Raw genomic sequence first — 57,671 nt, forward strand, 5'->3', positions numbered from 1 at the left:
TTTATGATAAAAGGTAACAAACAGTATGGGATTTAAATGTGGGATTGTCGGATTACCGAATGTAGGTAAATCAACGCTTTTTAACGCACTAACTAAAGCAGGCATTGAGGCAGCTAACTTTCCGTTTTGTACTATCGAGCCAAATACTGGCGTTGTGCCAATGCCCGATCCACGTTTAGATGAGCTGGCTAAAATTGTTAAACCACAACGCACTTTGCCAACAACCATGGAATTTGTTGATATTGCTGGTTTAGTTAAAGGCGCGTCGAAAGGTGAAGGCCTTGGTAATCAATTTTTAGCCAATATTCGTGAAACCGAAGCAATTGGACATGTTGTGCGTTGTTTTGAAAACGAGAACATCATCCACGTTGCGGGTAAAATCGATCCTGCTGAAGATATCGAAATTATCAATACCGAGCTAGCATTAGCCGATCTTGAAGCGTGTGAAAGGGCAATAACTCGCCAACAAAAACGCGCTAAAGGTGGCGATAAAGACGCTAAATTTGAACTAGAAATCCTTGAAAAGTGTTTACCTCATCTTGAGCAAGGCAAGAAGCTACTCTTATTAGATTTTAGCAAAGAAGAACTTGAAGCCATTAAATACCTTAGCTTTTTGACATTAAAACCAACCATGTACATTGCAAATGTCAATGAAGACGGTTTTGAAAATAATCCTTATTTAGATAAAGTCAAAGCAATAGCAGAACAAGAAAAGGCTGTTGTGGTGCCTGTTTGTGCGGCGATTGAAGCAGAACTTGCCGAGCTTGACGATGCTGATCGTGACGAGTTTATGCAAGATTTAGGCTTAACCGAGCCTGGTTTAAACCGTGTGATTCGTGCTGGATATAGTTTGCTTAATCTGCAAACTTATTTTACTGCTGGCGTTAAAGAAGTTCGTGCATGGACAATTTCGATTGGCGATACGGCGCCACAAGCAGCAGGCAAAATTCATACTGACTTCGAAAAGGGCTTTATCCGTGCGCAAACCATCGCTTTTGATGATTTTATTAAATATGGCGGTGAGCAAGGCGCTAAAGAGGCGGGCAAAATGCGGGCTGAAGGTAAAGATTATGTCGTGCAAGATGGCGATATTATGAATTTCTTATTTAATGTGTAGTTGATAATTTTACGTCGCCTTTTGGCGGCGTTGTTATATGGGTTACCTATAAATCTTATCAAATTTACGAATCTGTAGTGGATTGATAAACATAAGGATATTTAACTTTTATGTTACTCACTTTTCAACAAGCCAAACAACAAATACTGCAAAGCGTATCCACCCTAAAATCACTAACTAGCGAAAAGGTTGGGTTATTTGATGCGCTAGATCGGATCACCGCTGAAAATGTGGTTTCGCCTATTAATGTGCCTGGATTCGATAATTCGGCAATGGATGGTTATGCTGTTCGGTTAGCTGATCTTAAGCAATCAACGTTGTTACCACAAGCGGGCGCGATTTTTGCTGGTGACGATATAAGCAATCTTCATTGGCCAAAAGGCACCTGTTTGCGCATTATGACAGGTGCTCCAGTGCCAAATGATGCTGATGCGGTTGTTATGCAAGAGCAGACCGAAAAATCAGATTTGGGTATCACTTTTTTAAGAGAGGTGAAAGCCGGCGATAATATCCGTCGTATGGGTGAAGATGTTAAACAAGATGCAATCACTGTCAACAAAGGAACGAAATTAACAATACCGACACTATCAACATTGGCAACATTAGGCATTGGTGAGCTTGTTGTGTTTAAAAAGTTGAAAGTAGCTATTTTATCAACCGGTAACGAATTAACCCCCATTGGTGAACCATTATCGGGCAATGGTGCTATTTATGATAGCAATCGTTTTACGTTAAAATTATTATTGAGCAAGCTTAACTGCGAGGTGGTTGATCTGGGTATTATTGCTGATGATCCCATCCAAATTAAACAAGCGTTAATGACAGCATCAAGTCAGGCTGATTTGGTGATAACCAGTGGAGGCGTTTCGGTCGGTGATGCCGATTATACCAAAGCGGCTTTAGAAGAGTTGGGCACAATTAACTTTTGGAAAATAGCAATAAAACCAGGCAAACCGTTTGCTTTCGGTAAAATTGGCAATGCATTATTTTGTGGCTTGCCGGGTAATCCAGTTTCGGCTTTGGTAACATTTTACCAATTAGTGCAACCGTTGATTTTAGCGCTTTCAGGGCTTGAAGATTTGTCCATGGAGTTGAGCTTTAAAGTTAAAACAGCAACAAATCTTAAAAAAAGCGTTGGTAGGTTGGACTTCCAACGTGGTGTGTTACAAATCAATGCTCAGGGTGAATTAGAAGTGAGCACAACTGGGCAGCAAGGTTCTCATATTACGCAGTCATTTAACCAAGCAAACTGTTTTATTGTGCTTGAACAAGAGCGGGGCAATGTTGCTAAAGGTGAACTAGTTACTGTTGAGCTGTTTAATGCACTACTAAAGTAGCTTATGTTTAGATTAATGCACTATTAACTATCAAAATAGTGCAACTAATATCGCGCCAGCTGCAATCATGGCAACACCAATCCCCGCTAACAATGAGATCTTTTCGCCAAATAGAATTACGGAAAACACAACCGCAAAAACAACACTTAATTTATCAATTGGCGCAACTTGTGACACTTTGCCTTCTTTAATTGCCATAAAGTAAAACAGCCAAGATAGTGCACCAGCAATACCACTAAGCGCAATAATGAGTAAGGCTTTTTTGTCGTTAAAAAAGGTATTGATAAGGTTGAGCTTTCCTTGTATAACCACAACGCCGACTAAAAAAATGGCCATAACAATAGCACGAATAGCGGTTGCGGTGTTTGCATCAAGATGTTGTAGGCCTATTTTTCCCAAAATAGCAACACTTGCTGCTGTTATAGCAGAAAGTAGCGCATAAATAAGCCAAGCACTCATATTAGTATCTGTCTATTTTGAATAGATATTGTTGGTTATTCGAATTAGTCTCACATTGTTGTGATTTATTCATTAAACCACGACAATCTTCTAAAACTCCGTGAGCTTTTGACCAGTGATAGGTTTTGCCTTTGTCGTTTTTGCCACCACAACCAACTAATGTCAAACTAAACACTAAACAAGATAAACCAATAATGGTAGATTTCATTTCGTCCTCCTTTTTGCAAACATATAATTAACCGTATTACGTTTGTTTTTATTTGGGTTATTTTACTCTAGAATCAATATGATTAATAGCTTGGCTGCCGCCTATTTTTATGAGGTTAAAACAACGTTCGGCTTTGTGAGCGTTTAACAATTGCGGGGGAGCATCTAATGATTCATCGGCTAGCTCAAATGCTCCCCAATGGATGGCTATTGCACAATGACAATTGAGCTCGTCATATAACTGTACGGCTTGTTGTGGATCAATATGTTGTGATTGCATATACCAACGTGGTGCATAAGCGCCGATAGGAATTAATGCTAAATCAATTGATGGAAAGTGTTTAGCAATCTCTTTTAGCTCAGAAGAATAACAGGTATCGCCCATAAAATAGACCGTTTTTGATTGGTTTTGATCATCAATATTAGATTGAATCACCCAACCACACCACAAGGATTTATTTACATCAAACAAGCTACGATTGCTCCAGTGTATAGCAGGAGTGGCCGAAAAGCGAAGTCCATCAACCGTCACACAATCCCACCAATCTAATTCAATAACATGCTTAGCGCCCCATTTTAGTAAGGTTTTTTTTAACCCTAAAGGAACCATCACCACAATATTAGGGAAACGTGCAAGTAATTGGTGAATGCTATGATAATTAAGGTGATCATAATGGTTGTGTGAAATGACAATAAAATCAATTTGTGGTAATTGCTTGATGCTTAAAGCTGGCGGCGTTCGGCGTTTGGGACCAATCCATTGTGATGGCGAAGCTCGTTTAAAAAAGATTGGATCAGTCAATATCATTTTACCACTTAAACGAATTAAGGTTGTCGAGTGACCAATCCACCAAACTCTGTCATCAGACAAGTTAAGATCTATTGGTTCAAACCATGATTGATTAAAAGCGTAATAACCTGCTTTAGGAGGTAATACTCTACGCGTTAAACGCCAACGTATAAATTCGCCTATTTTAATTTTAAACGATCCATTATACCGAAAGCCTTTAGCTGTTTGACGCATTTTTTTAGTCGTTAAATCTTGTTTAAGTTTTGTCATGGTTATCGTCTTTTTAACTAGTCAGTTGTTTTAATGTGCCGCACGTTCAATCACTACCGCAACATTATTAGCATTAGCAATTGCACTAGGTTTAGATACTTTGACTTTTAACCATTGCACCGCGAATTTTTGTATGATTAATTTGGCAACCTGCTCTGCCACCGATTCTATCAATTCAAATTTATTTGATTCAATAAATTGGGTGATCGCTTGGCTAACTAAGAAATAATCCAAACAAAATGATACTTTGTCGCTTTCACCAGCGGGTTTATTGTCCCATGCCATTTCTAGATCGAGTATCAGTTTTTGTTTGATGGTCTTTTCCCACGCATAAACACCTATGGTGGTTAAAACGGTTAATCCTTCAATTAGTACTCTATCTTTGCTGTATGTATTCATGCTAGATTCCAAAAGCCTAGTTTATTTAAATAGAGATTACCGAATCTTGATAAATTACGCTATAATTTATTGCAATATATTTTAAGATACTAGCAATTATGACGCGAATTTTTCAACCTTTTACGATTGTTCAAAATAGCCTTATTACCCTAGATGATAATGCATTTAACCACCTTATTCGTGTGTTACGCATGAAAGTGGGCGAAGAAATCACCCTATTTGACGGAACAAATCAAATTACTCCAGCGGTTATCTGCGATGTTAATAAAAAATCGGTAACCGTCAAAACATCTTCGTCTATTTTAGACAATCGCGAATCACCATTAGAGATTCATTTGGGGCAAGTGATATCTCGTGGTGAAAAAATGGAATTTACGATTCAAAAATCAGTAGAGTTAGGCGTTAGTAGTATTACGCCCCTACTTTCTGAACGCTGTGGGGTTAAATTGGATGCCGAAAGGTTAGATAAAAAAGTCCAACAATGGCAAAAGATCGTGATTTCAGCTTGTGAACAATGTGGTCGTAATGTTGTGCCCGTCATCCACCCTGTAACAAAACTTGAAACTTGGTGCGCCAGTTTAACAACGCAGTTACGCTTAAATTTACATCCTAAAGCCAAGCATGGCGTTAAGCAATTACCTAGTGATAAGCAGGATATTAGTCTATTAATTGGCCCAGAGGGTGGTTTGTCAGATAGCGAAATTAACATGACACATGATTATCAATTCACTGATATTTTGCTTGGCCCACGCGTGTTACGTACCGAAACAGCAGCACTCACTGCCCTAACCGCTTTGCAAGTACATTTTGGTGATTTAGGATAATATAAAGTCGTATTGCTTACTCTATTCTCTATTGCGATAGAGAAAATTAACTCGACATTGCTAATGTTTGCTTTGCATCTTAAGCTGTAACGAGTATGATAGTTGCAAGCACACTTTTAATAGTGATTTAAAGCACTAATTATCGCATATTCAAACTAACCCAGTAGACAAGTATAGGATAATACGCGTTATCAATCATTGTTCGCTAAAACCCAAAGAATCAATAAGGAGTTACCATGATTAAACTTGGTATTGTTATGGACCCAATTAGTCATATCAATATAAAAAAAGACACGAGTTTTGCCATGTTGCTTGAAGCACAAAAACGCGGTTATGCGCTTTTTTATATTGAAATGAACGACCTTTTTCTAGACAATGGCGAAGCTTATGCCACAACTCGTTCTTTGACGGTTTATAACGATAAAGATCATTGGTTCGAGCTCGGGCAAGAACAAACCATTCCACTCAGTGACCTTGATACGATTTTAATGCGTAAAGATCCGCCTTTTGATACTGAATTTATTTATGCTACTTATATTTTAGAACGCGCCGAAGATAAAGGTGTGTTAGTAGTTAATAAACCACAAAGCCTGCGCGATTGTAACGAAAAGCTGTTTACTGCTTGGTTTGCACAATTTACACCACAAACGCTAGTTACACGCCAAACAAAACAAATTAAAGCGTTTTTTCAAAAATACCATGACATTATTTTAAAGCCGTTAGATGGTATGGGAGGATCGTCGATTTTTAGAATCAAACAAGACGATCCTAATGTTTCAGTAATCATTGAAACATTAACTGAACATAATACGCGTTATTGCATGGCACAAAACTTCATTCCTGCAATTAAAGACGGTGATAAACGTGTTTTAGTCGTTGATGGCGAACCAGTACCTTATTGTTTAGCACGAATCCCACAAAAAGGCGAAACGCGTGGTAACCTCGCTGCTGGCGGGCATGGAGAAGTGAGAGCATTAAGTGAAAGCGATTGGCACATTGCTAAAAGCATCGCCCCAATTTTAAAAGAAAAGGGCTTGCTGTTTGTAGGACTTGATATCATTGGTGATAAGTTAACTGAAATTAACGTCACCAGCCCAACTTGCGTTCGTGAAATTGAAGCGGCCAACCCTGATCTTTCAATCACCGGTATGTTAATGGACGCAATCGAACATCGACTAAATAAAAAGAGTTAAACAATGATTAGAGAATATAAACCCGAAGATTTAAACAGCGTCATGGCAATATGGCTGCAAGGTAATTTGCAAGCTCATGACTTTATCGATCCTGAATTTTTTAAACAAAATTATGATTTAGTAAAAATGCTAATCCCAATGTCCACTTTATATGTACAAGATCTTAATGGCATAAAAGGGTTTATTGGTTTAACTGAAAACTACATTTCAGGCCTGTTTGTTGATCAAAATTACCGTCATCAAGGTGTCGGTAAAGCGTTAGTTAATAAAGCCAAACAGCGCCATAATGAACTGTTAGTGCATGTTTATAAAAAAAATACTGCGGCGATTGATTTTTATCTTACTCAGAATTTTGATATTGTTTCAGAATCGATCAATGAAGAAACCAATGAGCCTGAATTATTAATGCGCTGTCATGTTGAGCATAACGTTAAAATTGGCAAATGTGCATTATAAAAGTTACCTAAATGTGAGATTATGAATTTAAAAGATCATTTTATTATTGCTATGCCAACATTGGATGACTCGTTGTTTAGTCGTTCTGTCATTTATATTTGCGAACATAACCGCGATGGTGCCATGGGCATTATGATTAATAAACCGATTGTTGAGCTTAATGTAGAAACCGTTCTTACACGATTAGAAATTACGGCGCCAAAAAGCTGTGCTGAATTAGAGCATCCTGTGTTTTGTGGCGGTCCACTTGCTGAAGAGCAAGGATTTATTTTGCATACACCTCAACAAGAATTTGCTTCTAGCATTCAAATTTCAGATGATGTAATGATTACAACTTCGCTCGATGCGCTCAAATCAATCGGCTCCCCCGAGCAACCGCAAAATATCTTTTTGGCTTTGGGATATTCGAGCTGGCAATCATTACAACTTGAAGGCGAAATTGCCCGTAATGATTGGTTAGTCACGAATGCTGATCCTAAAATTATTTATGAAGTATCTATTGATGAACGTTGGCAAAAAGCAGCCGAATCACTTGGTATCAATATCAATACTATTTCACACCAAATGGGTAATGCATAACCTATGGCTACAATTATTGCATTTGATTTTGGCACGGCAAGTATTGGAGCGGCTATTGGTCAAGATATTACTAAAACAGCCAATCCTTTGTGTTCTTTTAAAGCACGCGATGGCGTTCCTAACTGGCAAGCTATCGAAAAAATATTAAATGATTGGAAACCGGATTTTTTAGTCGTTGGGCTACCTTTAAATATGGATGGAAGTGAGCAACCATTGACTGCACGAGCACGTAAATTTGCTAATCGTCTACATGGTAGATTTGGTTATCAAGTACATTTGCAAGATGAGCGATTATCGACCGTTGAAGCAAAATCCCATATTTTTGCTTCACGGGGTTATCGTGCGCTGGAAAAAGGCCATGTAGATGCAACTTCTGCCATTATTATTCTAGAAAGCTGGTTTGAAAATAATTAGCAATTTTAATTAATTGGTTATTTTGTAAATAATTAATCGCCATTAAATTTCATCCTTGCTAAAATAGTAGCCCAGTTTCTATTGTAAGGATTGCTTCCTGTGTCAAATAATAAATCTCTCAGTTATAAGGATGCCGGTGTCGATATTGATGCTGGCAACGAACTTGTTAATCGCATTAAATCTATCGTTAAAGAAACCAAGCGACCTGAGGTTATGGGTGGACTGGGTGGCTTTGGCGCACTGTGTGCTATTCCACAAAAATATAAAGAACCTATTTTGGTATCAGGCACTGATGGTGTGGGTACTAAATTACGTCTTGCCATGGATTTAAACCGCCATGAATCGATTGGTATTGATTTAGTGGCAATGTGTGTTAACGATCTAATTGTACAAGGTGCTGAACCTTTATTCTTCCTTGATTATTATGCCACCGGCAAACTTGATGTCGATGTAGCAACCACTGTAGTGACTGGCATTGCCGAAGGTTGTAAACAATCAGGCTGTGCTTTAGTGGGCGGTGAAACGGCCGAAATGCCAGGTATGTATCACGGCAACGACTATGATTTGGCAGGATTTTGTGTTGGCGTCGTTGAAAAGTCTGCCATGATCGACGGTAGCAAAGTGCAAGACGGTGATGCATTAATTGCATTAGCATCAAGCGGCGCTCATTCTAATGGCTATTCGTTAGTACGTAAAATTATTGAAGTTAGTGGCGTAAACCCTGCTACCGAAAAGCTAAATGGCAAACCACTTGCCGATCACTTACTTGCACCAACGAAGATCTATGTTAAGTCTGTTCTTGATCTTATCGCTCAAGTTGACGTGCACGCCATTGCCCATATTACAGGTGGCGGATTTTGGGAAAACATTCCTCGTGTTTTACCTGAAAATACTCAAGCAGTCATTAATGAAGCAAGTTGGCAATGGCCAGCCATCTTTAATTGGCTACAACAAGTAGGCAATGTTAGCCGTCACGAAATGTACCGAACTTTCAACTGTGGTGTCGGTTTAATTATCGCATTACCTAAACAGTCAGCCGATAAAGCAATTAGCTTACTAAATAACCATGGTGAAAAAGCGTGGTTATTAGGTGAAATTAAACACGCTACATCAGGCGAGCGTGTTGTAATCAAATAAATAGTATTTTCATATTATCCATCTGTTAGATGGATAATATGCCACTTTTTAGATCGTTATTGCCAGATCGTAACACTTTGTAAACATCTAGCTGTATCATTTAATAAATCGTATTTAGCTATTGTTTGGTGACCAACGAGCAAATTACTTCATCACATTAAGGGCTTACACATGCTGCTTTATTAGTATTATATAAATGACTAGAAATAGCAGTAGTATTAATGTTACCACCACCCGAACCAACGCTATACCATTCATTCCCGCCTCGCGCTTGATAAGCCCAATAGTCGTAGACGCTCCAGTCAGTACCAGGATAACCACTATTTGCGTCGCTCATAACTCCCCACTCATTAAAGAATCCTCCAACCCAGCGGTTACCGTCTCGGTAACTTAAAGCTCTTCGGTACATATTGATATTTCTGCCTGGTATACCACTATTCCAACCAATATCTGGACGATTCGCATTAGTATAATCTTCAACGCCAGGAATCCGATAACCATATCCTAAACTTCTACAAAAATTTTGAGCATTCCAATACCCATTTACTTGTCCAGGGAGAGGTATAAACCAACGCTCTATTTTAAAATTATAAATTAAGTGACCACCAATAGTATCAGAATATAATTTAAACTCTGTTGGTAAGAATCTTGTATTTGTCGAGTTTCGAGTCGGCCCAATTAGTTCAACCTTTAGAGCCCACTCCCTCTCGGGGTAACTAATACTTCCCCAACCATGTGTGGTTGCCGCACTTAATTGCAATGTTACGTTCCCTCCAGTTCCCTGTACTGTTGAGCCATTGACTGCAATAACTTGCTCTGGTGTAATTCCTGCCAACAGCAGGTAGAAAAACATTTTGTTTGAGCCTGTCGTTGGAAAATTATTGGTTGGGTTGTTAAATGGTTGCACTTTAAAACCTTTTTTTCTAACCCAATATTCCTTTTGTTCATCACCTTGTTGTGCATGTAAACTCGGCTGAGCAAAACAGACTTTTGCATTTATTCGATTCGGATTAATATAGTAGCTATGGTTCGCATTATTAAAGTAAGTAGTTTTAGGTATACCATATTCAGTTGATAAGTAGCCATCCGTTGCACTTAATGTAAGCTGATAAGGTGCATTACAAAAATTTAATTCCATATTTGGATTAGCTTTAACATCCTCTGTAATATCTTTACCACTGCTATCTTGCCACTTAATCGTCAAATTGCCTGTTGCATTGATACCTCCATCACCATCATCATCTCGCCCATAATTATATGGCGCATTAAGCAAGTTAGTTAACGAGATATTAGGGTAACTTGCAACGGGTACAATTGTTTGGATATCCGCAAAAGTATAGGTTGTGTTTGGCATCTCAATTGGGTTATTTATGTTTGATGTATCGATAGTTGCATTTGGGTAAACTGTGCTATTTATACCTTGTGGTATATAGCTGATATTTGCCAATTTTATACCTAATACCCCTTCAAAACTCATTACCTTAGTGGTTCCATCATCAAACGTTAAATACGGAGCTGTTCCTTGAATGACGTTTGAAGTTTGCACCGATAATGCCTGTAAACTTAATGAACACGGTAATAACAAAAATGGTGCAAAAAACAATGATGACTTGGGTAAGTCCGTTAAGTTCAATGATAAAAGTGAGGAAAAATTTTGCTTTTGACTACTGTAATAATTAAAAAGATTTAGAATATATGACTGCTTTTGTCTATGGTAAAACATAATATTCCACCCATTATAAGATTTTGTTTAATTTATATTTTTATAGCCATTTACTCGTTTAATGATCTGAATTTATATAAAACGTGCGAATTATAAACTGCTTAATTTTAGTTCGCTATTCCTTTTCAAATTAAATTTTGTAAAGCTTTGTTAAGATTTTTAATTAAAGATATCTTTGGGATATATATGGCTAAAATAGTCCTCTAAAACACATTTTTTTCGGCGTTTTTAATAACCAAGTGGTATAGACTTCTGAATATGTTTTGCAAAGCATAATTTAAAAAATGAACTATTTTGTAAATAGTCCATTTTTACATGTTTTATTTAATGTATTATCAACTTTTTAAGTGTTATAAATGAAGTATTCCTGATAGATGCTTGATATTAACATAAAGCATTATTTTTGCTTTTTATCTAAAGCGGTAATGATAAAAAATTTAACATAAAAATAACAAAAAGCTATCTTAGTTTCTGATACAATGATACAAATTTATAATAATTTAGTAATGTCGCAATACTTTAAAATATAAGGTTTTTTTAATGATCATATCAGACGCTAACAGTGCGGTGTCATCCGTTGCTTATCGTACAAACGAAGTCATTGCTATTTATCCAATTACTCCAAGCTCAACAATGGCCGAACAAGCTAGCACGTGGGCTGAATTTAACAAGCCAAACGTATTTGGCGATACGCCAAGAGTAATTGAAATGCAGTCCGAAGCTGGTGCTATTGCAACTGTTCATGGTGCATTAATGACAGGTGGACTAGCCACTTCGTTTACTTCGTCACAAGGTTTGCTTTTAATGATCCCATCGCTGTATAAAATAGCGGGCGAACTTACCCCTTTTGTTTTGCATGTTGCCGCACGTACTGTTGCAACTCATGCTCTGTCTATTTTTGGCGATCATTCTGATGTAATGGCAATTAGGCAAACGGGGTTTGCTATGCTTTGTTCAAGTTCTGTGCAAGAAGCACAAGATTTTGCTCTGATTTCACAAATAGCAACCTTAAATAGCCGTGTTCCTTTTGTTCACTTTTTTGATGGATTTAGAACATCGCACGAAGTAAATAAAATCTATCCACTAAGTGATGAACAAATCCATAACTTATTACCTCACGAAGCAATTAAAGCTAATCGTGAACGAGCTTTAACACCCGATAATCCAGTAACTCGCGGTACATCTGCCAATCCTGATACCTACTTTCAATGCCGAGAAGCAATAAATAAGTATTATGATGACACCTACCAACATGTTGTTGATGCCATGGACGCTTTTGCAATAGAAACAGGCAGAAAATATCAACCTTTTGAATATTATGGTGCTAGCGATGCCGAACGTATTATTGTCGTTATGGGTTCGGGAGCAAGCACGACTAAAGAAGTGGTTGACGTTTTACTTAAACAAAACGAAAAAGTTGGAGTTGTGACTGTTCGATTATTTCGCCCTTTTTCAGCCAACCATTTACTGAGCGTTATTCCTAATACTGTTAATAAAATAGCCGTTCTTGATAGAACCAAAGAGCCTGGTGCACAAGCTGAGCCACTTTATTTAGACATCATAACCGCATTTGCTGAAAGCTTATCGCGTGGTGAACGAACTTGCATGCCGTATATTGTGGGTGGGCGTTATGGGTTGTCATCTAAAGAGTTTGACCCTCGCTGTGTACTTGCTATTTTTACTGAACTTAACTTAACAAAACCAAGATCACGCTTCACTGTTGGTATCTATGATGATGTTACTGGGCTGTCATTACCATTGCCAGATCAATCTATTCCACAAAAATCTTCACTTGAAGCCTTATTTTATGGACTTGGTAGTGATGGCACAGTGTCGGCAACAAAAAATAATATTAAAATTATTGGTGATAGTTCGCCTTTTTATGTACAAGGATATTTTGTCTATGACTCCAAAAAAGCGGGTGGTTTAACTACTTCTCACTTAAGAGTTAGCTTAGATCCTATTGATTCCCCTTATTTAATTACCAGTGCACACTTTATTGGATGCCACCAAGATCAGTTTATCGATAAATACCAAATTGTTGATAAATTAAAAGACGACGGAATCTTTTTGCTTAATACACCATATAGTAAAGATGAAATTTGGCACCGTCTTCCTAAAGAAGTCCAAGTGCAATTAATTCAAAAACGAGCACATTTTTACATCATTAATGCAGCAAAAATTGCTCGTGAATGTAATTTAGGGGCAAGAATCAATACCGTTATGCAGGCGGTTTTCTTTCACCTTGCTGAAATTTTTAAAAATGATTTTAGTATTACCCAATTAAAGGAAGTCATTGCTAAAAGTTACAGTAGTAAAGGGCAAAATTTGGTTGAAAATAACTGGAAAGCGCTTGATTTAGCTATCGCTTCACTGGAGCAAATTCCACTTAGTTGTGTAGATCAAAGCAGTGCGAACATGCCACCTATTGTTCCAACGAATGCCCCTAATTTTGTTAAAACTGTGACTGCCGCAATGTTAGCTGGATTAGGTGATAATTTGCCGGTATCAGCATTCCCGCCTGATGGTACATGGCCTACAGGAACAACAAAATGGGAGAAACGTAATATTGCAGAACAGATCCCTATTTGGCAACCTGAACTGTGTACTCAGTGTAACCACTGTGTAGTTGCTTGCCCTCATGCGGCTATTCGCGCCAAAGTTGTTGAGCTTGATGATATGGTCAATGCACCAGACTCATTAAGTTCACTTGAAGTCAAAGCCCGCGATATGAAAGGACAACGCTATGTATTACAAGTTGCGCCTGAAGATTGTACGGGTTGTAATTTATGTGTTGAAGTATGCCCAGCACGTGATCGCAACAACTTTGAAATTAAAGCTATTAACATGCAATCGCGCATCGATAATTTTGATACTCAGCGCACCAATTTTGAATATTTTATGGCATTACCAGATCGTGATATAAAAACACTCGAACGCATTGATGTTCGTACCTCACAATTACTTACACCCTTATTTGAATATTCAGGTGCTTGTGCTGGATGTGGTGAAACCCCATACATTAAGTTATTAACACAACTTTATGGTGACCATTTAGCGATTGCCAATGCCACTGGTTGTTCATCAATTTATGGTGGTAATTTGCCATCGTCACCTTATACCTCCGATCGCGATGGTCGTGGGCCGGCTTGGGCTAATTCGTTATTTGAAGATAATGCCGAATTTGCATTAGGTTATCGCATTACTTATGACCAACATAAAAAACGTGCGTTACGTTTGCTTGATTATGTCGCTGGCGACATTTCGCCAGAAATTGTAATGGCGTTAAAATCATCAGAAACCTCTATCGCTGAAAAACGCCAACAAATCGTATTGCTACGTGAACAACTTGCCCACTTAGCATCTGCACAAGCACAAGAGTTAATCCAAGATGCCAATTACTTGGTTGACAAATCAGTCTGGGCCATAGGTGGTGATGGTTGGGCTTACGATATTGGATTTGGTGGGCTTGATCATGTCATGAGCTTAACCGATAACGTCAATATATTGGTATTAGACACGCAATGTTACTCCAATACAGGAGGTCAACAGTCTAAAGCGACGCCAATGGGTGCTGTATCAAAATTTGCTGATTTAGGTAAACATAAAGCGCGTAAAGATTTGGGTGTTAGCGTAATGATGTATGGTCATGTCTATGTTGCGCAAGTTGCATTAGGTTCACAACTTAACCAAACCCTTAAAGCCTTACAAGAAGCCGAAGCCTATGATGGCCCATCACTGGTTATTGCGTATAGCCCTTGTGAAGAACATGGTTATGATCTTGCTAAATCACATGAACAAATGAAGGATCTCGTTAAATCTGGTTTCTGGCCTCTTTACCGTTATGATCCACGTCGTATGATAGAAGGTAAACCAGGTTTGGTACTTGATTCAAAAGCACCAAATAGCGAATTATTATCAAGCATTTTATTGAAAGAGCAGCGTTTCCGCCGTTTAGAAACATTAGAGCCAACCATTGCAAACACTTTGCATGAGCGTTCCACTAAAATGGTAAATTCGAAGTATAAATTCTTGCAAATGCTGGCTACCTTTTCAGATATTGAGCCTCCTGCCGATAGTTGATCATAACGCATAGCTTATGATTATCCAATCAATAAAACCAGTTATTGCCTTAACAATAACTGGTTTTTTATCTCCTAATATTAAGCAATAAAGCACCAATTAAGTGCATATTTAAATACCAGATAGGAAACCAAATCTGTTTTTTTATCTATATACATATGATCTTTTTATTAAAAATAAGCAAAAAATACAATTTTTTAAAATTGGTATTAATTTTGCAATATCAATAATTAAGTACGTAAGTATCAACTAAAACATGAGGTGTATCATGGTATCTAATATCAATGTCAGTAGAAGAAAACTAATCACATTTTCTAGTGCAGCAATTGCAGGGCTATCTATTAATCAATTCCTATCTAAAGCTCACGCAATAGAAGCACAAAACTCAGTCTCATTCTCTGTTCCCATGCTTGATAAAGTGGTAATACCCAATGTTAACAATCCAGTAAGGCTAAACTTCAACGAAAATGCACTTGGAATGTCGCCAAGTGCAAAACAAGCAGCAATAAATGCCGTACCAAAAGCTAATCGTTATGCCAAAGCCGAAATGCCACTACTTAATAAACGTTTAGCTAAACATCATAACGTTGATGATGCTCAAATTTTGCTAACTGCTGGCTCATCAGAAGGTATTCGTAGTGCTATTGCCGCATTTGTTAAACCCAACACTCAGCTAGTAATTCCCGAACTTACCTATAGCGATGGAGAACATTTTGCAAAGATTTTTAATTTAAATATAACCAAAGTCCCGAGTTTGCCTGATTGGCAAATTGATATCAAAGGTTTACAGAAGGCAGTTGAAGATTATAAAGGTTTTTCAATTGTCTATTTAGTTAATCCTAACAATCCTACTTCAACTATTTTTGCAACGCATCAAATAGAACCTTGGATCAAAAGCAAACCTAAAAATACAATTTTTATTGTTGATGAGGCTTATGCTGAATTTGTTAATGATCCTGCATTTAAATCAGTCGATAAGCTAATTATACAAGGTTGCGATAATATTATCTTACTTAAAACCTTCTCAAAAATTCATGCTATGGCAGGATTACGAGTAGGTTATGTAGTTAGTTCAATTGAAAATATTAAAAATATGGCTCAATATGTCGCAGGTGAAAAGCTCAACTATTGTGGTGTTTGTGCAGCGCTGACATCTATGGATGATCAATCATTTTTGACTTATTCAAAAAAAGCGGTTGATGTATCACGCCAAATCATGGAAAAAACGCTATCAGACTTAGGGTTACACTATCTAAAATCAGAAACTAATTTTATGTTTCACAAAAGCCCTATCGATTTAAAAAATTATCGTGAACTAATGAAAAATAATTTTATATTGATTGGTAGAGATTTTGAACCAGCAACAAATTGGTGCCGAATATCACTTGGTTCACCTGGCGAAATGCTTTATGTAGCTAATATAATGAATGAATTAAAAGAAAAAGGAAAAATTTAACTATAATTATTTTTATGGTAGATAAAAAATAAGCGCTATAAATATTAATTAATTTAAAGCGCTTTTTTCGTTACAATTATTCGTGAAAAATGATAAAAAAAGAAGCTATTTAGCTACCCGTTATGCGACGAGCCATCCAGTAATGCTTCTTCCAATAATCCTCATTCAAGTTTGAATAGATAACCCCTTTTGAGGTTGAAGCATGTAAGAACTTACCATCAGCATAATAAATACCAACATGTAGGCCACTACGGCTACGGCCTGTTTTAAAGAATACTAAATCGCCAGCTTTAGGTGTATTTACTTTAACACCTAATTGAGCTTGTTCAGCTGCGCTTCTTGGTAAGGTTTTTGAAAGTCTATTTTTGAAAAAATTCATCACCAAAGCAGAACAATCACTACCGGACAAAGTTGTGCCGCCATAACGATACGGCGTATTTTGCCATTTTTTATAGTGAGATTCTATTTTAGCTAACATAGCTGAATCTGATTTGATATTTTTAGTAGAAACTTGACCTTGACTAGTACTACAACCAAATAACACAAAGAGAGAAAAGATCAATGTAGTTATTAAAAAACGTTTCTTTACATTAATGCAGTTGCTGAGCAACGTTCCTAATAGTCGATTGTCTTTTTTTGTCATTTCTTTTTGTTCCTTTATTTAACGTCGACCAATGCGGATAACGTCTTGCTACCTTTAGACTTCTAGGTAACACGCCCTTTTCCCATTCATTTTTATCTAATTTAGATAATCTAACAGGGCTCATGTCCGCATGGCTGCGATGATTTAAACTTTCTTTAAGGCGAATTAATCGTAAAGAAAGAAAACAAATAATAACATCATCAACACTTAATTTACTATATCCAGAAAGCTGATACCGCATTCTAGAACCATAATGTTTAGCAGTTTGCATTAAACTACCAACTGCTGCACCAATTAACGCAGCCGAGCCAAGCGAAATACCACCAGTTGCTAAGTCAATACTTGCACCAATTGTTGCGCCTGACACAAAACCTTTAGTCAAATGCATGCCCACCGTTTTTAGTGCATCAACATTAAAAAGGTCAGCATTATAACGACCTTTGATTAAAGGCAAGCTCTCTTCACTCTCTTGAGTTGAATCGAATTGATACAATTTTAATAATTCATTGATCGCTATTTGTTCTCGCTTTCTGACTTTATTTTGCAAATCAGTAATTGCTTGGCGATCGTCTAGTTTAGCCATTTTGTAAAAGGCAGTAACATCAACAAGCGTTTCGGCAATAATCCGATTAGCGGTTTGATTACGAGAATCACGAATTTGTGAGATTTTATCTAGCCAATTATCTAATATTTCTTTAGCTGGTTCAACCAATAAAGCAAGGCTACGATATAGTCGCTCTTCGCCATCTAAAGGTGGAAAAATAGCGTCAAACTTAATAATAGCATGAATCCCAACGCGTGACAGCAATCTTTTCCATTCCTTTTCATTTTGGTTACTATCAGCGATAAAATTTAAAACGGCTAATATTGGTTTATCACTATTAGCTAAAATAGCTAACTCATCGTGATATTTGGATAATACTGGTTCACGCACATCTATCACATAGATGGCTGCATCACTATTTAACAATTGTCTAATAACTTTAGCTTCTTGATTAAATACGTTTTCAGACTCTGGACTTTGTAAAAAAAATGTTAATTTATCAATACCATCAAGTTTTGAATTAGCGGGAACAAGTTGGTTAATGTAATCATAAAGGGCTAAACTGTCTTCTAATCCTGGGGTGTCATAAAAAACAATCGATTTACTATCTTCAAGTGGCAATGTTATTGATTCAACATGTCTTGTCGTGCCAGGGCGATCCGATACCTGACCAAAATGGTTATTCCGAACTAAAGTACGTAATAATGATGTTTTGCCAACATTGGCATGACCAACCACAGCTAATTTTAATGTTGATAACATCTTAAAGGTCCTCGCTTAACCAATCAGGTTCAGCTAACTGTAAAGATAGCAATTGCCAATTATGATACTGCTTACCTTGATTAATAAACCAAATACGACTTTGTTGCGATTTATTAATCAGTTGATTAATAAAATTCAATAGTCCCCTATCGGGTGCTCTATCGGTATCAATTGCAATTAATAATTTTTTAGCAGGTGTTAATTGCAGATAATCTAGAATTTTACTGCGCTGTTCACGAGTATTTAAAAAACCTAAAAATGAAACAAACTCTGGATGATGCCAACTTTCTTGCACATCAATGGCAACCAAAAAAGCGCCTTTTCCATCTTCAATAGAATGTGTTGGCAAATGCCATTGGTGATCGTTGTTGCCAAATTTATCGGCATCTTCAATGTTAATAAGTAATGGCTGTAATTGATTGGCTAATATTTGATAATCTGGATGTGAAATATTGAGCTTAATTTGACGGCAACTAATTAACCAATTAACACCACAAAATACCATACATAAAAATCGCACGACTAACCCGTAAATAATAAACACACCCAACAACCAAATAGCCCACGACGAACGCACTTCACCAGCATTTAAAGCATGTTCACTTAACTTTATTACATCATCTTTAGGAATGTCAAAACCCAATAATGAGGGTAAATAACCTAAATAACGAGTTAAATTAATAATGGTATCAGAACTAAGTAATGTCGTTTGCCATTCAAAGCTATAATGTTTGGTTGAAAATAACACAACTAACACCAACAATGCACTACTTAAAATCACAGTCCAAAACAGATTAAGAACAAAACCAATAAGCCAGCGAACTCGCGAACCAAACAGTTCAACAAACGCAGGAATAAGCTGTTGTACAGTCTTTTTCTGAGATAGTTTTTTCGCTAACCACAACCAGACATGAATCAACAAACTGCCACCAAAATTAGCAAAGAAAAAAAACGAACTAAGCCAAATAGATAATGTAATCAAATGCACACCTAATAAACTAAAAAGTGCCCAATACAAATTGATTGGATTTTGACTTAACGCTCCCAATGCCAAAGAGCTTCCCAAAAACACAGATAACAGCAGTAATAGCACAAAAGAAAATTTAACAGATCTTAACAGTATTTTCTGCGCCGAATATAACCCATTTTGTTTAGACAACATGGTTGCTCGCATCACAATTCGATCTGTGAGCGATATCTGTTCTACTCTTACTTGTCTATTAATATCTTGGTCAGCAAACCGTCCAGATTCGGTCTCAATTAAATGGATGGTTTCGGTCAGCCAGAGTGATTTTAGTTTTTGTTGCATTAAACTTAATCTTCGCCACTATTAACAATTAAGAATAAAAGAAACGCGACCTAAGTCGCGTTAATAAAATTCGAATCAATTATTGCGTAATTTCACCAATTTTACTTAATAAAGTTTGGATACGTTGTTGCCATATTTGTTGATCTTGTTTTAGTTTTTCGTTTTCGTCACGTAGTGCTTTCATTTCATCAGAACTATCATTGATTAGTTGCTCCAACTCGTGATTACCTCGTTTTAAAGTTGCAATTTCTTGTTGTAATGTGGTGATAGTATTAACAGTGTGTTGGATTTTATTCTCTAATTGGTTCAATATTTCTAATGACATATTTTTCCTCAGGCTCAATTTATTTGGTGTATAATGCTAATCATTATACCGAATTCATTCTAAAATCAACACTATTTTAAACCTTAAGTTGGAGAAAATTATGCGTAAACCACTTGTTATGGGAAACTGGAAGCTCAATGGTAGTATCGATATGGCTAAAAACCTAATTGCAGGACTACGGAAAGAGCTATCAAACGACACATCATGTAATGTTGCAATTGCACCACCAGTTGTCTATCTTGATTCTGTAAAGCACCAATTAGATGGAACTAACATCATTTTAGGAGCCCAAGATGTCGGCATTCATCTTTCTGGCGCTTATACTGGTGAAGTATCAGTAGAAATGTTAAAAGATATTGGTGTGACTCACATCATTATTGGTCATTCTGAACGTCGCACTTATCACAAAGAATCTGACGAATTTATTGCTAAAAAATTTGGTGTCATTAAAGAAGCCGGTTTAGTGCCTGTATTATGTATTGGTGAAACTGAAGCTGAAAACGAAGCTGGTCAAACACAAGCTGTTTGCGCTCGTCAAATTGACGCCGTCATCAAAGCGCTTGGCGTTCAAGCATTTAACGGTGCTGTTATTGCCTATGAACCTGTATGGGCAATTGGAACTGGCAAATCTGCAACCCCTGCACAAGCTCAAGCTGTTCACAAATTTATTCGTGATCATATTGCAAAACAAGATGCAAAAGTGGCACAACAAGTGATCATTCAATATGGTGGTTCTGTTAATGACAAAAATGCAGCAGAATTATTTACTCAACCAGACATTGACGGTGCATTAGTCGGTGGTGCATCTTTAAAAGCTGATGCTTTTGCGGCAATTGTTAAAGCAGCAGAATTAGCTAAAAAATAAATCACAATATAACTAATAATAAAAAAGACGTTGATAAGCGTCTTTTTTATTTGCAAATTAATATTATTTTTTTGCTTTTGGTTGATAGCGCGATGGCCAAATTTTTTCAACAGGGAATTGCAAATACTCGGAAATAATTCGTTCATACTTAGGACAATGTCGATATAATGCGTTTCTTAAAGTATCAGCTTGTAATCCACTCGCTCTCGACAATGCTCTTAAATTTCCACCTCTAATTTTAATTTCTCCCACTACTCTAGATGGGGCCCAGTCTTGATCTTGCTCTCTCATTATGAGATCCTCTATTGGTTAAACTTTTGCTGTTGTAAAGATTATCGGTATTACAACGTTCAAAAAAATATTCAAAAGATAAAAATTACAAGCAAAGAATAGCACATAAAAAAACGAATTAAAATAAAAAAAACGAAAAAGCATATGGAATAAAATGAAAAATGACAGAAAACAAAATAAAAAAAACAACAGAAGAAGAAAAAACACGAATCCTAACTAATACAGGAGTTATTGATTTTAAGAAAAGATTAAACTTAGTACTAGAAGGAGTATCGGGTAACGCATTTGCAAAAAAAGTTGGTATGTCAGAAGCTGTGATACGGGATTACCTATCAGGAAAAACCTATCCTGCATTAAATAGACTGGCGATTATTGCCCAAAAATGTGATGTACCTATTGAGTGGTTAGCAACAGGAAAAGGAGAATGTCGATTATTGGCAGAGTCCAAATATAGCAACTTTGTACATATTCCATTTCATCATTTAAACGAAACAAGTAAATCTTATTCGCAAATCGAATCAATCCCATTTGATATGACTTTAATAAAACATCAAGGTTGTAGTTGCGAAGATTTAACTGCAGTATGGGCAAAAGGCGATAGCATGGAGCCTACAATATCAAACCACGATATTCTTATTGTCAACAAAGCGCATTACAAACCAATTGACGGCTATTTGTATGCTGTTGAATATGAAGATCAAATCAGCATAAAACGCATTCAAAATCAAGGCGTCAATTTGGCACTACTTTGTGATAATCCTAAATACCCTGCCATTATTGGCGATAAATATGGTCAACAAGATTTTAAAATTATTGGGCTTGTTGTTTACCTTTTAAAAGATCTTAATTAATTTGATTTGACCTTTAAATAATAGCAGCTTTATAAGTTTTGACTGGTAAAGCTGTTTTAATCTTATGCGATCGCATTTTTTTCTGCGAAAATAAAAAAACAAAAAATCGACAAAAAGCTTCGTGAAAGTATTCGTTTAAATATAAATGTAGTATTAAGTTAATATTAAATTTGTATAAAAAATGAATCAATACAGTAATCTTTATCTGCATAACTTTATGCTTTTTTCCTTAATTATGCTAAAATTGATGTTAAATTTTTATTAATTTTACCTATTAATTATAGTCATTATGTCAAATATAAACACTCGAAAAAAAGTCGTTATCGGTATGTCTGGTGGTGTTGATTCTTCTGTTTCTGCATATTTATTACAACAACAAGGATACGATGTTGTTGGATTATTTATGAAAAATTGGGAAGAAGACGACACCGAAGAATACTGCTCCGCTGCTGTTGACTTAGCAGACGCACAAGCAGTTTGTGATAAATTAAACATCAAATTACATACTGTTAATTTTGCTGCCGAATATTGGGACAACGTGTTCGAACATTTTTTATCGGAATACCAAGCAGGCCGAACACCAAATCCCGATATTTTATGTAATAAAGAAATTAAATTTAAAGCCTTTTTAGAGTATGCCGGCGAAGATCTCGGCGCTGACTTTATTGCCACTGGGCATTATGTTCGTAAACGTGAAATAGATGGTAAAGTTGAATTATTACGTGGCATAGACACTAATAAAGACCAAAGTTACTTTCTTTACACTTTGAGCGAAACACAACTAAGCCAAAGCTTGTTTCCCGTCGGAGAGCTTGAAAAGCCTGAAGTACGTAAAATTGCCCAGCAACTTGGTTTAGCTACCGCCGCAAAAAAAGACTCAACGGGTATCTGTTTTATTGGTGAGCGCAAGTTTAGTGACTTTTTAGCCCGATATTTACCCGCTCAAGCAGGTCATATTCGCACAGTTGATGGTGAAATTATAGGCCAGCATCAAGGTCTGATGTATCACACATTAGGGCAACGTAAAGGACTAGGTATCGGTGGTTTAAAACAAGCCGATGACACACCATGGTATGTAGTTGACAAAGACCTAACCAATAACGAATTAATTGTGGCACAAGGTCATGACCACCCAGCACTATTTTCAGACGGATTAATTGCTCAACAACTCCATTGGGTTGACCGTAAAGTGGTAACCGAACCATTTAACTGTACGGTAAAAACGCGCTATCGCCAACAAGATATCGCTTGCCAAGTAATACCTCTAGCTGACGACAAAATTAATGTCATTTTTGACAACCCTGTTGCGGCTGTTACACCAGGTCAATCTGCCGTCTTTTATAAAAATGAAGTATGCCTTGGTGGCGGCATTATAGAAGAACGAATAAAAAGCAGTAAGGAGTACTAAAGTGAATAACAAATACCATCATATTGCCATCGCCCTAGCAGGTGCTACGCAAAGCGCAATATTAGTGCCACAACTTGCCAACACAGGGGTTTGTAGTGCAATACTTTATGAACGAGCAATAAAAAGCGTGTTTAAAACTTCACCGAAAACAACGGATGATGTTTATGATGGTATTGAAAATGTTAAAACAGGCTTACAAACGTTAATACAACTATTATCATCAGGACAAAAAGAACAAGTCCAAATTATTCGTTACATATTTGGCACACTTAGTATTACAAGTAAATTATTAAAAAATAACGATGCATTAGATAAAATAGACCAGCGATTACGACGCATTTCAGGGCTTTATTCGGAAATGAACGATGAAACTGTTAGTGCTAATGTTGATGATCTGTCTTATTCATTAGCGGGAATTTATTCTGACATTATCAGCCCAATATCAACTAAAATAAAAGTTACTGGTAAAATCGAATTTTTACAAAACTCATTAGTGCAAGCAAAAGTAAGAACTGCGCTTTTGGGGTGTGTTCGATCAGCCATTTTATGGTATCAAGTTGGCGGTAGTCGCTTTCAGTTTATTTTTTGCCGTAAACGTATTTGTAATGCTGCACAACAACTGCTGGACCAAATTAATCGCGCAAGCTAATTTACACTTTATAATTGATATTTCAAAATAGCAACGGAGTTAAACCGATGGAATTATCTGCACTTACTGCCCTTTCACCAATTGATGGACGTTATGGTGACAAAACAACAGAATTACGCACCATTTTTAGCGAATATGGCTTATTAAAATACCGTGTTCAAGTTGAAGTTCGTTGGTTACAAAAGTTAGCCTCTCAAGCAGATATTTTAGAGGTTCCATCCTTAAGTCAATCAGCTATCGATCACCTTAATAAAATTGTTGAGCAATTTAGTGAACAAGATGCTAAGCGTATTAAAGAAATCGAAAGAACCACAAATCACGATGTCAAAGCGGTAGAATACTTTTTAAAAGAAAAAGTCAGCACCAATGAAGAATTACATGCGATTAATGAATTCATCCATTTTGCCTGCACATCAGAAGACATCAACAACTTATCTTATGCATTAATGCTAAAAACAGCGAAAGAAACGGTATTAGAACCATATTGGAACAAGCTGATTGATAAAATCACCTCGCAAGCCAAAGCTTATCGCGATTTACCGCTGCTTTCAAGAACACATGGTCAGCCTGCTACACCATCAACAATTGGTAAAGAATTTGCCAATGTCGCTTACCGTTTAAAACGTCAACTAAAACAACTAAAATCAGTTGAAATACTGGGTAAAATTAATGGTGCAACAGGCAATTATAATGCACATATGGTTGCTTACCCACAAGTAAATTGGCATAAATTCAGCGAAGAATTTGTTAGCTCGCTAGGATTAAAATGGAACCCTTATACCACCCAAATTGAACCCCATGACTATATTGCCGAGTTCTTTGATTGTGTAGCACGTTTTAATACCATTATGATCGACTTTGATCGCGATGTTTGGGGATATATTTCGTTAAATCACTTTAAACAAAAAACCATTGCTGGAGAAATCGGCTCTTCAACCATGCCACACAAGGTTAACCCAATCGACTTTGAAAATTCAGAAGGAAATTTAGGTATTGCCAATGCAATCATGAACCATTTAGGTAGCAAATTACCTATTTCCCGCTGGCAACGCGATTTGACCGATTCAACAGTATTACGCAATCTAGGTGTAGGTATTGGTTATGCCATTATAGCTTACCAATCAACCTTAAAAGGCTTAAATAAACTTGAAGTTAATCATGATTACTTACTTGAAGAACTTGATCGAAACTGGGAAGTATTAGCAGAACCAATTCAAACCGTCATGCGCCGTTACGGCATCGAAAAGCCTTACGAAAAACTAAAAGAACTAACCCGAGGAAAACGTGTTGATGCTAAAGGCATGCAAGAATTTATTGACTCGTTAGATTTACCCGAAGACGAAAAAACACGGCTAAAACAGCTAACACCGGCTAACTATATTGGTTATGCAGTTAGCTTTGTTGACGATTTAGCCTAACTGTTTAAATGTAATTAGCCTAATGCAAATCACACTGCGTTAGGCAATATTACTATTCAAGTGATCGATATAAATCAAACGAAAAATGCACTTGCGCAGTAAATATAAATCACCTAATAAAAAAAGAAAATAGAGAAATCCATTGAACATTCGCATTGCAACACGAAAAAGCCCTTTAGCGCTATGGCAAGCTAATTTTGTTAAGCAACAACTGCTAGCTGCTCACCCTAATTTAACGGTGGAATTGATTCCGATGGTCACTAAAGGCGACGTATTACTAGACAGCCCCCTATCAAAAATTGGTGGAAAAGGACTATTTGTTAAACAGCTTGAACAAGCGATACTAAATAACGAAGCGGATATCGCTGTTCACTCAATAAAAGATATTCCTGCTGAGTTTCCTGAGGGATTAATGTTAGCAACAATTTGTCAACGCGACGAAGTACGTGATGCTTTTGTGTCAAACCAATACGCCAACTTAGACCAATTACCCAATGGTGCAATTGTAGGTACATCAAGTTTACGACGCCAATGTCAGCTACGAGCTAAATACCCCCACTTACAAATTAAAGAACTACGTGGCAACGTTGGAACACGTTTAGCAAAGCTTGATAACAATGAATACGATGCTATTATTTTAGCGTCAGTTGGACTAAAACGCTTAGCGCTTGAACACCGAATAAAACAGTATATTGATATCAATTTAATCTTACCTGCGGTTGGTCAAGGAGCTATTGGCATTGAAACACGAAGTAATGACGAATACCTATTATCGCTATTAGCTCCACTTGATGACAACCACAGCCGCCAATGCATTATAGCAGAAAGAGCAATGAATGAAGCGCTACAAGGTGGATGCCAAGTACCTATTGCCTGCTATAGCCAGCTAAATAATGACACGCTAACTTTACAAGGATTTGTTGGCTGTGTTGACGGGTCAAAAATAATCAGAGCTGAACTAAAAGGCCCTGCAAGCCAAGCCGAACAACTGGGCCACAACCTAGCCAAACAGCTATTAAACCAAGGTGCTGACAAAATACTACGGGAATTAATAGGCGAATGATTTATGTAACAAGACCCTCGCCCGATGGCGAGGAACTAACAAAACAACTGAATCAAGCCCATTTACCGGCAACTCACCTTCCCTTATTTGATATTTTACCCAGCTCTGAGCTGGTTGATTTACAGCAACAACTTAACCGCCTTTTGCCATCAGACATTGTTATTGCGCTATCGCCACAAGTAATTTATACCATCAAAGCACATTTGCCCGATTTATACTTTCCAAAGCATGTACATTATTTCGCAATTGGTAACAAAACGGCACATTTATTAAGTCAACTAACCACAACTAAAGTCAGCTACCCTAAACAAGAAGATAGCGAAGGCTTATTAGACTTACTCAAAAACATAATGCTAGCACATCGCACCGTACTCATTTTACGGGGTAACTCAGGCCGGCAATTATTAGCAGACACACTCACAACACAACAAGCACAAGTTAAATTGCTAGCATGTTATCATCGAAAGCCAATAACCTATTGTGACAATATTTTGGCTAACAATATAAACAATCAAATTATCATTATTACCAGTGTTGAACACTTAATACAGCTTGAACTTTATTGCCAAAGACAACACAAACAGCAGGCTCAGCTCGTTGTCACCAGTGAACGAATTTTAAAAAAAGCACAACAACTAAACTGGCAAAACGTTTTGCAAATAGTAGGTGCAAATAATCAAATTTTATTTAAAACAATGTTAACTCTATGTCATAATGCCAATATCAATTTTGAATAAATCTAAATGAGGTTATTTATGCCGCCAAAATATTATGGTGCCAACGCAACACTCTCAACTATTAACACAACTTCATTTAGTCAACCAACGACAACAACGAATCAAAATGAAGCGAATAAGATTATGAAAGAAGACAAAAAAAATCAAACAGGCTCACAATCTACTACAACTTTAGAATCTAAAGCTCAGCCCCAAGACAGTAATAACAGTCACACAAACAAAGTGCCGGTATCAAAACTATCAATACTGGCGATAGCATTAACCGTTTGCTTAAGTGGTATTGGCTTTTATTATGGTTACAACCAAGTTGAAATGCAAAAAAAGACCATCTCGACATTACAAACAGAACTAGCCAATTTAAAACAAACCACCAAGCAGAGCATAACAGACGACCTTAACAATAGTATTAGCGATGCGGTTAACAAACAAAATCAACAATTCAATACATTAGAACAGCGTGTAGAGCGTGAACTTGGCGATCAGCAAAAAGTACAACAACAATTAAGCAACCAAGTGAATGATACCTTAAAGCTCAACGAACAAAGCTTACAAAACATCAACGAACGTTTAGCGGCTATGTCAACCACAGATCATAAAGTTTGGTTGATTTCACAAGCAAACTATTTGGTACACTTAGCGGGACGTAAAATTTGGAATGACCAAGATTATACATCAGCACGGCTACTTCTTAAAAGTGCTGACGAAAGTCTAGCTCAAGCTGATGATCCTAGCCTATTACCTGCTCGGCAAGCGATCAGTAAAGATATTAACTCACTTGCTCAAGTAAGCTTTATTGATACTGACGGCATTATTATTAACTTAATTGGATTGTCAGATTCGCTTACCGAATTACCTTTAGTGGGTCATTACCAAGAAATCGATCTTGGCATGACCCAATATAACGAAGACTCAACCAATACAAACGACAACAAAGAACCACAAACCGAAATCGCTAACGCAGCAAGCAATCAGCATGCACAAACAAATAATACAGCTGACAATACAAATAGCGAAATATCCTCATCAACCAGTGATTGGTCTAATAATCTATTCAATAGCGCCAAGACTTTTATGGATAAATTCATCACCATTGAAAAGCTTGATAATAAAGACAACAGCTTCAAAGCATGCTTAGAACATGCTGGCCAAGATGAAAAACAAATCATCCATTGCCAAATATTAAAAGCGCCATTAAGCATAGAACAATCGCTTTACCTGCGTGAAAATATCCGTTTCCGCCTATTGATTGCAGCACAAGCGGTACCAAGGCATCAAGATCTTATTTATCAACGTGCACTTAGCGATACTGCAACTTGGGTGAATGCCTATTTTGATGGTAATGCACCAAGCGTTAAAGCATTTATTAATGAACTTGAGACTTTACAAAGTCAATCAATCAGCGACCAAAACGTTCCTGAAAATCTAACTAGCATCAGCGAACTTGAAAAACTAATGCAATCTCGCGTTCGTTCAATGTTGGCAAAATAGGAGAATAATAATGATAAAAATACTAATTATTTTCTTAGTGCTAGTGGGTGGATTTTTTCTTGGACCATTATTACAAGGACACCAAGGTTCAGCGGTATTTGAATTTTTAAATTACCGTGTCAGCATGTCGTTTAATTCATTTATGATACTTGAATTAATTGGTCTGCTTTGCCTTTACTTAATTTATTCTATTTTCAATAAAATTTTAAATTCTAAAACTGTATTAGGTAATTGGTTACGCTTAAAATCACCTAAAAAATCGATAAAACGCATTGAACAAGCGCAAATTTTATTGCTAGAAGGTGATTATCAACAAGCTGCAAGACTTTTTGTAAAAAGTGCCAAAGGAGCAAAAAACACTACTTTATCGTATTTACTCGCCGCGCAAGCGCAAATTGACAACGACGAATTAATTCCGGCCAACCAATCGCTAGAACAAGCGGCTAAAAGCTGTCAACCTAAAGAAATGTTTGCCTTTCAATTAGTACAAATTCGGTTACAACTAAAAAACCGCGAATACACTGCTGCACGTAGTGCGTTAGAACAGTTACTAAATGAAAAGCCCCGCAATGTCGAAGTGCTTAGATTAGCCGATCAACTTTATTACGAAACTGGTGATTACCAAGCTGTTATAGATCTATTACCAGTAATGTATAAAGCTAAAGCATATAGCGAATCGCAACTCGATCAGTTTAAACAAGCGGCTTATATTGCCAGAATTAAGCAATTATCGACCGACAGCGATACGCAAGCACTTATAAAATGGTGGTACTCACAACCACGAGCCATTATGAACAACATGACTTATCAAAAAGCGATGGCGACCTATCTTAATCAATTAGGCCAAAATAACGAAGCCGAAAAGCTATTAAAATCGATTAGCAAACTAGAACAAAAAGAAAGAACATAATAGAAAAACAGGGCAAATAGCCCTGTTTTTTTAACACATCACAAAAACAACAATAAACGTCTGTTCAATTGAACTAAATTAAACCACAAAATAACGAATCAGTGCCATAAAGCACATACCTGCAACTACAATGCACATTAAATTTTTCGTGATAACAGCAACAATGATGGTCGGAATTGTCGCCAAACAATATTCCACATGAAAACTAGGAAACTGCCCCTCTTTTGCCACAAACAAATTTTGCACAAACAGTGCAGTTAAAATACACAAAGGCACATACGACAAAAAACGAATCACCACATTTGGCAACTGCAACTTTCGAACCAACATAAAAGGAATCACTCTTGGCAACCAAGTGACTAAGCCACATCCTAAAATAATCAATAGACTATAAACTGTCATCTATCACGCTCCATTGCCATACCCATAAAACAGCCACCAAAAGTGCTAATTAAAATCGCCATTTCAGGTGACACAAAACGCATTAACAAAATTAACATAACAGCAACGGTAAGCATTACTAACAGTCGATTTTTAAGGCTCTTACTTTTATCGCCAATCAATTGCAAATAAAGTAAACCAATAAACATGGCAACTAAGGCATAATCTAAACCAAACAAATTAGGATCGGGTAACCATTCACCAATTACCGCACCTAAAAAGCAAGACATAATCCAAGTCAAATAAGCCGTAACATTAAGCCCATGCATCCAAGCAGCATTTACAGGCACTTTATTGGCAATGGCATTCATCACAACAGCAAAGCTTTCGTCGGTTAACAAACTACCAATACCGATATTATTTAAAAATGAAAATTTACGAAAAGCAGGTGCTGTTGCCATACTCATTAAAAAATGACGGGAATTAACTAAAAAAACAGTAAAAATAATAGCAGAAACAGGCGTAGTCACCATCATCAAACCCGCAATAATAAATTGCGATGCACCAGCATAAACAATAATAGCCAGTAATGTAATTTCAAACACAGATAGATTTGCCGACTTACCCACAACCCCTGCAGCAATGCCAATACCAATATAGCCTAATAACGTTGGAATACACGCATAAACGCCATCTTTAAAAGTCAAAGACATAATCATCCCTTACGATAACATACACCTATACAGAATATTACAAACAAGCAACAAAGCGCTTATCAACAAAGATCTAAGCACTAAATTAAACTACTTAACTCACAATAAGCAACAATATATTGCCAAATTTTGCTATAATATCGTTTAACTTGTATTAATGGCAATCAAAACAAATAACTCAATAGCAACCAACGTGGCAAACATATCTATGTATACAGGAACTCTATTTATCATCTCTGCGCCTAGTGGTGCAGGTAAATCAAGTCTTATTCGTGCTTATCTAAACCAACAACCACATCAAGCCAAAGTATCAATTTCGCATACAACACGCGAACCACGACCTGGTGAAACACATGGCGAACACTATTATTTTGTCGATCATAAACACTTTGAATCCTTAATTGATAAAAATGCATTTGTAGAATATGCCAACGTATTTGACCACTATTACGGCACATCCAAAGCCGAAATAGAACAAAGCCTATCACAAGGAATTAATGTCTTTTTAGATATTGACTGGCAAGGTGCACGGCAAGTACGCAAAAAAATGCCTCAAGCAAAAAGCATCTTTATATTACCACCTTCACTAAAAGAGCTAGAAAACCGCTTAATAAAACGTGGACAAGATAACAGTGCCGTCATAGCCAAAAGAATGCAAAAAGCGCAGGCCGAAATTTCGCATTATAACGAATATGACTATATCATTATTAATGATGATTTTGATACTTCATTAAACGCATTAAGCGCAATCATTACCACGGCTAGCTTAGAGCAACAAAAACAAGCAATTATCAACAAACAATTATTAGCTGATTTATTGAGTAGTCAATCGAATTAAAAACAAAACATATCGCCAAAACACCGGCGATATACTATTGGGACCGGTTAATGACCTAAGGCTTGATCAGCCTGATCGTTTTGAATCAGCTCTAACTTGTAACCATCAGGATCTTCAACAAAAGCAATAATCGTTGAACCCCCTTTTACTGGCCCTGCTTCGCGTGTTACTTTACCTCCGGCTTGCTTAACGGCATGACACATTTGGGCGACATCATCAACACCAATAGCAATATGACCAAATGCCGTTCCATGATCATATGTATCTGTGTCCCAATTATAAGTTAGCTCAATAACTGAGCTCGTTGTCTCATCGCCATAGCCGACAAAGGCTAATGAATATTTGTATTGTGTGTTTTCGCTTGTTCTTAGCACTCGCATCCCCATTACACGGGTATAAAAATCGATCGAACGCTGCAAATCACCAACTCGGATCATCGTGTGTAAAATACGCATTGCTTATTGTTCCTTTAAACATAACAAATAAAAATCACATAGAGTTTATACGTTAGTATTTAGACAGGCAAATTTTTGTTATTGAAAGGGGGGGACATTATGAAGAATAATAATTTCAACTTAAATATTGCTCACCATCAAGATGAGCAAAATGAAGTATTATATTTTCAACTCGTTATTATTTTGATTGGTTGTTATAACGCGGTGATGCACTAATTTTCTTACCATTAGTAACTAAACGAACCTCTTGACCAGCAAAGAAGTCTTTAGCTGAACCTTTTTGTACAATAACAATATTTGATCCATTTTCTTGTTTAATTTCTAATTCAACAGCACTAGCTTGGCTAGTTTTATCTTGAATAGTATCACCCAAAATTGCACCACCAATAGCACCTGTTGCAACAGCTAACACTCGGCCAGTACCACCGCCAATAGTATTACCTAATACACCACCTAAAACCGCACCGCCTAAGTTACCTGCTACGTTTTCGCTCTTACCGTCTGATGATGCATTAGCTTGAATTTTAACTGGACGTACTGACACAATTGTACCATAACTCACTTGCTGAACTTGTTTGGCTTGATCAGTAGTATAAACATCGCCAGAATAAAGATCACTATTGCTACATCCTGATAAAATTGCAGCTAAAATAGTTAATGTGACGATTTTTTTCATAATTAATTCCTCATATCATATCGGTATCTGCTTATTATACCTTCTTTAGCATAATATTGTTTTAGAAAAACGACAACATCATTTTCATTATTTTATCGATAGCCAATACAATTTATCTTTAAGTTAGGTTATACTCAGCGCAATAGTTTATAAAGCGAACAATGAGTATATGAAACGGTTATTTTTTCCATTAATATTATCAGTTATGATAACGGCTTGCCATGATGCAAATCAAACGCCCCAAAAAAATGATAGTGCTGAATTAAAACAACCATCAGATAATTGTTTAAACCACACATCGGCTAATAATTTGCATTTAGATAGCACTCCTGCTTTAGGATGTCCCGTAAAATAATTTAATAGGCACATGTAACACAATGAAAACGATAGAAATCGACGAAGAATTATACCAATTTATTGCCGGCCAAACTAAACACATCGGCGAAAATGCATCAAGTATATTACGACGTTTATTGAATATAGATCAGCCGACCTTGGCAAAACAAAATATCATTGCACAAAAAGAAAGCCATTATACGCCTTTTAATGACTTACTAACTAGCGATACTTTCACAAATGAAAAATCCATTATTAATCGCTTTATATTATTACTTAGTGCACTGTATAACTATAATCCAGCACTCTTTGCCATTGCTGCCACCTCATTACACGGCAGCAAACGCCAATATTTAGCCAAAGACAAACAATTGCTAGAAACATCGGGTAAAAACACCAAACCCCGTGAAATCATTGGCACACCTTATTGGGTTATTAGCAACACCAACACTGCCAGAAAACAATATATTATAGAATCAATAATGAGTGACATGGGCATATCTGAAACAATGATAAACCAAGTCACCAATGCTTTTTTACCTTAACCGGACAAATAAAAACAAATAAAAGCTAAAAACGCGACACGCTTTAACTCGTTCACGTTTTTAGCCATTATAAAAATACTATTTTATGAAAGAGGATTAAAAAATGGCCAAGCAAAACCGCGCAGGAATGTTAGCTCAACCATCAGATCTTATTAACGTTGAAACATTACGAAATAACTATTATCAAATTCAACCTGACACGGATAACGCTAGCCAACTAGTCATATTTGGCACCTCTGGCCATCGTGGCAGTTCAAACAAAGGCACATTTAACGAAGCACATATATTAGCCGTAGCTCAAGCCATTGCTGAATACCGCAAAGCCAACAATATCACAGGACCATGCTTTATCGGTCAAGATACTCATGCATTATCAGAACTCGCATTAAAATCAGTACTCGAAGTCTTTGTTGCCAACGAACAAACGGTTGTCATGGCGCAAGATTGGGGTTATACACCAACGCCTGTGATATCGCATGCTATTTTAACCTACAACCAAGGCAAACAAACTCAGCTAGCCGACGGCATTGTAATAACCCCATCGCACAATCCACCAGAAGATGGCGGAATAAAATACAACCCAACCAATGGCGGTCCTGCGGATACGGACATCACCAAACAAATTGAAAACCGCGCCAACGAACTATTAAAAAACAAACTCAATGAAGTCAAGCGCGTAACTTTAGACAAGGCCATAAATTCAAATTACATTCATACCAAAGAGTACGAAACCGACTACATCAACGACCTTGAAAACATTTTAGATTTAGCGCTGATCAAATCATCATCGCTACAAATTGGCGTTGACCCACTGGGCGGTGCTGGCATCACCTATTGGCCTCGAATAGCCGAAAAATACGGTATCAACCTCAACATTGTAAATAACAAAGTCGATCCAACATTCAGCTTTATGCACCTAGATCATGACGAAGTGATTCGAATGGACTGCTCAAGTCGCTGGGCCATGGCAGGGTTATTAAAATTAAAAGACCAATTTGATTTAGCCTTTGGCAATGATACCGACTTTGACCGCCATGGTATTGTCACACCTAAAGGACTAATGAACCCAAATGCCTACCTATCAACTTGTGTCAATTACTTATTCCAAAATCGTCCACAATGGCACAAAGATATCGCTATTGGCAAAACACTAGTTACAAGCTCGATGATCGACCGCGTGGCAAACAGCCTCAACAAAAAATATCTAGAATACCCTGTTGGCTTTAAATGGTATGCCGATGGGCTTTACAACGGCAAACTAGGCTTTGCAGGCGAAGAAAGCGCAGGTGCATCGTTTTTAAGAACCAACGGCAAAGTATGGGCAACCGACAAAGATGGTATTATCCTATGCCTACTTGCAGCCGAAATGACAGCCAAAATGGGCAAAAACCCACAAGAACAGTACCAAGAACTCGAAGATAAATTTGGTGTTTCTTATTATGGACGAATCCAAGCGCCTGCATCGTTTAGCGAAAAACAAAAACTAGCTAAACTTGATGCCAGCCAACTAACCACCGACAACCTAGCCGGTGAAAAAATCACTCAATGCCTAACCACTGCACCGGCTAACAATGCTGCAATTGGTGGACTTAAAGTGATAACCAAAAATGGCTGGTTTGCCGCTCGTCCTTCTGGAACAGAAGATGCTTACAAAATTTATGCTGAAAGCTTTATAAGTAATGAGCATTTAAATACGCTACAGCAAGAGGCGCAACAAATTGTGGCTAAAGCGATTAAATAATCGAAAAAAACAAATGCAATAAAAAAACAGCAGCTATTTGGCTGCTGTTTTTTATGTAGGTTTTTATGTAAAAACACAAAATAAAAACTTTAATAAAATCAATATGTTTTCCGACTGATTTTTGGGCGAAAAATCAGGCCTTTTTGGGTTGGGGAATAGGATGGATTGGGTGCGGTGGTTTCGGACGTTTTGACCTATAGTGAACAAAATAGCTATCGTGACCACGTCCGAGCTAAGGGAATTAGAGCGAATTCCCTGACAACCCACGCTTTGGCTGCAGAATGTGGCCTGCGGCTACGCTACTCGTATCATCCTGATACTCGCCTCTTCGAGGCCACCTTCACTATGCTCAGGTGTTCAAATTTGTTCCAGACAAATTTGTCCGACGCCGGAATAGGACAAACAACATAACTATCGTTTTTGGGATGGGTTATTGTGTTTTATAAGGTTTTTTTGTTAAAAAAACAGTCAGAAAAAACTTTAATGAAATCAATACCTTTTCTGACCGATTTTTGGCGGAAAATCAGGTCTTTTTTTTGGGTTGGTGAATAGAATAAATTGGATGCGCAGGTTTCGGACGTTTTGACCTATAGTGAACAAAATAGCTACAGTGACCACGTCCGAGCTAAGGGAATTAAAGCGAATTCCCTTAGCAATCCCGCGCTTTGGCTGCAGAATGTGGCCTGCGGCTACCCGACGCCGTCGCTCGGTCTTAACGCACCGGCTATTATCCGTTCCAGACGGAGAATAGCCTCGCCAAACATCCCTGTTTGGCGTGCTAACCTCACTCTGTTGTCGGCACATTCTGACGCCGGAATAAGACAAATAACATAACCATCGTTTTTTGGGAATATTGTTGTGTTTTTATAATTATATGGTTGATTTTATTTAAATTAAACGCCTACACGGCGTTAAGGCTCCTTATTTTTAATTCCAATTTTATCAGAAATTTCTAAACCGCCTATACGGCGTTAAGGGGTTACAGTTTTACAAGTTGGGATTCAGATCATTTCTAAACCGCCTATACGGCGTTAAGGTGGCAGCGGCTCAGCTTGATACGATTATTGCATTTCTAAACCGCCTATACGGCGTTAAGGGTTATGCGCAATCGGTTAAGGTTGCAACAAGATTTCTAAACCGCCTATACGGCGTTAAGGATTGTTATCTGCTAAAGCTGCGTAATGCGTTTTTTCTAAACCGCCTATACGGCGTTAAGGATTGATTGCCGATGTAGATGGCTGCATGGTTATTTCTAAACCGCCTATACGGCGTTAAGGAGTGGTGGCGATTTCGGACGAGACAAATTTGGTTTCTAAACCGCCTATACGGCGTTAAGGTAGAGCTCAAGATTTGATAAATCTTGCTGTATAAAGATAAACAACAATTTCATCTTTGAAAACCCTTTTTTTGAGGTGTTTTATAATTTATTGATTTTATTTAATTTTAAATTATCGTTAAAAAAAGGGTTTGGAGCGGTTAAATTGCTGTTATTAGGCCGCTATTCGTGGTTTTGTTGATTTGTTGTATGTCGGCGCTTTGCTTAGGTTGTGTAAGCGATTGATTTTCCTTGAAAATACAAAAATAAAAACTTCAATAAAATCAATACCTTTCCTGACCACTTTTTGGATGTAATTACATTGCTTTTTAACAAAAAACAATTCACCCAAAATACCTAAGATTATGTTATTTGTCCTATTCCGGCGTCAGAATGTGCCGACAACAGAGTGAGGTTAGCACGCCAAACAGGGATGTTTGGCGAGTTTGTGCTGCGTCTGGAACGCATCACAAACGGTGCGTTAAGACCGAGCGGCGGCGTCGGGTAGCCGTAGGCCACATTCTGCAGCCAAAGCGTGGGTTGTCAGGGAATTCGCTTTAATTCCCTGACTCGGACGTGGTCACTGTAGCTATTTTATTCACTAAAGGTCAAAACGTCCGAAACCACTGCACTCAATTCATTTTATCCACCAACCCAAAAACACAATAGGATAACGTTTATTAATAACATTAGCCGGAAATCCACCACATACAACGATTTGGTCAAGTTTTTTAATATGCTTGATTATCGGTTTTAGGTTAAAACCTAATAATTGACTCATGACATAAAATGACTGGTTATAAGCCTTTAAAAAAAGGCCTTCTTTCAAAAAATGTATCGGATTTTCACTTAATGCTAATTTTTGTTCTATTTCCATTACATGACTTCTCTTTATTTATTTGATTTTACCCCTGAGCCACCGCCATCGACACTTTCAGCGTCGCCGGCGGGGGGCGGCGCGATTGTGGCTTCGCCGCAACAGCGCAACCCTAAGGAAAATGCCCCAACTGACGCGGGGGCGTTATTCTTTGTTAGATTGTCCTCTCAGGCACCATAACCGCCCCCGCGGCCCAAGGATTAAGGACTAAACGCTAAAAACTAAGGTGTGGTGCAAACAGCGTAACTACTGTTGGAAACAAGGGAGTAGCGGATGTTGCCGTAGTTCGAGCTGACACCGAAGCCATCGATACCTGCCGCGTCACCCGTCCAGTAGAAGTAGTCGTAGTCGAAGCCCGCACCAGCGTAGTTGTGCATGTGGCCCCACTCAGTGAAAAAAACAGCACCTATGTGACGCTTGTAATCATTATTAGATGAACTAGGTGTGGCGCCTAAATTACTATAGTTTGAATTGGTCAAATCACTTACCCTAGCAAGACGATAACCCAAACGACTACACCAAGTGGATTGGTTAGACCGATTATCGAGAACATAACCTCGATTGACGAACCACTTCTGTAACACAAATCCATACCTCACCTCATTACCACGACTATCTCTGCCCACCAACTCAAATCTCTGTGGCAAAGAGGGTACATCTAGAGGACGAGGATTATTTGTGTATATTTGAGCACCATTTGCCCTAGGACCGCTTAACTTAACTCGTGCGACAACATTTTCAAAAACATTTGTCACCGTAACCGTTATTCCACCACGAATGACCGGAGACCACGTTAACCAACGTGCATCGACTCCACCTATGAGCAAATCAAAATACAAACCATCAGCACCTGTAGTTGGAAAGTTTCGCTCGTAAGATGAAGAATCGTTTGACTGAGTTAAAAAACCCTTTGTAGGAGACCATATGTTAGCTGGGCCTGCATAGCGAGGATCATCATTAGAATCGATGCCAGTTGTACCACCAAACAACAAACTCGGCCTTGCGTAACAAACACTAGGACCACCATACGGATTAATATAATAATTCACCGTAGCTCCACTAAAACTGGTTCTATTAGGAACACCATAACGTGTCTGTAAATATCCCCTTGTACTACTTAAAGTTACCCTATAAGGAGCATTACATATACTTAATGCATCGTTACGATTAACTCTATTGCCATCCTTATCCCTAAACGATACCGATATATTCCCCGATGCGGTAACACCATTAGCACCCTGTCCATCCCCATCATCATCACGCCAATAATTATATCGAGTGACTAAATCACTTAAATCAACTGAACTAGCCGATGACGGGACTATCATATCTATATCATCCAGAGAATTCCCTGCATAAGGCAATCTTATTGGATTTGATACACTTGATGTATTAGTAGACGGCGTGATGACTTGGCCATCCTGCAACCTTATAGACAACAAACTATCCGTTGATGTTGCCCTTGTTTGGCCATTGTCAAAAGTTAAATACGGCGCACTACCCACGATATACCTTGATGTATGTGCCGTTAATGCCACAGAACCCTGTGTATAGGACAATAACAACAATGATGCAAAGAATAATGCCGATTTAGATAACAATGAAAGTCTAAACCATAATGGCGGTTTTAACAACCACTTGGATATCGACGATAATTTTGCCGAAGAGGTTGTCGAAGAGCCCGCCGAAAACATCGCCTGAAAAAACCGCGATGACGGCGTCGATTTCGCTACGCGAAATGACTTCGGTGATGAAAATAAGAACTGTGTCTGATTTAGACTACGGTGAAATTGAAAAAGATTTAGAACATAGGTTTGGCAGGCCATGTGCCATGTGCCATGTGCCATAAATGGTAACGCATTTCGATTATCCTGTCAAGTAATTTTTTGTTTTATTTGAATTTTTATAATTGACCGCTCAACTAATGAGCACTCCCTTGCTTTAAAAGCGCTTAAATTATAATCGTTTAATTAATAATACGCTAGTTTTTTTGTTAAAAACTTGTAAAGTTTTGTTAAGAATCAGGTTGAACTTTTGTTGGTGTGTTTTGAGGGAATGGTTTTGGTGATGTTTTTTTGAATAAAAACCACCAAATAAAAACTTTAATAAAATCAATATCTTTTCTGACCGATTTTTGTGGGAAATAAGACCATTTTTTGGTTGGTGGATAGAATGAATTGGGTGCAGTTCATTTCACAAAAATCCCCTAAATCGGACGTGGTCACTATAGCTGTTTTTTCACCAAAGTAAAAACGCCCGAAACCTTGCCGAACTAAAATAGACCACAGCTTTAAACCACCACAGGTAATCCACACGACTGCCAACTACACTTTCAGCGTCGGCAGCGGAAGCGTTTTTTTTACTTTTAGTCATGAAATCACTGGATTCGCAGGCTTTGTCTGCTCAAAGCCCCAACTTTCTCAGGGGGCTTTATTCTTTATTAGATTAACTTCTATTGGTACCATAAACGCCTTCCGTGCCCAAAAAATTAAGGACTAAGAAATAAAAGCTAAGGTGCGGTGCAAACAGCGGAATAGCTATTGGAAACGCTGGGGCCGTTGACGGCGCCTTCGTACGAGCGGACAGCAAAACCATAGCCACCTGCCGCGCCGCTTGCCCAATAGTGGTTGTGGACGAAGTCCCCATCAGCGTAGCTGCCCACGCGGCCCCACTCCGTGAAAAAACCAGCACCTATGTGACGCATGAAATTATTACCAGATGAACTAGGCGTGGCGCCATCTACACCATTTATACATGAGAAGTCGCTACTAACACCACACCTAGCGTTAGTTAAATCCTCGACCTGTGGCAAACGATAACCCAAACTACTACACCAAGAGGATTGGTTAGACTGAGTATCCGTATTAATACCCCGATTGATGAACCACTGCTTTAACACAAATCCATATTTAACCATCACATTACCCCCACTATCCCTACCCACTAACTCAAATGTCTGTGGCAAAGACAATGGAGTAAGAGGACTAGGATTACTTGAATTCCACTGACTACGACTCACTCTAGGACCGCTTAACTTAACACGTGCGACAACTTTTCCTCTATCAGCACTAGGAATCCATCCATCACTAGGTGTAACACTTGTCACTGTAGCTATTATACTACTACCATTTGTGACAACAGACCACGTCAACTGACTTGCATTAATTCCACTTATGTCTAAATCAAAATACAAACCATCAGCACCTGTTGTCGGAAAATTTCGGTCGTAAGATGATGAACTCGTTGACTGAGTTAAAAAACCCTTTGTAGGAGACCATATGTTGGATAGACCTGCGTACTTGGAATCGTCACGGAAACCATCAACAGTAGCACCAGTACCACCAAAGTACAAATTTGGCCTTGCGTAACAAACACCAACATCAGCATACGGATTGATATAATAATCCACTGTAGCTCCACCGAAATTACTACTCCTTGGCACACCATACTGGGTAGTTAAACTTCCTCCCATACTTCTTAACGTTACCTTATAAGGTGCACTGCAAATACTTAATGTATCACTACGACTAACGGTATTGCCATTTTTATCCGTAAATGATACCGATATACTCCCTGTAGCAGTAACACCATTAGTACCTTGTCCATCTCCATCATCATCTCCCCAATAATTATACCTAGTGACCAAATCACTTAAACTCACTGAATTCACTGATGATGGGATTACCATATCTATATCTCCCAAAGTACTTCCTGCATAAGGTAATCTTATCGGATTTGTAACACTTGATGGATTAGTTGACGGTGTGTACCTTGTTCCATCCCGCAACTTAATAGACAATAAACTATCTGTTGATGTTGCCTTTGTTCGACCACCGTCGAACGTTAAATACGGAGGAGTACCCTCTATATACGCTGATGTATACGCCGTTAATGCCACAGAACCCTGTGTATATGACAACAAGAACAATGCCACGAAGAACAACGCGGATTTTGATAATAACGAAAATTTAGATAACAATTTGGGAATCGGTGATAACCTTGCCGACAACGTCGCCGATTTCGCTACGCGAAATGACTTCGGTGATGATAATAAGAACTGTATCTGATTTAGACTACGGTGAAATTGAAAAAGATTTTGGGCGTAGGTTTGGCAGGCCAGATGCCAGATGCCAGATGCCATGCATGGTAGCGCATTTCGATTATCCCGTCAAGTAATTTTTTGTTTTATTTCAATTTTTTTAAAATTTTCGCTCAATTAATGAGCTTTCTCTTGTTTTAAATGCGCTTGAATTATAACCGGTTGATTAAGAATACGCTAGTTTTTGTTAAAAATTTTAAGGTTTTGTTAAGTGTGTAAGGTTAAACTTTTGTTGGCCTATTTTTTTGGGGGGATGGTTTTGGTGATATTTTTGGCTAAAAACCACTAAATAAAAACTTAAATAAAATCAATATCTTTACTGACCAATTTTTGGATGTAATTACATTACTTTTTAACAAAAAAGCAACTCACAAAAAATACCTAAGATTATGTTGTTTGTCCTATTCCGGCGTCAGAATGTGCCGACAACAGAGCGAGGTTAGCACGCCAAACAAGAATGTTTGGCGAGTTTGTGCTGCGTCTGACAAATTTGTCTGGAACAAATTTGAACATCTGAGCACAGCGAAGATGGCCTCGTAGAGGCGAGTATCAGGATGATACGAGTAGTGCCGCAGGCCACATTCTGCAGCCAAAGCGTGGGATTGCAAAGGGAATTCGCTCTAATTCCCTTTGCTCGGACGTGGTCACAATAGCTATTTTGTTCACCCAAGGTCAAAACGTCCGAAACCACCGCACCCAATTTATTCTATTCACCAAAACAAAAAGGCCTGATTTTCCGCTCAAAAATTGGTCAGAAAAGGTATTGATTTTATTCAAGTTTTTTATTTGACTGTTTTTTAACAAAAAACAACGATTACAAAGTATACTTTCCCTATCTGCCTCAATATAGTATCCTATTCGCTATTATCCCATTCAAAGTTCATATACCGTGCACGGATTCATTTTGACTTTACGCAAAGTCTTTTATAGTAGCAACCTTCTTTTTAGTCTTCGAATGTTAATTAGTTTGACTGGATCGACTTTGGTTCCTTGGTATTTGGGGCAAACATCGCTTGTGATTCCCCTTACACTTGGAGTGGTTGCGGCAGGATTGACCGAGATTGATACGCGTTTATTAAGCCGTTGTATTAATTTGGTCTTTACGTTGTTCTGTTTTGCTATTGCGACTTTTTCGGTCGAGCTGTTATTTGATCTTCCTGTGTTATTTATTGTCGGTTTGGTGTCTTCGACTTTTATTTTTATTATGCTTGGGTCGCTTGGTCAGCGTTATGGGGTGATTGCTTTTGGGTCGCTTTTGATTGCGGCTTATACCATGCTTGGACATAACCTATATACCGACAATTATACGTTGCCTTGTTTTTTGTTACTTGGCGCGCTTTGGTATAATGTTGTTTCGTTAATTGAGTCGATCATCCAACCCATTCGTACAACCCAGCAGTCGCTGTCACTGTGTTTTATTTATTTGGCGCAATATCTTGATGCTAAGGCGGCAATGTTCGATCCTGATGAGACCAACGATTTTGTAAAGCAGACATTGCAGTTGACCGATAGTAATAATCAGCTTGTGAGCGCATTTAATCACACCAAGCGTTCGCTATTTAATCGGTTAAAAAGCTATCGTGGGCAGGCTTATATTAGGAAGATGCTGAGCTACTATTTTGTGGCACAAGATATCCACGAGCGCGCAAGTTCGGCACATGGAAATTATCAAGCATTGAGTCTGCATTTTAAACATAGTGATATCTTGTTTCGATTTGCGCGTATTTTAAATTTACAGGCGAAGGCATGTGCTCAGTTGGCAATGGCGATTAAGTTAAATCAGACTTATCAGCATGATTCGTTGTTTTCGCGTTATTTTTTGTATCTTGAAGAGGCAATTAATCAGTATCACGCAAGCAATAAAGCCGATATGATGATGGTGAAGGCGCTAAGAAGTTTGCATCAAAATTTGCTATCTATCGATCTGTTACTTGCCAATATTGATACCGAGCAACATTTATCAAAAGAGCAAGAAGATAATCAGTTAATTGACGAGGAGTTAACCCGTTTTCATGATATTTTTGTTAAAATCAAAGGGAATTTGACGGTTAAGTCCGCACTGTTTCGCCATGCGATTCGTATGTGTGTGGTATTTTTTGTGGGTTATATGGTCATTTGTTTTTCTGATTTATCACATGGGTATTGGATTATTTTAACCAGCTTGTTTGTGTGCCAACCAAACTATTCCACCACAAAACATCGCCTAAAATTGCGCGTAATGGGGACAATTTTGGGGATCATAGTGGGTATTCCGTTAACGTTTTTATTTCCAAGTGTACCTGAACAGTTGGTGTTAATTATTATTACCGGTTGGCTATTTTTTCTATTTAAGAATTCACAATATGCTTACGCGACAGCATTTATTACATTACTCGTGTTTTTTAGTTTTAGCTTGATTGGCGAAAGCAGTATTGCGGTGGCTGTTTCGCGCATTATTGCAACGTTGATTGGTTGTTTTATTGCTTGGTTTGCCGTGAGCTTTATTTGGCCTGACTGGCAGTTTAGAAATCTGCCTAAACTCGTTGATCGTGTTTGTCATGATGATAGTCACTATTTGGCGTTAATTGGACGCCAGTATTTGTCTGGCAAAACTAATGATCTACAATATCGATTAGCAAGACGAGCTACGCATGATAGTAATGCAGATTTATCGTCGTTAATTAGTTTGATGACCAAAGAGCCACATATGAATCCGGTGGTTATTGATCAGGGATTTCGTCTATTGACGCTTAATCATACGTTAATTAGTTATCTTTCAACTTTAGGCGCACATCGTGATAAATGTATCTCAAAACAGACGCTCGATCTGTTTGACGATTTGTCGGTCTATATTATTAATCTGTTAAGCGATAAAAAGATAGATGGCGAATACCAATTCATTAAGAAGTCTGTTGTCGATTATATCGATACCATTTCCGTCAATTCAGTAGATGACGATAAAGCCAATAATGATCTGCTTGTAATGCAACAATTAGCTTTGATTTTGGATATTTTGCCGGAAATAATTGAACTTGTAACGCAATTGGAATAATGAAACATGTTTAAACATTTATGCAATGTTTAACCTAGTTTGTGGGTAAGCATTACCCACTTTGTTTATAGTCAAATAGAAAATATAATAATTTTTATGCATTTATTTGCTGCTTTAACCAGCTTATTTCTTGCGCCCAGATGTCGGGATCGATGGTTTCTAAAATAAGGGGAATTTCATCAATTCTTGGATCTTGCATAATGTATTTAAAGGCTGCTTCGCCAATATTGCCTTTGCCTAAGCTATGATGACGATCAACATGGCTAGCAAATTCGCTTTTGGCATCGTTTAAGTGCATGCCTCGCAAGTATTTGAAACCTACAATTTTTTCAAATTCGGCAAAGGTTTCTTGGCAGGCTTTTTCAGTACGCAAGTCATAGCCAGCAGCAAAGGCATGGCAAGTGTCAATACAAACGCCAACTCGGCTTTTGTCTTCAACTTGGTCGATGATCTGGGCAAGATGTTCAAATTTATAGCCTAAGTTAGAGCCTTGCCCCGCAGTATTTTCAATAACGGCAACCACATTTTGTGTTTTATCAAGCGTGATATTAATCGATTCGGCAATACGTGCTAAACATTCATCAACCGAAATCTGTTTTAAGTCACTACCGGGGTGAAAGTTAAGTAATGTCAGCCCTAGCTGTTCGCACCGTTGCATTTCGTCTAAAAAGGCGGTGCGTGATTTTTCGAGCTGTTCTCGATCTGGGTGGCCTAAATTAATTAAGTAACTATCGTGAGGCAAGATCTGTTTGCTAGTAAAGCCATATTTTTCGCAACGCTTTTTGAAGCTGTCGATAATTGTGGGCTCAAGCGGTTTGGCGTGCCATTGTCGTTGATTTTTAGTAAATAGCGCAAATGCGGTTGCGCCAATTTGATAGGCGTTAATTGGGGCATTGTCTACCCCACCTGCTGCACTGACATGTGCACCAATGTATTTCATGTTTTGTCCTAATAACGTTGTTGGTTGATAATTAGTTGGAACCGCTATTGCGTTGTAGCTGATCACGTAAATTAGGTGGTACACCTTTAATTACTAGGGAGTCAGTTTGCGGATCCCACTTAATGCGTTCACCTAATAAATTTGAATCAAAGCTTAACGTTAATCCCCCACCACTACCGGAGAATTTTTTAAGCTGACGCAGTGCACTACGATCAACGGGAAATGTTTCTTCTAAATCATATTCACTGTTTTTAATAAATTCAATAAAGTTATTGTCAACACTGGCAGGTAGTTCGTTGGCCAGATTTTTCAGTTCAATTTCTTCGCCTGCTTGTAATTGGGCTTGGCAGTAGTTATAAACGTTTTCGCGCGCGCTGGTTTTGTCTTGCTTGTCAAATTGCATTTCTTGGCAGTAATCATCGACCGCTTTAACCAGTGTTTTGTTTTGCGCTTTTGCATCTAATCCTTCGCTAGCACCTAAATAGTCCATAAAAAAGTCAGATACTTTGCGCCCTACTCGTCCTTTTAAGAAAGTTAAATAGCGTTTTGAGTCCGCTTGGGTTTCCCATTCGGTAATGTCGATACGGGCAATAATATCGGCATGGTCAATGTCTAAGTATTGTGTTTCGCTGATATCTAAATCTTCATTCACTAACATACTTAAACAACTATTTAGTACAGCAATAATCAAGTATTCAACCGCCAAATAACGGTACTGACAAAATACAACCGTTCCCCCTTCCGCAAAAGGGTATTTAGCCAATTCGTTACGCAGTTGTTTGGTCGATTCTTGGCTAAAATGTAAGAAGTCTTGATTGCCAAGGCGTAGTTCTTTTAGTGATTGTTCAAATAAGCTATCGCTATTAAATAGTCCATAGGCTTTGCTTTTGTTGTTGTAGATACGGTTGATATCTTCGATTAGATTAACAACGGCTTGCTCATTACCTAGCATTGATTCACGAAGTTGTAATTCGATTTCGGTGTCGCTTTTTCTAATTAATTTATGCAATATGATCTTTTCTATTTGTACGCTCATCGGTGAGGTTCCTATTTTGATCGCAATAATCAGTAAGAGCGTTATTCTATCAAAGCGTCAAAAAAGTGCTATTAACAATTTATCACTCTGTTAAACTAGTGCTGTTAACTTGCATTAAATCTATACTGAAATGCATGGTTATCTGAAATTTTTTGACAAGATTTAACTACACAGTAACAATAGAAAAGTTTAGATAATTACTATAAGCTATAATCATAAAAAATAAGTAAAAATAGTAAATCCAGTATATTATTTTGGTAATATAGCCTATACGCAGCCATGATCATATCATGGATAATTCGAATAATAATGATACTGCCTTATACTCAAACGTATAGCTACCTAAAACTTCTTTACAATATTAGCAGCGGAAAAATAAAAGCAATGGTTCACTCTCTTGATGTTTATAATGATTTTAAAAATAAAAAAATCAGTTTATTATTTTGGCAATATGCACTGCCTGCGGTAATTGGCACAATTGTAAATACGCTGTATAACATTATTGATGGTATTTTTATTGGCCATTGGATTGGTCGTGAAGCATTGAGTGGTGCAGGCATTATTTTGCCAGTTATGAACCTCACTGCAGGCATTGGTATGCTGGTAGGTATTGGCTCGGCGAGCCGGATTTCGATTTTTTTGGGTCGTGGCGAAAACGACAAAGCCGAAAAAGTCGCAGGTACCTCGTTTATGCTAACCGCAGTTCTGAGTGGCATTACGCTTTCGTTATTGCTCTATTTTGTCGATCCCGTTTTACATTTTGTCGGCTCTAGTGCGACTAATCATGTATATGCTCGAGAATTTTTAGAGGTTTATTTACCGGGTAGTATTTTTATTACGTTAACGTTTAATTATAACAATATGATGCGCGCCAGTGGTTATCCATTTAAAGCAATGGTTACCATGTTTATTAGTGTAATTGCCAATATTATTTTAGCACCGATTTTTATTATTGGTTTAGGCTGGGGAATGCGTGGAGCGGCTTTTGCAACCACGTTATCCATGTTTATTAGCTTCTTATTTGTTATGCAACACTTTATCAGCAAAAACAGTAATATTAAGCTATATCGGCGCAATTTCACCCTTAACTTGACCTATATTAAATCGATTATATCAATCGGTATGTCTCCATTTGCCATGCAGGTTGCAGCTTCTATAGTGGTGGTTTTTATCAACTGGCAATTAGTACATTATGCACCACTGTCTAACGTATCAAGTGATGATGCTATTGCGGGCTATTCTAATGCCAACCGATTGATCACATTAGTAATTATGATTGTTATTGGGATTAATCAAGGTATGCAACCCATTATTGGTTATAATTACGGAGCAAAAAACTATTCGCGTGTCAAAACCACTTTTTTCTATGCCGTTAAAGTAGCAACTGTAATTACCAGTATTGGCTTTATTCTTGGGTTTTTTATTCCGGATATTTTAGTCCGTGCATTTAGTGCTGACGAGGATTTAATCTCAATATCAGCCATTGCACTACGCTATACCACACTTTCTTTTGCTTTTATTGGTTTCCAAATGGTGACCACAAGCTTTTTCCAATGCATTGGTATGGCAAAAGTATCGATTTTACTCAGTCTTTCTAGACAGATCCTTATTTTATTGCCAACACTCTATATTTTGCCATTATTCTTTGGGCTTGATGGCGTTTGGGCAGCAGCACCAACGGCAGATTTGTTATCAACTTTTACAGCTTGCTTGATACTTTATTGGTATTTTAAATCACTCAAGAAAAGACATTGTTGTAATTAATACTGCCGTTTAAGTTAATCAGGGCTTAACGCCCTTTTTAATTTGGCCCAATTTTATTTACTGAAGTTGTTTTTATTTTTGTTCACAAAATTCATGCTTAACTCCATTTTCACAAGCTTTTTTAAACAATTCTTTCGCTTTTTTGGTATCTTTTTTAACATCATAGCCATTAAAATATATCACGCCAAGATTCCATTGTGCGTAAGGATCATTTTGCTCGGCCGCTTTTTCCAACCAAATTTTAGCTAAACTATAATCTTGTTCAACAACTTTACCATCAAAATACATATCACCTAAAGAATATTGAGCATTTACATTGCCATTTTCACTCGCTTTTTGATACCATTCCAAAGCTTTCGTTATATTTTGTTCAACACCTTGGCCTTTTTCGTACATATACCCTAAATTAAATTGAGCTTCGTCGTCTTTTTCTGCTGCTTTTTGAAACCATTCAAAAGCTTTGGTGTAATCTTGTTCAACTTCTTCACCTTTATAATATAAGCTAGCGATATTAGTCATAGCATATACAATACCTTGTGCCGCAGCTTTTTCGTACCATTCTATTGCTTTTTGCGCATCTTTTGTGACAGAAATACCATAAAGGTACCTAACGCCAAGATAAAATTGTGCTTCTGGATTATTTTCTTCTGCCGCTTTTTTGTATAATTCGTCAAAACTCAAATCTCGAAAATCTTGAGCATAAGATGGGCTTGAGAAACATATGAACAATAAAAATAATGCAACTAATTTTTTCACGTTATATTCCTTATTAGCAAAACTTAATGAAGTTAAAATATATATTCTAAATTATTATAAACTAAAATTACTGAACTATTTTTAGTAAAATCAAAATAAAACCTATTAATTCCACTCAGTATCTCGTATTGTAGCCTTATTATGTCTAAGGCGATGAGTTTGTAATACTTGATAAGGTCACAAACATAAGACACAGAAAAATCAATATAACCCCAAACCACCCAACTAATGACATTTGTTCACCAATAATTAACATCGCTAATATGGCTGCAATAACCGGCTCTAACAAGCTAATAGTAATAGCTGAACTGGCTGATATTTTAGATAAACCATAGCCATAACATAAATACCCAAGAAACATGGGAATCAATGCCATATAAATGCAAACAGTCATATTGGTTAATGAGTCAAACAATGCAGATCCTGTAAGTAGCATAACAGGTATAAGTAAGATGCCACCACAACCAAAAGTCGCGCCCATGGCCGCTTTTGTTGCGATACCTTTTAACATTAATTGCCGTGCAGACCATGAATACAAGGCATAAGTGAATCCAGCGATTAAGCCTAGCAAAATGCCAATAGTGATATGATCATATTGATTTGTAGTAGAGTTATTTTCTGAAAAGGCAAGTAAAATTATTCCCAAAATGCCACAGCTAGCTCCTATTAACCATTGTTTAGTTAACCGAAAATCACGGCTAATATATTCAATAATGGCTGAAAGAATCGGCGCAGAACCAATAGAGACCACCGTTCCTATTGTCACACCAGACAACCGCATCGAGCTATAAAAAGCTAAAGGGTAAATCATTACCGCAATGGCACCAACAATAAGAAAACCAAAATGTTTGGTTAACAAATGACGCTCTTTGATTATTTTGGGTATCGCCAATGTGCATTGTAAAATGCCACCAATGCCCATTGCTAACGAGCCAATAAGTAAAGGAGAAAGCGAGGGAGCAAATGTAGCTGCTGTGCCCGTTGTCCCCCACAAAACAGATGCCAATATGACGGCTAAAATGCCAAGTATTCTATTCATTGAATAAATGATCACTCAATGTTTTGTACTTGCTCTCTGATTTGTTCAATAAGCACTTTGAGTTCAATCGCACTGGCTGTAACATCAGCATTAATTGATTTAGACGCAATAGTGTTAGATTCTCGATTAAATTCTTGCATCATAAAATCAAGCCTGCGCCCTACTGCTTCGTTCTTTTTCAAGATTGAATAAGTTTCTTTTACATGAGTCATTAATCGATCAAGTTCTTCGGCAACATCAATGCGCTGTGCAACCATAACAATTTCTTGTTCTAGACGGGAATTGTCAAGTTCAATATTGGCTTCTTCTAATTTACTTTTTAGCCTTTCTTTTTGCCATTCAAGAATTTGTGGCATCCATTGGCGGATTTTGTCAACTTCTACGGTAATCGCTTCTAATCGTTTGATAATAAGATCACAAAGCGCTTTACCTTCGCGCTCACGTACCGCAATAAACTCATCAATTGCGGTGTCAAGTAGAGCTAAAATTTCTTGTGAGATAGTATCTAAATTTTGCTCTTTTGCCGACATAACACCCGGCCAACGTAATACATCAATAGGGTTAATTTGAGCTGTATCTTGTTCAGTTTGAATCCAACTTGCAGCATTAATTATCTGTTTAGCCAGTTCTTTATTTAATGAAAGTTCTTGATGTTGTGCTGAAGGATCTAATTCAAAACGCAAATTACATTCGATTTTACCACGAGTTAGGCGATTACGTAATTTTTCGCGAACGATAGGTTCAAGTGAACGAAATTGCTCAGGCAAACGAATATACGTTTCTAAGTAACGTTGGTTAACTGAGCGTAATTCCCAAGAAGCCGTTCCCCATGGTTGATTGGCCTCTTTTCTTGCATAAGCAGTCATGCTTGAAATCATAATAACATCCTAAATTTGTAAAAAACTTGCTGGGCATTGTATCATAAATTCTGTATAATGCGCTCTTAGCTTAGGCTAAACATCGCTTAAATCTTGTTGATGTCCTCCTAAATGATTAACTCAAAACGATAATTTTTAATTAAAACTGCTGGAGAATTGCATGCGCCCGTCTGGTCGATCTGCGGAACAAGTCCGCCCAATCAAAATAACCCGTCATTATACTAAGCATGCAGAAGGTTCTGTATTAGTCGAATTTGGTGAAACCAAAGTACTTTGTAATGCCACTGTTGATGAAGGGGTCCCCCGCTTTTTAAAAGGACAAGGCCAAGGGTGGGTAACGGCTGAATATGGCATGTTACCGCGTGCAACCAATTCACGTACCCAACGCGAAGCAGCTAAAGGCAAACAAACTGGCAGAACAATGGAAATTCAACGGTTAATTGCTCGTTCATTACGAGCAATGATTGATCTAAAACTGCTCGGTGAGCATACAATTACACTTGACTGTGATGTGATTCAAGCCGATGGTGGTACTCGAACCGCATCAATTACTGGTGCTTGTGTTGCTTTAAACGATGCTATCAACCAAATGCTTGCCAATGGAAAAATAAAACAAAACCCAATTAAATCATTAGTGGCCGCAGTATCTGTTGGTATCGTTGAGGGCGAAGCGATTTGTGATTTGGAATATATAGAAGATTCAAACGCAGAAACCGATATGAATGTTGTTATGACAGATGATGGTCGTATGATTGAAGTGCAAGGCACTGCCGAAGGCGAACCATTTAGTCATGACGAATTATTAAAACTGTTAGAATTAGCAAAAAATGGCATCGCAACAATTATTGATGCTCAAAAACAGTCCTTAAAAGATTAATTGGAGAAAATCGATGAAATCATATAAAAGTGAATTTATTGAATTTGCTTTAAATAGACAAGCATTAAAATTTGGTGAATTTACCTTAAAATCAGGACGCAAAAGCCCCTACTTTTTTAATGCAGGATTGTTTAATACCGGTAAAGATCTAGCTTTATTAGGTCGTTTTTACGCAGCTGCACTCATGGATGCCAATTTAGAATACGATGTTATTTTTGGTCCAGCTTATAAAGGTATTCCTATTGTTTCATCAACCGTTGTTGCACTCTCTGAACAGCATAATATTGATGTGCCTTATTGCTTTAACCGCAAAGAAGCCAAAGACCATGGTGAAGGTGGTAACTTAGTTGGTAGTTCAATCTATCAGCAACGCGTTATGCTGGTTGATGATGTTATTACCGCCGGTACCGCAATTCGAGAATCGATGAGAATATTAGAAGATAACCAATCAAAACTTGCTGGTGTGCTCATCTGCCTAGACCGTCAAGAAAAAGGTCGTGGTGAACTATCCGCAATTCAAGAAATTAAACAAACCTATCATTGTGATGTTATTTCAATTATTACGCTTGATGATTTGATCCAATACCTCTACAAAGATCCAGCGCGAAAAGAGCAAGTCATACAAGTTGAGGCTTATCGGGCTGAATATGGAATAAAATAAGCTATTAGTATTTGAATATACAATGGCAATATATAATTATTGAAAAACCTCGAATAATATCGAGGTTTATTTTTTGTTTAGCAAAAAAATAAGCTTTTTATTGAATCCCTTTACAGCAAACTAAAAAACCCCACTAACTCATTGCTATTTTCTTTATATTTCAGGCTATGATCTGTACTTAACAAAGCGCCTACAAAGATGAATATAAAAAAGTGCTATTTTGTCAAAAATGTTTTTTATTTAATTTTAAATAAAAAATAGCTGTGATATAACCGTACTGTTGTATTAACTCTCATAATTAGGAGCGAATCATGTCATACCATACAAGTAATGAAGAACACGCTATAGAGATCGTTAATATTGCTTCCTTAGAAGCATTAGTTAAAGCAAGAATGGAGGCTGGGGCTTTTGGTTATATCCGTGGTGGTGCCGAAGACGAATGGACAATGCGAGAAAATACCTTATCGTTTAATCGCAAAAAAATTATTCCTCGTGTATTACAAGGTATTGATCACGCAGATTTATCAACAAAATTGTGGGATATCCCCTTAAAAACACCCATTATTCAAGCACCATCAGCTGCCCAAGGATTGGCTCATGAGCAAGGCGAAAAAGACACCGCTAAAGGCGTCGCTGCGGCTGGTTCTATTTTCTGTATTAGTACTTATGCAAATACATCTATTGAAGATGCCGCAAATGCCGCGCCCAATGTACCGTATTTTTTTCAACTCTATATGAGTAAAGATGATGATTTTAACCGTTTTATTATCGATAAAGCCGTTAAAGCAGGCGCAAAAGCAATCATTCTAACAGTTGATTCAACGTTAGGCGGTTATCGCGAAGAGGATATTGTTAATAAATTTCAATTTCCACTCCCTATGAAAAATCTCAGTGCTTACAGTCAATCAAACGGCAATGGTGATGGTTCAGGTAAAGGCATTAGTGAAATTTATGCCGCAGCAAAACAAGGTATTGTTCCTTCTGATATTCAAAAAATTAAAGAAATGGCAAATTTACCTGTTATTGTAAAAGGAATTCAATCACCTGAAGATGCATCAATTGCAATATCAGCCGGAGCTGATGCGATTTGGATATCAAATCATGGTGGGCGACAATTAGATGGCGCTCCCGCTTCATTTGAGGTATTGCCTAGTATTGCAGCTACTGTTGCCAAACGTGTTCCAATCATTTTTGACAGCGGTGTACGACGTGGCGAACATGTATTTAAAGCATTGGCAAGTGGCGCTGATCTTGTTGCTATTGGACGCCCTATTCTTTATGGTCTGAATTTAGGTGGAGCTGAGGGAGTAAAATCCGTCTTTGATCATCTTAACAAAGAACTGTCTATTACCATGCAATTAGCTGGCACAAAAACGATCGAAGATATTAAAAATACCCTATTAATTTAATGGTAGAAATTACTTGCTTCGGTTACAGTAGTTAAAAAAATGACTGTAATGAATATACATAAAACAAAATTATCGCCGTATCATCAACAAGTGCTATGGCGATAATACCCTAGAAAAAATAACCATCATTATTGATTTGGCTAAACGTATATGACCAGTTGCTATCCAACCACTGAAACACCCAAAAACCTAATGAAGTATCAATAAACATGTCACCCATTACATATACAACACAAAAACAAGCGGCGTAATTTTACTAACTTGTATGCTTATTATGAAGTAGTTACACAACTGTTACGTTTTAGGCTATATTTTTGTAAAAAACATTCAGGATTCTATACCGTTTCGTGATTAATTAAAACTGCCTACACGGCAGTGAACTAGCAGAAAGTGGTATTGCTGATTGTGAACTAAATTAAAACTGCCTACACGGCAGTGAACTCAAATCTTAAGTTCTACCTTAACGCCGTGTAAATTAAAACTGCCTACACGGCAGTGAACTAGAAGTTAATATACTATCAATATTGTATGTAAAAAGGCAAATAGCTATTTAGGTTTTAAAAACCCTTTTTTGAAGTGAGTTTTTAATTATTTGATTTTATTTATTTTTAAAATATGGCAAAAAAAAGGGTTCTGGTTTTTAGTTTTTGGACTTTATGATGACGTAGTACTACCCAAACCTAAAACTCAAAAGACCAATTTGCTTAGATTTTTAATAAAAACCTTAAAAATAGCGTTAAGCGTTTTCGAATTTTATCTACCTATAAATAGAAAAATAGCCTATATCAATTAACTTATTTTCTATCTTTCTTAAAAGATATTGGATGATGTTCATCAACAACTTTCAATCAGCAATAGAATCAAGGAGCGCGACCAGATCGATGTTTTTTTGATATGTGAAAAATGGAAGAAATTATTAACCTTAGATTTATTCAAAATAAAGCAATAAAAAAGCCCGCAGATAGAAAAATAACAACAAATCAGCTATGATATAGACCTATAACAGTTAGCAATAAAATGACTAATAAAGAAGTAAAAATCGATTACTTTCTTATTAGGCAATACCTATTTTTTATTTAGGAATTTTGAAAATATGACTTCTAATAACGCCCAATCAATGTCCGGAACGCAACAACGTGATCAACTACAACGCCAAATATGGAAAATTGCCGACGAGGTTCGCGGTGCTGTCGATGGTTGGGATTTTAAGCAATATGTTTTAGGTTCATTATTTTACCGATTTATTAGTGAAAATTTTGCCAATTATATTGAAGGTGGTGAAGAAGGTATCGATTACAGCACATTATCCGATGATGTCATTACCGATGAAGTTAAAAAAGACGCAATAAAAACCAAAGGCTATTTTATTTATCCTAGCCAATTATTTTGTAAAATTGTAGCTCAAGCCAATACCAATTCAAGTTTAAATACTGATTTGGCCAATATTTTTAATGCAATTGAAAGCTCAGCTAATGGTTACCCGTCAGAAAGCGATATTAAAGGATTATTTGCCGATTTTGATACCACCAGTAACCGATTAGGTAATACAGTTGCCGATAAAAACAAACGATTAGCGGCGGTACTTAATGGTGTTGCCGAACTCGATTTTGGTGATTTTGCCGACAATCAAATCGATCTGTTTGGCGATGCTTATGAGTATTTGATTTCTAATTATGCCTCGAATGCCGGTAAATCTGGTGGTGAATTTTTTACACCACCGAATGTATCGAAACTAATCTCACAATTAGCCTTACATAATCAAACAAAGGTCAATAAAATCTATGACCCAGCGGCAGGTTCGGGTTCTTTATTATTACAAGCGAAAAAACAGTTTGATGAACATATCATTGAGGATGGATTCTTCGGTCAAGAAATTAATCATACCACCTATAACCTTGCTCGAATGAATATGTTTTTACACAATATCAACTATGATAAATTCGAAATTGCTTTAGGCGACACATTACTTAATCCAAAGTTTGGCGACGAAAAACCATTTGATGCAATCGTTTCGAATCCACCCTATTCAATTAAATGGATTGGCAGTGACGATCCAACCTTAATTAATGATGACCGATATGCGCCCGCTGGCGTGCTAGCACCAAAATCGAAAGCCGATTTTGCCTTTATTATGCACGCACTAAGTTATCTGTCCGAGTGTGGGCGAGCTGCGATTGTTACCTTTCCGGGGATATTTTATCGTGGTGGTGCGGAACAAAAAATTCGCAAATATTTGGTCGATAATGATTTTGTCGAAACTGTAATCTCGCTCGCACCCAACTTATTTTATGGAACAACGATTGCGGTTAATATTTTGGTGCTTGCCAAAAATAAAACCGTCAAAACGACACAATTTATTGATGCCAGCAAACTGTTTAAAAAAGAGACCAATAATAATGTGCTCACTGATGAACATATTCAAGAAATTATGCAAGTATTTGATAGCAAGCAAGATATCGAATATTTTGCTAAATCAGTCGATAATCAAACCATTGCTCAAAATGACTATAATCTATCCGTCAGTTCGTATGTTGAAGCCAAAGATACCCGTGAAGTGATTGATATCACCCAGCTTAATGCCGAAATAAAAGATACGGTAGCTAAAATTGATAGCTTACGTTCCCAAATTGATGCAATTGTGGTGGAGATTGAAGCATGATTAAGAGTAGCAATATAACTGAGTTGCTAAAAGGTGTTGAGGTTGAGTGGAAGACGCTGGGGGAAGTGGCTAAAATATCTTCAGGAGGAACACCAAAAACAAATATTTCTGAATATTATGGCGGTGATATCCCTTGGTTGCGAACACAAGAAATAAATTTTGGAAATATTTGGGATACAGGTGTAAAAATTACAGAAAAAGGAGTAAATAATTCAAGCGCAAAATGGATACCGAAAAATTGTGTAATTATTGCTATGTATGGTGCTACAGTTGGAAAAGTAGGTATTAATAAAATACCCATGACGACTAATCAAGCATGTGCAAATATAAATCTTGATAGAAAGATAGCAAATTATAGATATATATTTCATTTTTTATCTAGTAAATATACATATATAAAATCACTTGGTACTGGTACACAAACAAATATTAATGCTCAGATTATTAGAAAACTTGAGATCCCCATCCCCCCTCTACACGTTCAAACCGAAATCGTCCGTATTTTAGACACATTTACAGCCCTCACAGCAGAGCTCACAGCAGAGCTCACAGCGGAGCTTACCACACGTAAAAAACAATACAACTATTATCGGGATAAATTGTTGACCTTTAAAGAAGATGAGGTTGAGTGGAAATCTTTAGGTGAAATTTGTACTATTGGTGATGGTTTGCATGGAACCCCAAATTATGATAATTCAGGTGATTATTATTTTATTAATGGTAATAATCTTAATAATGGAAAAATAATTTTTAATAATAATACAAAAAAAGTTGATGACATAACTTTTAAAAAAAGTAACAAAACATTTACTGTAGAAAATACCGTTTTTTTATCAATTAATGGAACAATTGGAAATGTTTCACTTTTTAATAATGAAAAAATTGTTTTAGGAAAATCAGTTGCTTATTTCAAAATAAGGTCAGAAAGTTTATCTGTA

52 protein-coding genes and 1 CRISPR repeat array (1 of these 53 running past the window's edge) are annotated in these 57,671 nt (G+C 37.3%); of the genes, 30 read left to right on the forward strand and 22 right to left on the reverse strand.

The window, feature by feature from the left end; genetic code table 11:
* Nucleotides 1-25: 25 nt before the first annotated feature.
* Nucleotides 26-1,117 carry a redox-regulated ATPase YchF gene (gene ychF, locus ACYIAJ_RS02360; RefSeq protein WP_483558740.1) on the forward strand — a complete coding sequence of 364 codons (1,092 nt, stop codon included), beginning with the start codon at nucleotides 26-28 and terminating at the stop codon, nucleotides 1,115-1,117.
* A 110-nt stretch (nucleotides 1,118-1,227) separates the two neighbouring features.
* Nucleotides 1,228-2,454, forward strand: coding sequence for a molybdopterin molybdotransferase MoeA (gene moeA / locus ACYIAJ_RS02365; RefSeq protein WP_483564287.1), 1,227 nt, complete (start codon nucleotides 1,228-1,230; stop codon nucleotides 2,452-2,454).
* Between the two features lie 30 nt (nucleotides 2,455-2,484).
* Here the strand turns inward: moeA and ACYIAJ_RS02370 are convergent, their stop codons facing one another.
* From ACYIAJ_RS02370 to folB, 4 genes are read right to left on the reverse strand one after another with little or no spacing between them, the layout of a single operon-like run.
* Nucleotides 2,485-2,913 (reverse strand): EamA family transporter, encoded by a 429-nt coding sequence (locus ACYIAJ_RS02370; RefSeq protein ID WP_091350892.1) that lies wholly within the window; start codon nucleotides 2,911-2,913, stop codon nucleotides 2,485-2,487.
* A gap of 1 nt (nucleotide 2,914) precedes the next feature.
* Complete coding sequence (locus ACYIAJ_RS02375; protein WP_483564288.1) at nucleotides 2,915-3,121, reverse strand: hypothetical protein; 207 nt, start codon at nucleotides 3,119-3,121, stop codon at nucleotides 2,915-2,917.
* 57 nt (nucleotides 3,122-3,178) lie between these two features.
* The gene (locus ACYIAJ_RS02380; protein WP_483564289.1) at nucleotides 3,179-4,180 is read right to left on the reverse strand and encodes an MBL fold metallo-hydrolase; all 1,002 of its coding nucleotides are present in this window, start codon (nucleotides 4,178-4,180) and stop codon (nucleotides 3,179-3,181) included.
* A 30-nt stretch (nucleotides 4,181-4,210) separates the two neighbouring features.
* Entirely contained in the window at nucleotides 4,211-4,579 is a 369-nt protein-coding gene (folB, locus tag ACYIAJ_RS02385; RefSeq protein WP_483558748.1) for a dihydroneopterin aldolase, read from the reverse strand.
* Between the two features lie 98 nt (nucleotides 4,580-4,677).
* Between folB and rsmE the strand changes: the two genes are divergently transcribed.
* The 6 genes from rsmE to purM all read left to right on the forward strand — a co-directional run bounded on the left by rsmE (nucleotide 4,678) and on the right by purM (nucleotide 9,182).
* Nucleotides 4,678-5,403, forward strand: a complete 726-nt coding sequence (gene rsmE, locus ACYIAJ_RS02390) for a 16S rRNA (uracil(1498)-N(3))-methyltransferase (RefSeq protein WP_483558750.1) — start codon at nucleotides 4,678-4,680, stop codon at nucleotides 5,401-5,403.
* A 236-nt stretch (nucleotides 5,404-5,639) separates the two neighbouring features.
* On the forward strand, nucleotides 5,640-6,596 hold the full coding sequence (gene gshB / locus ACYIAJ_RS02395; protein ID WP_483558752.1) for a glutathione synthase: 957 nt from the start codon (nucleotides 5,640-5,642) through the stop codon (nucleotides 6,594-6,596).
* Nucleotides 6,597-6,599: 3 nt separating this feature from the next.
* The gene (locus tag ACYIAJ_RS02400; protein ID WP_483558754.1) at nucleotides 6,600-7,052 is read left to right on the forward strand and encodes a GNAT family N-acetyltransferase; all 453 of its coding nucleotides are present in this window, start codon (nucleotides 6,600-6,602) and stop codon (nucleotides 7,050-7,052) included.
* Nucleotides 7,053-7,073: 21 nt separating this feature from the next.
* Nucleotides 7,074-7,631, forward strand: coding sequence for a YqgE/AlgH family protein (locus ACYIAJ_RS02405; protein ID WP_483558756.1), 558 nt, complete (start codon nucleotides 7,074-7,076; stop codon nucleotides 7,629-7,631).
* A 3-nt stretch (nucleotides 7,632-7,634) separates the two neighbouring features.
* Entirely contained in the window at nucleotides 7,635-8,045 is a 411-nt protein-coding gene (gene ruvX / locus ACYIAJ_RS02410) for a Holliday junction resolvase RuvX (RefSeq protein WP_483558758.1), read from the forward strand.
* A gap of 99 nt (nucleotides 8,046-8,144) precedes the next feature.
* A complete protein-coding gene (gene purM / locus ACYIAJ_RS02415) occupies nucleotides 8,145-9,182 on the forward strand; it encodes a phosphoribosylformylglycinamidine cyclo-ligase (RefSeq protein WP_483558760.1) in 1,038 nt (345 codons plus the stop codon).
* 157 nt (nucleotides 9,183-9,339) lie between these two features.
* Here the strand turns inward: purM and ACYIAJ_RS02420 are convergent, their stop codons facing one another.
* Nucleotides 9,340-10,905, reverse strand: a complete 1,566-nt coding sequence (locus ACYIAJ_RS02420) for a hypothetical protein (protein WP_483558762.1) — start codon at nucleotides 10,903-10,905, stop codon at nucleotides 9,340-9,342.
* A gap of 540 nt (nucleotides 10,906-11,445) precedes the next feature.
* Between ACYIAJ_RS02420 and nifJ the strand changes: the two genes are divergently transcribed.
* The gene (nifJ, locus tag ACYIAJ_RS02425; protein WP_483558764.1) at nucleotides 11,446-14,988 is read left to right on the forward strand and encodes a pyruvate:ferredoxin (flavodoxin) oxidoreductase; all 3,543 of its coding nucleotides are present in this window, start codon (nucleotides 11,446-11,448) and stop codon (nucleotides 14,986-14,988) included.
* Nucleotides 14,989-15,256: 268 nt separating this feature from the next.
* Nucleotides 15,257-16,444 (forward strand): pyridoxal phosphate-dependent aminotransferase, encoded by a 1,188-nt coding sequence (locus ACYIAJ_RS02430; RefSeq protein WP_483558766.1) that lies wholly within the window; start codon nucleotides 15,257-15,259, stop codon nucleotides 16,442-16,444.
* A 109-nt stretch (nucleotides 16,445-16,553) separates the two neighbouring features.
* On the opposite strand, the gene ACYIAJ_RS02435 is transcribed toward ACYIAJ_RS02430, so the two are convergent.
* The 4 genes from ACYIAJ_RS02435 to zapB all read right to left on the reverse strand — a co-directional run bounded on the left by ACYIAJ_RS02435 (nucleotide 16,554) and on the right by zapB (nucleotide 20,027).
* Nucleotides 16,554-17,087: a C40 family peptidase gene (locus ACYIAJ_RS02435; RefSeq protein ID WP_483558768.1), complete on the reverse strand. Its 534-nt coding sequence runs from the start codon at nucleotides 17,085-17,087 to the stop codon at nucleotides 16,554-16,556.
* Nucleotides 17,035-18,393 carry a DUF3482 domain-containing protein gene (locus ACYIAJ_RS02440; RefSeq protein ID WP_483558770.1) on the reverse strand — a complete coding sequence of 453 codons (1,359 nt, stop codon included), beginning with the start codon at nucleotides 18,391-18,393 and terminating at the stop codon, nucleotides 17,035-17,037. The genes ACYIAJ_RS02435 and ACYIAJ_RS02440 overlap by 53 nt, the downstream gene beginning before the upstream one ends.
* Before the next feature lies 1 nt (nucleotide 18,394).
* Nucleotides 18,395-19,702, reverse strand: a complete 1,308-nt coding sequence (locus ACYIAJ_RS02445) for a DUF2868 domain-containing protein (protein WP_160403111.1) — start codon at nucleotides 19,700-19,702, stop codon at nucleotides 18,395-18,397.
* A 79-nt stretch (nucleotides 19,703-19,781) separates the two neighbouring features.
* Nucleotides 19,782-20,027 carry a cell division protein ZapB gene (zapB, locus tag ACYIAJ_RS02450; protein ID WP_483558772.1) on the reverse strand — a complete coding sequence of 82 codons (246 nt, stop codon included), beginning with the start codon at nucleotides 20,025-20,027 and terminating at the stop codon, nucleotides 19,782-19,784.
* Between the two features lie 100 nt (nucleotides 20,028-20,127).
* On the opposite strand from zapB, the gene tpiA reads away from it, so the two are divergent.
* Nucleotides 20,128-20,892: a triose-phosphate isomerase gene (tpiA, locus tag ACYIAJ_RS02455; RefSeq protein WP_483558774.1), complete on the forward strand. Its 765-nt coding sequence runs from the start codon at nucleotides 20,128-20,130 to the stop codon at nucleotides 20,890-20,892.
* 63 nt (nucleotides 20,893-20,955) lie between these two features.
* Here tpiA and ACYIAJ_RS02460 read toward each other — a convergent pair whose 3' ends face one another.
* On the reverse strand, nucleotides 20,956-21,183 hold the full coding sequence (locus ACYIAJ_RS02460) for a helix-turn-helix domain-containing protein (RefSeq protein WP_483558776.1): 228 nt from the start codon (nucleotides 21,181-21,183) through the stop codon (nucleotides 20,956-20,958).
* A gap of 161 nt (nucleotides 21,184-21,344) precedes the next feature.
* Between ACYIAJ_RS02460 and ACYIAJ_RS02465 the strand changes: the two genes are divergently transcribed.
* The 8 genes from ACYIAJ_RS02465 to ACYIAJ_RS02500 all read left to right on the forward strand — a co-directional run bounded on the left by ACYIAJ_RS02465 (nucleotide 21,345) and on the right by ACYIAJ_RS02500 (nucleotide 29,707).
* Nucleotides 21,345-22,034 carry a LexA family transcriptional regulator gene (locus tag ACYIAJ_RS02465; protein ID WP_160403105.1) on the forward strand — a complete coding sequence of 230 codons (690 nt, stop codon included), beginning with the start codon at nucleotides 21,345-21,347 and terminating at the stop codon, nucleotides 22,032-22,034.
* A 289-nt stretch (nucleotides 22,035-22,323) separates the two neighbouring features.
* A complete protein-coding gene (mnmA, locus tag ACYIAJ_RS02470) occupies nucleotides 22,324-23,442 on the forward strand; it encodes a tRNA 2-thiouridine(34) synthase MnmA (RefSeq protein ID WP_160403103.1) in 1,119 nt (372 codons plus the stop codon).
* 1 nt (nucleotide 23,443) lies between these two features.
* Nucleotides 23,444-24,091 (forward strand): high frequency lysogenization protein HflD, encoded by a 648-nt coding sequence (gene hflD, locus ACYIAJ_RS02475; protein ID WP_483558778.1) that lies wholly within the window; start codon nucleotides 23,444-23,446, stop codon nucleotides 24,089-24,091.
* A 47-nt stretch (nucleotides 24,092-24,138) separates the two neighbouring features.
* Nucleotides 24,139-25,509, forward strand: coding sequence for an adenylosuccinate lyase (purB, locus tag ACYIAJ_RS02480; protein ID WP_483558780.1), 1,371 nt, complete (start codon nucleotides 24,139-24,141; stop codon nucleotides 25,507-25,509).
* Nucleotides 25,510-25,651: 142 nt separating this feature from the next.
* Nucleotides 25,652-26,572 carry a hydroxymethylbilane synthase gene (hemC, locus tag ACYIAJ_RS02485; RefSeq protein WP_483558782.1) on the forward strand — a complete coding sequence of 307 codons (921 nt, stop codon included), beginning with the start codon at nucleotides 25,652-25,654 and terminating at the stop codon, nucleotides 26,570-26,572.
* Complete coding sequence (locus ACYIAJ_RS02490) at nucleotides 26,569-27,309, forward strand: uroporphyrinogen-III synthase (protein WP_483558784.1); 741 nt, start codon at nucleotides 26,569-26,571, stop codon at nucleotides 27,307-27,309. The genes hemC and ACYIAJ_RS02490 overlap by 4 nt, the downstream gene beginning before the upstream one ends.
* Nucleotides 27,310-27,327: 18 nt before the next feature.
* Nucleotides 27,328-28,797 (forward strand): uroporphyrinogen-III C-methyltransferase, encoded by a 1,470-nt coding sequence (locus tag ACYIAJ_RS02495; protein ID WP_483558786.1) that lies wholly within the window; start codon nucleotides 27,328-27,330, stop codon nucleotides 28,795-28,797.
* Nucleotides 28,798-28,807: 10 nt separating this feature from the next.
* Complete coding sequence (locus ACYIAJ_RS02500; protein ID WP_483558788.1) at nucleotides 28,808-29,707, forward strand: heme biosynthesis HemY N-terminal domain-containing protein; 900 nt, start codon at nucleotides 28,808-28,810, stop codon at nucleotides 29,705-29,707.
* 78 nt (nucleotides 29,708-29,785) lie between these two features.
* Here the strand turns inward: ACYIAJ_RS02500 and ACYIAJ_RS02505 are convergent, their stop codons facing one another.
* Both ACYIAJ_RS02505 and ACYIAJ_RS02510 read right to left on the reverse strand, forming a co-directional pair.
* On the reverse strand, nucleotides 29,786-30,109 hold the full coding sequence (locus ACYIAJ_RS02505) for an AzlD domain-containing protein (RefSeq protein ID WP_483558790.1): 324 nt from the start codon (nucleotides 30,107-30,109) through the stop codon (nucleotides 29,786-29,788).
* Nucleotides 30,106-30,801: an AzlC family ABC transporter permease gene (locus tag ACYIAJ_RS02510; RefSeq protein WP_483558792.1), complete on the reverse strand. Its 696-nt coding sequence runs from the start codon at nucleotides 30,799-30,801 to the stop codon at nucleotides 30,106-30,108. Before ACYIAJ_RS02510 ends, ACYIAJ_RS02505 begins: the two co-directional genes overlap by 4 nt.
* A gap of 208 nt (nucleotides 30,802-31,009) precedes the next feature.
* Between ACYIAJ_RS02510 and gmk the strand changes: the two genes are divergently transcribed.
* Nucleotides 31,010-31,639, forward strand: a complete 630-nt coding sequence (gmk, locus tag ACYIAJ_RS02515; protein WP_483558794.1) for a guanylate kinase — start codon at nucleotides 31,010-31,012, stop codon at nucleotides 31,637-31,639.
* A 47-nt stretch (nucleotides 31,640-31,686) separates the two neighbouring features.
* Here gmk and gloA read toward each other — a convergent pair whose 3' ends face one another.
* Nucleotides 31,687-32,094 (reverse strand): lactoylglutathione lyase, encoded by a 408-nt coding sequence (gloA, locus tag ACYIAJ_RS02520; RefSeq protein ID WP_091349487.1) that lies wholly within the window; start codon nucleotides 32,092-32,094, stop codon nucleotides 31,687-31,689.
* Between the two features lie 178 nt (nucleotides 32,095-32,272).
* Complete coding sequence (locus ACYIAJ_RS02525) at nucleotides 32,273-32,773, reverse strand: outer membrane lipoprotein (RefSeq protein WP_483558998.1); 501 nt, start codon at nucleotides 32,771-32,773, stop codon at nucleotides 32,273-32,275.
* Between the two features lie 166 nt (nucleotides 32,774-32,939).
* Between ACYIAJ_RS02525 and ACYIAJ_RS02530 the strand changes: the two genes are divergently transcribed.
* The 3 genes from ACYIAJ_RS02530 (at nucleotide 32,940) to pgm (ending at nucleotide 35,392) form a co-directional block, all read left to right on the forward strand.
* Nucleotides 32,940-33,125, forward strand: a complete 186-nt coding sequence (locus ACYIAJ_RS02530) for a hypothetical protein (protein WP_483558796.1) — start codon at nucleotides 32,940-32,942, stop codon at nucleotides 33,123-33,125.
* 22 nt (nucleotides 33,126-33,147) lie between these two features.
* The gene (locus ACYIAJ_RS02535; protein WP_483558798.1) at nucleotides 33,148-33,651 is read left to right on the forward strand and encodes a replication initiation negative regulator SeqA; all 504 of its coding nucleotides are present in this window, start codon (nucleotides 33,148-33,150) and stop codon (nucleotides 33,649-33,651) included.
* 103 nt (nucleotides 33,652-33,754) lie between these two features.
* Entirely contained in the window at nucleotides 33,755-35,392 is a 1,638-nt protein-coding gene (gene pgm, locus ACYIAJ_RS02540; RefSeq protein ID WP_174786525.1) for a phosphoglucomutase (alpha-D-glucose-1,6-bisphosphate-dependent), read from the forward strand.
* A 948-nt stretch (nucleotides 35,393-36,340) separates the two neighbouring features.
* Nucleotides 36,341-36,729: direct repeats of the CRISPR family, unit length 29 nt; unit sequence ATTTCTAAACCGCCTATACGGCGTTAAGG.
* Between the two features lie 615 nt (nucleotides 36,730-37,344).
* Here pgm and ACYIAJ_RS02545 read toward each other — a convergent pair.
* The 3 genes from ACYIAJ_RS02545 to ACYIAJ_RS02555 all read right to left on the reverse strand — a co-directional run bounded on the left by ACYIAJ_RS02545 (nucleotide 37,345) and on the right by ACYIAJ_RS02555 (nucleotide 41,725).
* Entirely contained in the window at nucleotides 37,345-37,584 is a 240-nt protein-coding gene (locus ACYIAJ_RS02545; protein WP_483558800.1) for a hypothetical protein, read from the reverse strand.
* A 221-nt stretch (nucleotides 37,585-37,805) separates the two neighbouring features.
* Nucleotides 37,806-39,431 carry a hypothetical protein gene (locus ACYIAJ_RS02550; RefSeq protein WP_483564290.1) on the reverse strand — a complete coding sequence of 542 codons (1,626 nt, stop codon included), beginning with the start codon at nucleotides 39,429-39,431 and terminating at the stop codon, nucleotides 37,806-37,808.
* Between the two features lie 662 nt (nucleotides 39,432-40,093).
* The gene (locus ACYIAJ_RS02555; protein WP_483558804.1) at nucleotides 40,094-41,725 is read right to left on the reverse strand and encodes a hypothetical protein; all 1,632 of its coding nucleotides are present in this window, start codon (nucleotides 41,723-41,725) and stop codon (nucleotides 40,094-40,096) included.
* A gap of 862 nt (nucleotides 41,726-42,587) precedes the next feature.
* Between ACYIAJ_RS02555 and yccS the strand changes: the two genes are divergently transcribed.
* Nucleotides 42,588-44,714 carry a YccS family putative transporter gene (yccS, locus tag ACYIAJ_RS02560; protein ID WP_483558806.1) on the forward strand — a complete coding sequence of 709 codons (2,127 nt, stop codon included), beginning with the start codon at nucleotides 42,588-42,590 and terminating at the stop codon, nucleotides 44,712-44,714.
* 94 nt (nucleotides 44,715-44,808) lie between these two features.
* On the opposite strand, the gene nfo is transcribed toward yccS, so the two are convergent.
* Together nfo and yejK are read right to left on the reverse strand one after the other, a co-directional pair.
* Nucleotides 44,809-45,654, reverse strand: a complete 846-nt coding sequence (nfo, locus tag ACYIAJ_RS02565) for a deoxyribonuclease IV (RefSeq protein WP_483558808.1) — start codon at nucleotides 45,652-45,654, stop codon at nucleotides 44,809-44,811.
* A gap of 31 nt (nucleotides 45,655-45,685) precedes the next feature.
* Nucleotides 45,686-46,690: a nucleoid-associated protein YejK gene (gene yejK, locus ACYIAJ_RS02570; protein WP_091349474.1), complete on the reverse strand. Its 1,005-nt coding sequence runs from the start codon at nucleotides 46,688-46,690 to the stop codon at nucleotides 45,686-45,688.
* 309 nt (nucleotides 46,691-46,999) lie between these two features.
* On the opposite strand from yejK, the gene ACYIAJ_RS02575 reads away from it, so the two are divergent.
* Nucleotides 47,000-48,454, forward strand: coding sequence for an MATE family efflux transporter (locus tag ACYIAJ_RS02575; protein ID WP_483558810.1), 1,455 nt, complete (start codon nucleotides 47,000-47,002; stop codon nucleotides 48,452-48,454).
* A 72-nt stretch (nucleotides 48,455-48,526) separates the two neighbouring features.
* On the opposite strand, the gene ACYIAJ_RS02580 is transcribed toward ACYIAJ_RS02575, so the two are convergent.
* The 3 genes from ACYIAJ_RS02580 to ACYIAJ_RS02590 form a co-directional block, all read right to left on the reverse strand.
* A complete protein-coding gene (locus tag ACYIAJ_RS02580) occupies nucleotides 48,527-49,210 on the reverse strand; it encodes a tetratricopeptide repeat protein (RefSeq protein WP_483558812.1) in 684 nt (227 codons plus the stop codon).
* A 145-nt stretch (nucleotides 49,211-49,355) separates the two neighbouring features.
* The gene (locus ACYIAJ_RS02585) at nucleotides 49,356-50,249 is read right to left on the reverse strand and encodes a DMT family transporter (RefSeq protein WP_483558814.1); all 894 of its coding nucleotides are present in this window, start codon (nucleotides 50,247-50,249) and stop codon (nucleotides 49,356-49,358) included.
* A gap of 11 nt (nucleotides 50,250-50,260) precedes the next feature.
* Nucleotides 50,261-51,127 carry a YicC/YloC family endoribonuclease gene (locus tag ACYIAJ_RS02590; RefSeq protein ID WP_091349463.1) on the reverse strand — a complete coding sequence of 289 codons (867 nt, stop codon included), beginning with the start codon at nucleotides 51,125-51,127 and terminating at the stop codon, nucleotides 50,261-50,263.
* Nucleotides 51,128-51,287: 160 nt separating this feature from the next.
* Between ACYIAJ_RS02590 and rph the strand changes: the two genes are divergently transcribed.
* From rph to ACYIAJ_RS02615, 5 genes are all read left to right on the forward strand, one after another.
* On the forward strand, nucleotides 51,288-52,004 hold the full coding sequence (rph, locus tag ACYIAJ_RS02595) for a ribonuclease PH (protein WP_483558816.1): 717 nt from the start codon (nucleotides 51,288-51,290) through the stop codon (nucleotides 52,002-52,004).
* A gap of 13 nt (nucleotides 52,005-52,017) precedes the next feature.
* Complete coding sequence (gene pyrE / locus ACYIAJ_RS02600; RefSeq protein ID WP_483558818.1) at nucleotides 52,018-52,665, forward strand: orotate phosphoribosyltransferase; 648 nt, start codon at nucleotides 52,018-52,020, stop codon at nucleotides 52,663-52,665.
* Between the two features lie 311 nt (nucleotides 52,666-52,976).
* Complete coding sequence (locus ACYIAJ_RS02605) at nucleotides 52,977-54,074, forward strand: lactate oxidase (RefSeq protein WP_483558820.1); 1,098 nt, start codon at nucleotides 52,977-52,979, stop codon at nucleotides 54,072-54,074.
* A 1,117-nt stretch (nucleotides 54,075-55,191) separates the two neighbouring features.
* On the forward strand, nucleotides 55,192-56,733 hold the full coding sequence (locus tag ACYIAJ_RS02610) for a type I restriction-modification system subunit M (protein WP_483558999.1): 1,542 nt from the start codon (nucleotides 55,192-55,194) through the stop codon (nucleotides 56,731-56,733).
* Nucleotides 56,730-57,671, forward strand: the 5' portion of a protein-coding gene (locus tag ACYIAJ_RS02615) for a restriction endonuclease subunit S (RefSeq protein ID WP_483558821.1). The gene runs 282 nt beyond the window's last position; 942 of the gene's 1,224 nt are visible here — the first part of the coding sequence; the start codon lies at nucleotides 56,730-56,732; its stop codon lies beyond the right edge, outside the window. The genes ACYIAJ_RS02610 and ACYIAJ_RS02615 overlap by 4 nt, the downstream gene beginning before the upstream one ends.

The organism is Gilliamella sp. X-46, from assembly GCF_057063525.1.

Bases quoted from the DNA above. Each gene is read 5' to 3' on its own strand.
- gshB (WP_483558752.1), top strand. From the start codon at position 5,640: ATGATTAAACTTGGTATTGTTATGGACCCAATTAGTCATATCAATATA.
- purB (WP_483558780.1), top strand. From the start codon at position 24,139: ATGGAATTATCTGCACTTACTGCCCTTTCACCAATTGATGGACGTTAT.
- ychF (WP_483558740.1), top strand. From the start codon at position 26: ATGGGATTTAAATGTGGGATTGTCGGATTACCGAATGTAGGTAAATCA.
- ACYIAJ_RS02380 (WP_483564289.1), bottom strand. From the start codon at position 4,180: ATGACAAAACTTAAACAAGATTTAACGACTAAAAAAATGCGTCAAACA.
- ACYIAJ_RS02535 (WP_483558798.1), top strand. From the start codon at position 33,148: ATGAAAACGATAGAAATCGACGAAGAATTATACCAATTTATTGCCGGC.
- ACYIAJ_RS02590 (WP_091349463.1), bottom strand. From the start codon at position 51,127: ATGATTTCAAGCATGACTGCTTATGCAAGAAAAGAGGCCAATCAACCA.
- folB (WP_483558748.1), bottom strand. From the start codon at position 4,579: ATGAATACATACAGCAAAGATAGAGTACTAATTGAAGGATTAACCGTT.
- zapB (WP_483558772.1), bottom strand. From the start codon at position 20,027: ATGTCATTAGAAATATTGAACCAATTAGAGAATAAAATCCAACACACT.
- ACYIAJ_RS02530 (WP_483558796.1), top strand. From the start codon at position 32,940: ATGAAACGGTTATTTTTTCCATTAATATTATCAGTTATGATAACGGCT.
- ruvX (WP_483558758.1), top strand. From the start codon at position 7,635: ATGGCTACAATTATTGCATTTGATTTTGGCACGGCAAGTATTGGAGCG.
- ACYIAJ_RS02610 (WP_483558999.1), top strand. From the start codon at position 55,192: ATGTCCGGAACGCAACAACGTGATCAACTACAACGCCAAATATGGAAA.
- tpiA (WP_483558774.1), top strand. From the start codon at position 20,128: ATGCGTAAACCACTTGTTATGGGAAACTGGAAGCTCAATGGTAGTATC.
- mnmA (WP_160403103.1), top strand. From the start codon at position 22,324: ATGTCAAATATAAACACTCGAAAAAAAGTCGTTATCGGTATGTCTGGT.
- gmk (WP_483558794.1), top strand. From the start codon at position 31,010: ATGTATACAGGAACTCTATTTATCATCTCTGCGCCTAGTGGTGCAGGT.
- ACYIAJ_RS02585 (WP_483558814.1), bottom strand. From the start codon at position 50,249: ATGAATAGAATACTTGGCATTTTAGCCGTCATATTGGCATCTGTTTTG.
- ACYIAJ_RS02555 (WP_483558804.1), bottom strand. From the start codon at position 41,725: ATGGCATCTGGCATCTGGCATCTGGCCTGCCAAACCTACGCCCAAAAT.
- nfo (WP_483558808.1), bottom strand. From the start codon at position 45,654: ATGAAATACATTGGTGCACATGTCAGTGCAGCAGGTGGGGTAGACAAT.
- ACYIAJ_RS02430 (WP_483558766.1), top strand. From the start codon at position 15,257: ATGGTATCTAATATCAATGTCAGTAGAAGAAAACTAATCACATTTTCT.
- ACYIAJ_RS02460 (WP_483558776.1), bottom strand. From the start codon at position 21,183: ATGAGAGAGCAAGATCAAGACTGGGCCCCATCTAGAGTAGTGGGAGAA.
- ACYIAJ_RS02440 (WP_483558770.1), bottom strand. From the start codon at position 18,393: ATGTTATCAACATTAAAATTAGCTGTGGTTGGTCATGCCAATGTTGGC.
- ACYIAJ_RS02435 (WP_483558768.1), bottom strand. From the start codon at position 17,087: ATGACAAAAAAAGACAATCGACTATTAGGAACGTTGCTCAGCAACTGC.
- ACYIAJ_RS02375 (WP_483564288.1), bottom strand. From the start codon at position 3,121: ATGAAATCTACCATTATTGGTTTATCTTGTTTAGTGTTTAGTTTGACA.
- ACYIAJ_RS02510 (WP_483558792.1), bottom strand. From the start codon at position 30,801: ATGTCTTTGACTTTTAAAGATGGCGTTTATGCGTGTATTCCAACGTTA.
- ACYIAJ_RS02405 (WP_483558756.1), top strand. From the start codon at position 7,074: ATGAATTTAAAAGATCATTTTATTATTGCTATGCCAACATTGGATGAC.
- ACYIAJ_RS02575 (WP_483558810.1), top strand. From the start codon at position 47,000: ATGATACTGCCTTATACTCAAACGTATAGCTACCTAAAACTTCTTTAC.
- gloA (WP_091349487.1), bottom strand. From the start codon at position 32,094: ATGCGTATTTTACACACGATGATCCGAGTTGGTGATTTGCAGCGTTCG.
- pgm (WP_174786525.1), top strand. From the start codon at position 33,755: ATGGCCAAGCAAAACCGCGCAGGAATGTTAGCTCAACCATCAGATCTT.
- ACYIAJ_RS02500 (WP_483558788.1), top strand. From the start codon at position 28,808: ATGATAAAAATACTAATTATTTTCTTAGTGCTAGTGGGTGGATTTTTT.
- ACYIAJ_RS02465 (WP_160403105.1), top strand. From the start codon at position 21,345: ATGACAGAAAACAAAATAAAAAAAACAACAGAAGAAGAAAAAACACGA.
- ACYIAJ_RS02420 (WP_483558762.1), bottom strand. From the start codon at position 10,905: ATGTTTTACCATAGACAAAAGCAGTCATATATTCTAAATCTTTTTAAT.
- ACYIAJ_RS02445 (WP_160403111.1), bottom strand. From the start codon at position 19,702: ATGCAACAAAAACTAAAATCACTCTGGCTGACCGAAACCATCCATTTA.
- ACYIAJ_RS02545 (WP_483558800.1), bottom strand. From the start codon at position 37,584: ATGGAAATAGAACAAAAATTAGCATTAAGTGAAAATCCGATACATTTT.
- nifJ (WP_483558764.1), top strand. From the start codon at position 11,446: ATGATCATATCAGACGCTAACAGTGCGGTGTCATCCGTTGCTTATCGT.
- yejK (WP_091349474.1), bottom strand. From the start codon at position 46,690: ATGAGCGTACAAATAGAAAAGATCATATTGCATAAATTAATTAGAAAA.
- ACYIAJ_RS02400 (WP_483558754.1), top strand. From the start codon at position 6,600: ATGATTAGAGAATATAAACCCGAAGATTTAAACAGCGTCATGGCAATA.
- ACYIAJ_RS02370 (WP_091350892.1), bottom strand. From the start codon at position 2,913: ATGAGTGCTTGGCTTATTTATGCGCTACTTTCTGCTATAACAGCAGCA.
- ACYIAJ_RS02550 (WP_483564290.1), bottom strand. From the start codon at position 39,431: ATGGCACATGGCACATGGCACATGGCCTGCCAAACCTATGTTCTAAAT.
- moeA (WP_483564287.1), top strand. From the start codon at position 1,228: ATGTTACTCACTTTTCAACAAGCCAAACAACAAATACTGCAAAGCGTA.
- ACYIAJ_RS02490 (WP_483558784.1), top strand. From the start codon at position 26,569: ATGATTTATGTAACAAGACCCTCGCCCGATGGCGAGGAACTAACAAAA.
- ACYIAJ_RS02495 (WP_483558786.1), top strand. From the start codon at position 27,328: ATGCCGCCAAAATATTATGGTGCCAACGCAACACTCTCAACTATTAAC.
- ACYIAJ_RS02605 (WP_483558820.1), top strand. From the start codon at position 52,977: ATGTCATACCATACAAGTAATGAAGAACACGCTATAGAGATCGTTAAT.
- rsmE (WP_483558750.1), top strand. From the start codon at position 4,678: ATGACGCGAATTTTTCAACCTTTTACGATTGTTCAAAATAGCCTTATT.
- pyrE (WP_483558818.1), top strand. From the start codon at position 52,018: ATGAAATCATATAAAAGTGAATTTATTGAATTTGCTTTAAATAGACAA.
- rph (WP_483558816.1), top strand. From the start codon at position 51,288: ATGCGCCCGTCTGGTCGATCTGCGGAACAAGTCCGCCCAATCAAAATA.
- ACYIAJ_RS02505 (WP_483558790.1), bottom strand. From the start codon at position 30,109: ATGACAGTTTATAGTCTATTGATTATTTTAGGATGTGGCTTAGTCACT.